The following is a 53,821-nucleotide window of genomic DNA, read 5'->3' on the forward strand; positions in this document are numbered from 1 at the left end:
GCAACGTTCTGGATATCTGGTGGCAGTCTCTTGCTGCGCCGGCCCGACCAGATCAATGCTATCTCGGGGTCCGCGAAGCTCTGGATCATGTGCAGACTATAACGCGTCGCGTTACAGTCTGCAATGAATAGCGCGGCGGTGTCTGATCCCCGAGGAGAAACGTGCCCCTGTCACGAGCGACCAAGCAAAAACCGTTGCAGGATGCCGCCGACCGCCCGGCGCGGCTGCTGGCCTGGTATGACCGGCATCGTCGGCGGCTGCCGTGGCGTGCGGAGGCGGGGGAGCGGGCCGATCCGTACCGCGTGTGGCTGTCCGAGATCATGCTGCAACAGACCACGGTCAGGGCCGTTGGCCCCTATTTCGAGAAATTCCTGTCGCGCTGGCCCGACGTGACCGCGCTCGGCCGCGCCTCGCTCGACGATGTCCTCAGGATGTGGGCCGGACTCGGCTATTATTCGCGGGCGCGCAACCTGCATGCCTGCGCGGTTGCGGTGCTGAACAACCATGGCGGGGCCTTTCCGGACACGGAGGACGGGCTGCGCGCGCTGCCAGGCATCGGGCCCTACACGGCGGCGGCGATCGCCGCGATCGCTTTCGACCGCCGCACCATGCCGGTCGACGGCAATATCGAGCGCGTGGTCAGCCGGCTCTACGCCATCGAGGAGGCGCTGCCGCAGGCCAAGCCGCCAATCAAGAAGATGGCGGCGACATTGCTCGGCCCGTCCCGCGCCGGCGACAGTGCCCAAGCCTTGATGGACCTCGGCGCCACCATCTGCACGCCGAAGAAGCCGGCTTGCGCATTGTGTCCGCTGAATGACGATTGCGCTGGCCGCGCCCGCGGCGACCAGGAGACGTTTCCGCGCAAGGCACCGAAGAAGAGCGGCACGTTGCGTCGCGGCGCCGCCTTCGTGGTGACGCGCGGCGGCGAGCTCCTGGTGCGTTCGCGCCCGGACAAAGGCCTGCTCGGCGGCATGACCGAGGTGCCGGGATCGCAATGGCTTGCCGGGCAGCAGGATGCCGCTGCGCTGGCGCAGGCGCCGGAGCTCAAGGGCGTCACGCGCTGGCACCGCAAGACCGGCGTCGTCACCCATGTGTTCACGCACTTTCCGCTCGAGCTTGTGGTCTACACGGCCAGCGTGCCGCCGCGGACCCGCGCGCCGGAGGGCATGCGCTGGGTGCCGGTGGCGACGTTGGACGGCGAGGCGTTTCCCAATGTGATGCGCAAGGCCATCGCGCACGGGCTGGATCTCTAGGGGGAGACGACCTGCTGACACCATGCTGGCAGCAGGTCTCGGCTACGACTTCCAAAACGGAGGCCGCCATGATCGCAACCGCACTCGACCGCATCTCGATGCCGCCAGTCGCCAAGCTGCTGGGGTGGCACGTGGCTGACGCACGTCCGCAGGACGGCTGGATCAGGATCGTGTTCGACGGCAAGCAGGATTTCTGCAATCCGGCCGGCTTCATCCAGGGCGGCATGCTCTCGGCGATGCTCGACGACACGATGGGCCCCGCGGTGTTCATCATGACCGAGGGCAGGCTGTTCACCACGACGATCACGATGACCGTCAATTTCCTCGCACCCGCGAAACCCGGACCGATAACCGGCGAGGCGACGGTGACGCAGCTCGGCAAGACCATCGCCTTTGTCGAGGGCCGGTTGACCGCCGTGGACGGCACGCTGCTCGCGACGGCGAGCAGCAGCATTCGCCTGGTGGAAGCGTCGCGGGCGCTGCGGTAGGGCGGCGCGTACGCTCCAGCCTATCCCGTCACCCTGAGGAGCGCGCGTCTCGAAGGGGCGACGGCCACCGGCCGGGCCGTGCATCCTTCGAGACGCCGCTTCGCGGCTCCTCAGGATGACGGGTAGAGAGCTGCGTCAGCCAGTCCGCTGCACGATCGGCGGCTTGGCGTTCAATCCCTCGACCTGGAAGCCGGCGACGCGCTTGTAGTTGGCGGCAATGTCTTCCAGCTCCTGCTGCGACAGCACCTCGGTGACGACGCCGAAGCCGTTGGGTGCGCGCTCCTCGACCAGCTGCATCACCTGCTCCGGGCCGTTGCGGCGGTTGAGCATCACGAGGTCGGTCGTCGCCGGGCGCCGTTCGGCCTCATAGGCCAACAGCGCCGCCTGCGTTGCACCGTGCGCCAAAATCTCGCGCGTCAGCGTGCGCGCATCCAAAATCGCCTGCGAGGCGCCGTTGGAGCCGATCGGGTACATCGGGTGCGCGGCGTCGCCCATCAGCGTGACGCGGCCGAAGGTCCATTGCGGGATCGGATCGCGATCGACCAGCGGATATTCATAGGCGTGCGGGCAGTTTCGGATCAGGCCGGGCACGTCGAGCCAGTCGAAATTCCAGCTCTCGAACCACGGCAGGAACTCGTCGAGTTTTGCCGTGCGGTTATAGTCCTCGCGGCGCCACTGATAGGTCGGCGGCATGTGGCGCTCGGCGACCCAGTTGATGTCGAACTTGCCGTCGGGGCCGGCCTCCTTCGAGATCGGATAGCAGACGAATTTCAGGATCTCGTGGCCGGCCATGATCATGGTGCGGCCGGTCAGGAAGGCATTGCCGCGGGTGATGCCGCGCCACAGGATGCGGCCGTTCCAGATCGGCGGCCCTTCCTGCGGGTAAAGCTTCTCGCGCACCGCCGAGTGGATGCCATCGGCGGCGATCAGCACCGCGCCGCCATGGCTGCCGGCCGGCTTGCCGGTCGCCTTGTCGATGAAGTCGGCGCGGACGCCGTCGGCGGTCTCGGTCCAGCCGGTGAGATGATGGCTGGTCAGGATGTTCTCACGTCCCAGCCGTTCGGTCGCGGCATCGAGCAGCAGCTGCTGCAGCCGGCCGCGATGGATCGAGAACTGCGGCCATTTATAGCCGGCCTCGAGCCCGCGCGGCTCGCTCCAGATCGGCTTGCCGTGCTTGGAGAAATAGGCGAGCTCGCGGGTCCGCACCGCCGATGCGTCGAGCACATCGTGCAGGCCGAGCTCGATCAACTCGCGCACCGCATGCGGCAGCACGTTGATGCCGACGCCGAGCGGCCGCAATTCGGGCACGCTCTCGAACACGCGGCAGGGCACGCCGATCTGGTGCAGGCTGAGCGCCAGCGTCAGCCCGCCAATTCCGCCACCTGCAATGAGCACAGTCATGAAAAGCCCTCTCGATTGGCCATCGTCATCGCATGGCGGCCCCGCTGCGGGCAAGGTCCGCGGCGCCGCGCGGGGTGGACTGCAAGAGGGGCTGCCGCTAACGTCCGCCGCATCTCAAAACAAGCCAGGCCGGGTTCGCACCGAACCGACAAGGCCCGCAGAGGACAACGACATGCTCAAGCTCTACACCGCCCCCGGCACCTGCGCCCTCGCGTCCCACATTGCACTGGCCGAGGCCGGCGCGCCCTACACGGTCGAGCGGCTCGATTTCAAGATCAACCAGCAGAACAGCCCGGAGTATCTGAAGATCAATCCGAAGGGCCGCGTTCCGTCGCTGGTGATCGACCGCGGCGTGCTGACCGAGACGCCGGCGATGCTGGCCTACATCGCGCAGACCTATCCGCAGGCCAAGCTCGCGCCGCTCGACGACGCTTTCGCATTCGCGAAGCTGCAGGCCTTCAATTCCTACCTCTGCTCGACGGTGCATGTCTGCCACGCCCACAAGATGCGCGGCGCGCGCTGGGCGACGCAGGAGACTTCGTTCGCCGACATGAAGACGATGGTTCCGAAGACCATGGGCGCCTGCTTCAACCTGATCGAGCGCGACATGCTGAAGGGCCCGTGGGTGATGGGCGACAGCTACACGGTCGGCGACGCCTATCTCTACACGCTGACCCTCTGGCTCGACGGCGACGGCGTCGACATCGCGACCCTGCCCAAGGTGAAGGCCCATCGCGCCGCGATGGAGCAGCGGCCGGCGGTGCAGAAGGTCCTGGCCGAGCAGAGGGTGTAAGGCAGAGAGCAACGCGGAAGCCAAGAACTCGGTGTCGTCCCGGCGAAAGCCGGGACCTGTGGTGCGCTGGGGCCACAGCCTTCATCCACGATTCAGAATGGTGGTTATGGGTCCCGGCCTTCGCCGGGACGACGCGGGGGATGGGGCGCCACTACACCTTCCGCGTCTCGAGCTCCCGTCCGGTCTCCAGCATCAGCCGGCGCAGCCAGATCGAGCCGGGATCCATCTGGGCTCGTGTCGGATAGAACATGTGCTGCTCGTCGATGCCGGGATCGAGCGGCGGCGTCACCGTCACCAGCGATAATTGTTTCGACAGCGCGGAGATCAGCCGGCGCGGCACGAAGGCGACGAGGTCGGTGCGCGCGGTGACGTGCAGCGCCTCGATATAGCCCGGCACCACCAGCGCGATCCGCCGCTGGATGCCCTTGGCGCGCAGCCAGGTGTCGATCAGGTCCTCGTTGTGGCCACGGATGATCACGGCGACATGCCGCGCGGCCAGGAACGCCTCGCGCTTCCTGAGCTTGACGCCGGCGGGATGACCGCGCCGCACCGCCAGCGCATCGATGTCGGTGTAGAGCCGCTGGCGGTGAAATCCCTTGAAGGAATTGCCGATCGAGATCACGAGATCGATGGTGCGGGCGAAGTCGGGCGTGAAGATCGGGGAGCTCCGCCACGGCACCACGTCGATGGTGACGTTCGGCGCCAGCTGAGTCACCTTCTCCATCAGCCGCGGCATCAACAGCTCGACCGCGAGGTCGGGCATCATGAGGCGGAAATGCCGCTCGCTGCGCGCGGGGTCGAAATCATCGGATACGAACAGCGTGCGCACCTGGTCGAGCGCCTGCGCCAGCGGTGAACGCAGCGCCTGTGCCCGCGGCGTCAGCTCCATCCGCGCGCCGTTGCGTACCAAGAGCGGATCGCCGATCAGGTCGCGCAGCCGCTGTAGCGCGTGGCTGGTCGCGGGCTGCGACAGGTTGAGCCGCATCGCGGCGCGGCTGACATTGGCGTCGCGCAGCAGGGCGTCGAGTGCGACCAGCAGATTGAGGTCAAGCGAATTCAAATTCATCAGGTGAATATATATCATACCACCTATCGATTGGAAGAATGTGCGTCGGCGTCGCATGATCGGGAGGCAAGGCGTTCTCACGCGAGGCGAATAGCGCTTCGCTTGAGGAAATGCCTGAAATCAGAGCCAACCATCGCAAGGAGACGCGCCATGAGCGCAGCCGACAACAAGAAACTGGTGCAGGAGATATTCGTGGTCGCGAGCAATCCCGATCCCGCGGTGCGCGAGAAATCGCTGTTCATGGCGACGCTCGCCGACGACGCGATCTGGACCGTGACCGGGCAATATTCCTGGTCGCGCACCTTCACCGGCAAGCAATCGATCATGAACGATCTGCACGGCACCGTCCGATCCAGGCTGGTGGAACGGACCCGCACGGTCGCCCATCGTATCATCGCCGACGGCGATATCGTGGTGGTCGAGGCCAAGGGCAACAACCTGACCAAGGAGGGCCAGCGTTACGACAACGACTATTGCATGGTGTTCCGCTTCGACGGCGGCGGCCGGATCAAGGAGGTGCGGGAATATTGCGACTCGGTGCTGACCGAGAAGGCACTTGGTCCGTTTCCGGCGGCCGCGGTTCGCGCGGCGGGTTAGGTGCCTGGTTGCCGGTCTCGCGGCGGCGCTCGCCTGGATCGGGCAGTGGCGTGAGAACCGGCGCGCATGGCGGCAGCTTGCCGCTATGAGTGAACGCGAGTTGCAGGATATCGGGATCTGCCGTGCCGACGTTGTCGACCACGGCCGGTATGACAAGGGCAGGCCGTACTGGCCGCCGTGAGATCGAAACGATCGCAGCATGCAGGGTGGGCAACGCGCAAGCGCGCCCACCTGCGCAGCGTTTAAGGGCGGCTTACGCCACCTTGGACTTGAGATGGCCGAACATGATGTTGCGGGCCTCGTCGTCCATTTCGGCCTTGAAGGTGTGCTTGTCCTTCAGCGCGTTGGCGCGGGCCGCCGCGGGCCGCGCCGAGATCTCGTCGAGCAGCCGCTTCACATTCGGGTATTTGGCAAAGCCTTCCTCGCCGAGGATGAAGGTTGCCATCCGCACCCAGCCCCAGAACGCCATGTCGACGATCGAATAGGCGTCGCCGACCATGTAGCGGCTCTTCGCCAGGTGATCGTCGAGGATCTTGTAGTGGCGATGCGCCTCGTACTGGTAGCGGTTGTTGGCGTAGTCGAGGTCCTTCGGCGCGAAATGCTTGAAATGCACGGCCTGGCCGGAATAGGGGCCGACGCCGGTCGCGATGAACATCAGCCAGGACAGCGTCGCGGCGCGGTTGGCCGGGGTGTTGGCGGGCAGGAACTTGCCGTGCTCCTCGGCGAGGTAGAGCAGGATCGCGTTGGAGTCGAACACGAAGATGCCGTCGTCGTCGATCGCCGGCACCTTGCCGTTCGGATTGACCTTGAGGAAGTCGGGCGCGAACTGCTCGCCCTTGCGGGTGTCGACCGGGATCGCTTCGAAGGGTAGGCCGGACTCTTCCAGAAACAGCGCGACCTTCATCGGGTTCGGCGCGCCGTTGAAATAGAATTTGATCATGAAGTGACTCCCTTGGTTCTTGTGACCGGCGAGATCGGGACGCGGCGGGCGAGGGCCGCAGACCGGCCCCTCATGCGCAAACTTCGCCGCAATGCGCAAGCGACGAGTTTGTGAATCAGGGTCGCGTGCCGCGCTGGTCAGCCGACCCAGAAGAAGCCCAGGATACCCGCGACGACCAGCGCAACGCCAGCGACGTCCAGCACGGCGGCGGAGCGGGTCGCAGCATGCAGGTTGGAAAGCTGTGTCGCGCGCTCGGAGCCGCGGGCATAGCCGTGGACGATGACCCCTTCATTGAATTCGCTGTGCGCCTCGAGGGCAAGCGTCAGGCCGACGCAGACCAGCAGGATGCCGAAAATGATCAGGCCGAAGAATCCGAGCAGGCCGATCAGCAGCATCGGAAACATGCCGAGCAGGAAGACCGGCAACAGCGGCACCAGCAGCAATGTCTCGGATTGTCTTCGCATCGGGCGACCAATCGAAACGGCGAGTGACGGAGGTCAATGTAGGCCCGCCGCCGCGGCGCAACAAGGTGGCCGGCGTTCAAGACGGCGTCATCGACCTCGTCATTCCGGGGCGCCGCGGAGCGGCGAGCCCGGAATCCATTGCGCCACGTGCTCAGCGGCCGATGGATTCCGGGCTCTCGCTTCGCGAGCCCTCAGATGCGCAATTGCGCATCGGGGAATGACGAGAGTAGATGACTAGAATTGCGGCGGCCGCTCAGCCCACCGCCATCTCGGAGCGGATCTCGGCGCGCAGTTCGTCGATCAGCCGCAGGCCGGTCTTGGTCTCGACGTGCCAGAAGGTCCAGCCGTTGCAGGCGCCGGAGCCCTGCGCGACCGCGCCGATGCGGTGGATCGAGCCGACCTTGTCGCCGAGCATGATGGCGCCGTCGGCGCGCACCAGGGCGCCATGGCGCTTCTTGGCATCGACCAGCTTGGCGCCGGGCACGATCATGCCGCGTTCGATCAGTTCGGAGAATGCCACCCGCGGCGCCTCGCGTGCGGTCATGAACGGGGCCAAGGTCTCGGCCGGCAGCGGCTCGATCGCGGCGATTCGCGCTTCGGCGGCGGCGGCATAGGTCCGGTCGCGCTCGAAGCCGATATAGTTGCGGCCGAGCCTTTTGGCGACTGCGCCTGTCGTTCCGGTGCCGTTGAACGGATCGATCACGAGATCGCCGGGCTTCGACGACGACAGCAGCACGCGGGCGAGCAGCTGCTCGGGCTTCTGCGTCGGATGAACCTTCTTGCCGTCATCGCCCTTGAGGCGTTCCTCGCCGGTGCACAGCGGGATCAGCCAGTCGGAGCGCGCCTGCACGTCCTCATTGGACGCCTTCAGCGCTTCGTAATTGAAGGTGTAGCCCTTGGCCTTCTCGTCGCGCGCGGCCCAGATCATGGTCTCGTGCGCGTTGGTGAAGCGGCGGCCGCGGAAATTCGGCATCGGATTGGACTTGCGCCACACGATGTCGTTCAAGAGCCAGAAGCCGAGGTCCTGCATGATCGCGCCGACGCGGAAGATATTGTGATAGGAGCCGATCACCCACAGCGTTGCCGACGGCTTCATCACGCGGCGACAGGCCAGCAGCCAGGCGCGGGTGAAATCGTCATAGGCAGCGAACGACGAGAACTTGTCCCAGTCGTCGTTGACGGCATCGACATGCGATTCGTCGGGGCGTTTGAGATCGCCCTTGAGCTGCAGATTGTAGGGAGGATCCGCGAAGACCAGGTCGACCGAGCCGGCCTGAAGCTTCGACAACTCGGCCACGCAATCGCCAATGACGATGTGGCTCGACGGGGCACTCTCAAATTTAGTGCGGGGCGCCCTTGCAGACGCCCCGCGACGCGACACTACCATGACTCAAGAACTCTGACTCAGGCGACGCTGTCGGCGACGCGGGACTAAACAACCGACTGGCGTCACATTGACCCGGCAAAGTAAAAATCGACTTAATTGGAAATGTTCATGCAAAAGATTGCAGCATCTTTTGCGCGGCATGGCGCATTGTCGTTTGCGTTGTGCTGCAACATCAGCGCGTTCGGCGAAAAATTTTGCGGATCATCAAACCGGCACGATTCGACCGGTAAATTGCCGCTGCTTGCGGCGGTTCGCACAGCAAAGGATGCGCGTCTGCGGACTAGGCAATTTTTGCCGGGCAGGATATTGATTAACAGAATGGAAATTTTAGGTTGGTGTGTCCCGCATTGGGGCGCCGACTGGAATGAAGGGAAACCGCCATGCGCTATGATGATTTCCGCCGCAGCGACGATGTCGAAGACCGTCGCGACGACAGCGGGGGCGGCGGTGGTGGTGGCGGCTTCGGGATTCCGATGGGCGGCGGTGGCGGGCTCGGCATCGGCACGGTCATCGTGCTCGGCCTGCTCGGCTATGCCTTCGGCATCGATCCGCGCATCCTGATCGGCGGCGCCGAGATTCTCACCGGCGGCGGCCAGGCGCCGAGCTATCAGACCGACCGGCAGTCGTCGGGCGGGCAGGCCAAGCGCGGCGCGCCGACCGACGAGATGGGCAGCATGATCGCCGGCATCCTGGGTGAAATCGACGATCGCTGGAGCGAGATCTTCCAGGCCAGCGGCCAGACCTACACCGGTCCGAAGATCGTGCTGTTCCGCAACGCCACCAATGGCGGCCGCTGCGGCATGGCGCAGTCGGCGATGGGACCGTTCTACTGCCCGCCGGACAAGACCATCTTCCTCGACACCGGTTTCTTCCGCGAGGTCGAGACGCGCTTCCGCGGCTGCTCGGGCAACGCCTGCAAATTCACCGCGGCCTATATCATCGCGCATGAGGCCGGCCATCACATCCAGAACCTGCTCGGCATCATCCCGCGCGTGAACCGGTTGCAGCAGCAGGCCGGCAGCAAGGCCGAGGCCAACGCGCTGCAGGTCAAGGTCGAGTTGCAGGCCGACTGCCTCTCCGGCGTCTGGGTCAACCGCGAGGAGAAGAAGCGGCCGGGCTTCCTCGAGGCCGGCGATATCGATGCCGCGCTGACCACGGCGAATGCGATCGGCGACGACACGCTGCAGCGGCAGGCGACGGGCCGGGTGGTGCCCGACTCCTTTACCCACGGCTCAGCCGCGCAGCGCAAGCAGTGGTTCATGACCGGCTACCAGCAGGGCACCGTGCAGGCCTGCAACACGTTCGGCGGCAACGGCTAGTCATTGTTGATTGATCGCCGGGTGTAGCCGCGATTTCGGTTCACCTCTCCCGCTTGCGGGGGAGGTCGCATCGCATCTTCAGATGCGATGCGGGTGGGGGCTCTCTCCTCACAAAGCTCCGACTCGCGGCGACACCCCCACCCCAACCCTCCCCCGCAAGCGGGAGAGGGAGCGAGAGAGCAAGCCATGTCGACCGACGAATCCAAAACCTTCATCCCGCTCAACATCGCGGTGCTGACGATTTCCGACACCCGCACGCTGGCCGATGACAGGTCGGGCACCACGCTCGCCGACCGTCTCACCGCGGCCGGCCACAAGCTCGCGGCGCGCGAGATCGTCACCGACGATGTCGGGGCGATCCGGGCCGTGATCCGGCGCTGGATCGCAGACCCGGGCGTCGATGCCGTCATCACCACCGGCGGCACCGGCTTTACCGGCCGCGACGTGACGCCGGAGGCGGTCGAGCCGTTGTTCGAGAAGCGGATGGACGGCTTTTCGATCGCCTTTCATATGCTGAGCCATGCCAAGATCGGCGCATCGACGATCCAGAGCCGCGCTACCGCCGGCGTTGCGGGCGCGACCTTCATCTTCTGCCTGCCCGGTTCGCCCGGCGCCTGCCGCGACGGCTGGGACGGCATTTTGGCCGCGCAGCTCGACTACCGCACGCGGCCCTGCAATTTCGTCGAGATCATGCCGCGGCTGGACGAACATCTGCGCCGCGCCAAGGCGAAGGGCGCGAGCGCGTAGCCACCACCGTCATTCCGGGGCGCACGCAGCGCGAGCCCGGAATCCATTTCGCCGCAGGTTCTGTGGCCCAATGGATTCCGGGCTCATCGCTGCGCGATGCCCCGGAATGACGGTGAGGGGGTGACGCCTAAAGCTCCAGCTCCCACGTCTCCCCCACCAGGTCGACGCCAAAGCTGTGGTGCTTCTCGTCCTTGATGCGCTCAAAGCCGGCGCGCGCGTAGATGCCGCGTGCGGCGACCAGGATGCTCTGGGTCCACAGCGTCATCTTCCTGTAGCCCATCTCGCGTGCGGAGCGGATGCATTGCTCGACCAGCGCGCGGCCGACGCCAAGCCCGCGGGCCTTCTCCTCCACCGCGAGCAGCCGCAGCTTGGCGACCCCGTCGCCGCCGTTGACCAGGAAGATCGAGCCGACCGGCTCGCCGTCGACCTCCGCGATCCAGCAATGCTCGCAGGTCGGATCGAACGATCGCAGAAACTGCGCGCAGATCTCGGCTACCAACGCCTCGTAACTGATGTCCCAGCCATATTCCTCCGCGTAGGCCCGTCCCTGTTGCGAGATCACCCAGCCGATGTCGCCGACGCGATGACTGCGCAGCAGGAAACCCACCGGCTTCTCGGCCGGCGGCTCCAGCGACTGCTCGATCGTGCTCATGGCGCGCACCACGGCTGCACGGCGGTCGCCGTCCATCTGCTTCAGCAGCGCCCCGACCTCGCTGCGCGAACGGCGGTCGAGGTCGGCGGCAGCGGTGCGGCCCTTGGCGGTGAGGGCGACCTCATTGACGCGCTTGTCGGCCTTTGACGGCTTGCGCGTCACGATCTGGCGGCGCTGCAGTGCCTGTAGCGTGCGGCTGACGAAGCCGGCATCGAGGTCGAGATCGCGCACCAGATCGGTCGCGGTGCAGTCCGTGCGATGCGCGAGCTCGTAGATGATCCGCGCTTCCTGCAACGTGAACGAGGAATGCAGCAGCTTCGGCTCGATGATGCCGAGCTTGCGGGTATAGAACCGGCTGAAGCCGCGGACCGCGGCGACCTGGCTCTCGAGGGCGGTGTCATAGGAGTTTGATTTCATCAAACATATTATTTGACAGAATCAAATAATCCGCAAGCGCTTTCTCGTGTTTGCTTCGCGCGAACCGGTGCCTGCTTGGCTTGAATATGCCCTACGCCACCATGATCCGGCTGCGCAGCATGGTGCGCGAGGAGCGGCCGAGCCGGCGCAGCAGGCGCGCCTCGGAGCGGCGGGCGTCCGGCCGGTAGCCGCCGATCCGCTCGTAATGCTCGCGCGCGATCAAGAGGCCCTGTTCGGCCGAGGGGCCGGTGATCATCCGGGCCACGAATTTGAGGCCGTCGCGCAGCCCGGGGTCGGTGTAGGGCGCGCGGGCGTAGCGGAAGATGCCGGCGCGGTCCTTGCCGCTTGCCGCCACCATCTGGATGAACTGGGTGGTCTCCTCGATCCAGCCGGCGTCGAGCACCGCGCCCGGATGCAGGAACATCAGCCAGGGCGAACGCGCCTGCCGCGCGCCTGCGGCGAGCGCCGCGGCGCGGGTGCCCTCGAAACGCAGGAAGTGACAGCCGGCGATGTCGGCGACGCGCTCCATCACATCGCTGTTGGTGCGGTCGACCAGCAGCACCTCGCGGATGACGCCGGCAGCCGCGCCCGGCACCAGCGCCGCGAGCGTTGCGACCGCGGTGCGCTCGACTCCGTCGGTGGGGATGATCACGCTCAGCATGATTTGAGGCTTCGCTGGCTCAAACGGTGGAGAAACTCCGGCCGTGTTATCACCTTGTCATATTCAAAGCAGCCTGTTCGCCTGCAGATTTTTACGTCATCACTTTGTGGATTTTCTCAGGTGATGTTCTTGATTTGTTCTCAGGCTGTGTTAGCTTCAAAGCATGAGCCGAGCATCCTCTCATGCCCTCAAGCACCCGCCGGTAACGGCGCCCTCCGATAACCCGGCGGGTGCACCCACTCCTTTTCCCGAGCTTGCGGTCGCGATCGAGCGCGAGCGGCGGCGCGGCCGCGGCGCGCAGTCCAATGCCACCGGCCGCTACGAGGCCGAGGCGCGGGTTGCCTTCGACGACGGCTGGCAGAGCCTCGAAGACCTGCCGCCGTTTTCGACCAGCGTGGCGCTCGACACCTCGCGCAAGGTGATCACCCGCAACGACTCGCCCGATATCGGTTTCGATCGCTCGATCAATCCCTATCGCGGCTGCGAGCACGGCTGCGTCTATTGCTTCGCGCGGCCGACCCACGCCTATCTCGGCCTGTCGCCGGGGCTCGACTTCGAATCGAAGCTGTTCGCCAAGCCGGACGCGCCCGCGCTGCTGGAAAAGGAGCTGGCGGCGCCCGATTACGAGGCGCGGATGATCGCGATCGGCACCAACACCGATCCGTATCAGCCGATCGAGCGCGAACGGAAAATCATGCGCGGCATCCTCGAGGTATTGGAGCGCGCCGGCCATCCGGTCGGCATCGTGACCAAGTCGGCGCTGGTGACCCGCGACATCGATATCCTCGCGCGGATGGCCAAGCGTAACCTCGCCAAGGTCGCGCTGTCGGTGACGACGCTCGACCCGAAGCTCGCCCGCACCATGGAGCCGCGCGCCTCGACCCCATCGAAACGGCTTGAGGCGATCAAGCGGCTCGCGGATGCCGGCATCCCGACCACGGTGATGGTCGCGCCCGTGATCCCGGCGCTGAACGATTCCGAGATCGAGCGCATCCTCGATGCCGCCGCCCACGCCGGCGCCAGGGAGGCGAGCTATGTGCTGCTGCGGTTGCCGCTCGAGGTGCGCGATCTGTTCCGCGAATGGCTGATGGCGAACTATCCCGACCGCTATCGTCATGTCTTCACGCTGATCCGCGACATGCGCGGCGGCCGCGACTACGATTCGCAATGGGGCACGCGGATGAAGGGCACCGGCCCGATGGCCTGGATGATCGGCCGCCGTTTCGAGATCGCCTGCGAGAAGCTCGGCCTCAACAAGCGGCGCACCAAGCTGACCACCGATCACTTCGCCAAGCCGAAGCGCAACGGGCAGCAGTTGAGCTTGTTCTGACGCCACAGACGTCATTGCGAGGAGCGAAGCGACGAAGCAATCCATGCTTCGGTATATGCGGTACGATGGATTGCTTCGCTTCGCTCGCAATGACGAGAAAGTAAACATGAGTAACGCCCCGACCGCACGCTTCACCGTCCTCACGCTCGGCGTCAGCGACATGCGCGCCAGCATCGCCTTCTACGAATCCCTCGGTTTCACCCGGAAGATGTGCGCGACCGGCGAGGAGGTCGCCTTCTTCGAGACCGGCGGCAGCGTGCTCGGGCTGTTCCCGTGGCATCTGCTGGCCGACGACGCCGGGCTGCCGGATCAGCCGCGCCCGGCCGCGTTCCGTGGTGTTTCGATTGCCTGGAACTGCAACGACGATGCCGAGGTCGATCGCGTGATGGCATTCGCGCTGTCGAAAGGCGCCAAATTGCTGAAGCCCGCACAGCCGACCAGCTATGGCGGTTATTGCGGCTATTTCGGCGATTCCGACGGCCACGCCTGGGAAGTGGTGCGCGCGCCGGGCTTCGAGGTTCTCGAGAGCGGGCGGGTGTCGATTCCCGATTAGTGCGAGCCGAATTGAATAACGGGGAAGGGCGCCGGGTTCCCGGTTGCGCCGCGGAGCCGGCTTGATCACCATCCCCGCATGATTCGGGATAAAGCCAAAAGTGCGTCAAAGACCACGTCGAAGAAGGCGCCGGCCAAATCAGCCAGGCTTGGCAAGCGTGTCGTCGCCGTGACACGGCCGAGCTTTCGGCGCGAGCGCGCGCTGATCAAGCGCGGCATCTGGCCGGTCGCCGGCTGCGACGAGGCCGGGCGCGGCCCGCTGGCAGGTCCCGTGGTTGCCGCCGCCGTGGTGCTGGATCCCGCTCGTGTTCCCAAGGGTCTCGACGATTCCAAGCGGTTGACCGCCGAGCGCCGCGAGGAACTGTTCGAGGAAATCTGCGCCACCGCAGCGTTCTCGGTCGCGGTGGCCTCGCCGGCGCGAATCGACCGCGACAATATCCTGCGCGCCTCGCTGTGGGCGCTGGCGCGCGCCGTCCATGCGCTGCCGGAAATGCCGAAACACGTCTTCGTCGACGGCCGCGACAAGCTCGCCACGCCCTGCGACTGCGACGCGGTGATCGGCGGCGACGGCATCGTGGCCTCGATCGCGGCGGCCTCGATCATCGCCAAGGTGACGCGCGACCGGCTGATGTGCGCGCTGGCGCTGGATTGCCCCGGCTACGGTTTCGAGCAGCACAAGGGCTATGGCGTGCCTGAGCACCTCGAGGCGCTGGACCGGCTCGGCCCCAGCACCCATCACCGCAGCTTCTTCGCCCCCGTCGTCGCCGCGCGGCTGAAGCATTTCCCGGTCGCGGCCGAGCCCGATCTGTTCACGGTGGACGCGGAAACCGAAGCCGCGGCGTCCGCGGCGGCATAGCGCGCATCGACTCCAACCCACCCAACGCCGTCATCGCCCGGCTCGCCGCCTCCGCTAAAGCTTCGGCGCGCCTGGGATCGCAGCCTCGTCGAAGCCTCGGCGGAGAACGGGGCCGGGCGATCCAGTATTCCAGAGACAGCTGTGTCTCATTCCAACGGCCGCGGCGTACTGGATGCCCCGCCTTCGCGGGGCATGACAGTTGAATTTGACTTTGCACCGCGGCACATCCCGCACCCGGTTGCCTCCACCGCCGCCGCCGTTTATCAAAACCCTCGGGATCAGATGGCGCCGCTCCGTGCGGGTGGCTGGGGCATTTCAGGCGTTTCATGCGGTTTACCTCCCTGGTTGTCGAACTGATCCGCGCCCGGCCGCGCCTCGTGGTGTGGGTCGTGGTGCTGGTGCAGGCGGCGATCTGGCTGTTGCTGCCGCTGATCTTCTACGGCAGCCCGCCCGGCAATCTCGCCACCGTCCTCGCCTTCGGCCGCGAATATCAGGTCGGCACCGACATGGGGCCGCCGCTTTCGTTCTGGCTCGCCGACATCGCCTTCCGCGCCGCCGGCAATCACGTGTTCGGGGTCTATCTGCTGGCGCAGGTCTGCGAGATCGCCACCTTCATCGCCTTCTACCAGCTGGCGCGCGCCATCGTCGGCGGCCCGCAGGGCGTGCTGGCGGTGCTGCTGTCGATGACGGTCGTGGTGTTCTCCTCGCCAAGCGTCGAGTTCGGGCCGCTGATCCTGGCGCGTCCGCTGTGGGCGCTCCTGCTGCTGCATTCCTGGCAATTGATCGGGCAGGATCGGCGCGCCGCCTGGTTCGCCTGGTCGATCGATTGCGGCCTGCTGCTGCTGACGACGCCGGCGGCGCTCGGCATGATCCTGCTCGTGGTCGGCTTTGCCCTCGCAACCGAGCGCGGGCGCCGCACGCTGCGCGCGGTCGATCCGCTCTATGCGCTGCTGGTCATCATCGTGCTGGCGCTGCCCTATCTGATCTGGCTGGTCCGCGCCGACGTGCTGGCGCTGCCGGCCTTGCCCGCGGCTGCCGATCTCAGGGCGCGTGCGCTGCGCTGGGGCGTCGTGCTCGGCGGGCTGATCGTGGCGACTGCTGCGATCGTGCTGCTGGCGATCCTCAATTCGCGCTGGTTCGCCCGCGACCGTGAGGATGCTCCCATCATCTACCGTCCGCCGGTCAGTCCGCTGGCGCAGCACTTCGTCTATTTCTTCGCGTTCGCGCCGGCGATCGTGAGCAGCTTCGTGTCCGGGCTGTTCGATCTGGATCGCGCCTTCGGCGGCGCCGGCGTGGCGCTGCTGATGTCGGGGCTCGCGGTCGTCGTCGCGACCGGCGATCTGATCCATCTCAGGCGGCAGCGGCTGCTGCGCTCGGTGTGGGCCTTCGCTGTCGCGGCGCCCGCCGCGGTCGCGCTGGCGGCGGCGCTGTTCCTGCCCTGGACCAGCACCACCGAGGTGCCGACCTCGCTGCCGGCAGCCGCGATGGGACGTTTCTTCGACGACAGCTATGAACGCCGCACCAACCAGCGCCTGCGCGCGGTGGCCGGCGATCCCGAGCTCGCCAGCCTGGTTGCGATGAACGGGCGTCGTCCGCATCTTTTGCTCGACGCCGCGCCGCAACGGACGCCCTGGCTGTCGGTCGCAAAATTCAACGAGACCGGCGGCGTCGTGGTCTGGCGCGCGCAGGACACCGCCGGTACGCCGCCGCCCGAGCTCGCGCAGCGCTTTCCCGGCTTGGTGCCGGAAGTGCCGCGCTCGTTCGACCGGCTGGTCAACGGCCGGCAGCCGGTGCTGCGGATCGGTTGGGCGATCGTGCGGCCGAAGGGGTAAGGATCCAGAGCGGTAGCCCGGATGAAGCGTAGCGAAATCCGGGGCCGCCTCCTCAACTGCACGGTCAGTCCCGGATTGCGCTGCGCTCCATCCGGGCTACCAAGCTACGAAGCCGTTGCGGCTTGCAACACCTTGGCGATCGCGCGCAAATCCTGCCACGACAATCTCTTGTACGACGGCGAGCGCAACAGATAGGCCGGATGGAAGGTCGCGACGGCGCGGATCGTGCGCGTGCCGGTGTCGTAGTCGATCCATTTGCCGCGCGTGCGCATGATGCCCTCGCGCGTGCCGAGCAGCGCCTGCGTCGAGGGATTGCCGAGCGTCACCAGCACGTCGGGATTCACCAGCTCGATATGGCGCTGGATGAAGGGCAGGCACACCTGCGTCTCCTGCGGCGTCGGCGTCCGGTTGCCCGGCGGCCGCCACGGAATGACGTTGGCGATATAGGCCTTGCTGCGATCGAGCCCGATCGCCGCGATCATGCGGTCGAGCAATTTGCCGGAGCGGCCGACGAACGGCAGTCCCTCGATGTCCTCGTCGCGGCCCGGCGCCTCGCCGACGAACATCACGCGCGCCTGCGGATTGCCATCGGCGAACACCAGCCGGGTCGCGGTGTGCTTCAGCGCGCAACCGTCGAATGTCTCCATCAGTCCGCGCAGCGCCTCCAGCGTCGGCGCGGTGCGCGCGGCCTCGCGCGCGGAGGCGATTGCGGCGTCCGGCGCGATGGCGATTTCGCTGCGCGGAACGGCCGGCATCGGTGGCGGGCGCAGCGGATTGAGTGCAGCTGGACGCGGCGCGGCGGGGGCGGGAACTGGCTCGGGCTCTTCCAGCCGGTTGATCGGCTCGTCGCCGAGCGCGCAATCGACCCCGGCCTCAAGGTAAAAGGCGAGCAATTGCTGCAGTGTAGGGGTGGGCTCGGGCATCAGGGCCATCGGCGCAATCTAGAGCATGGCGGAGAAAAGTGGAGGCTCGATTTCGGAAAAGATTATTCTCTTGAGGTATCCGGGCCGTGCAAAGCCATGGAAGCGCAATTCCATGGTTGTCCTTCCGCCAAAAATCGGAAACAACGACTTTTGAAAAGCTTAGAAGCGTTCTCAATGGGCTGAGATCAAGATCATGAGTGCTGAAGACCTTCCCCTGCGCGAGTCTATGGAATTCGATGTCGTCATCGTCGGCGCCGGCCCGTCGGGCCTGTCGGCCGCGATCCGGCTGAAGCAGCTCAATCCCGAGCTCTCGATCGTCGTGGTGGAGAAGGGCTCCGAGGTCGGCGCGCACATCCTGTCGGGTGCGGTGATCGATCCGGTGTCGCTCGACAAGTTGATCCCGGACTGGCGCGAGGACGCAGACTGTCCGTTGAAGACCCAGGTCAAGGAAGACCGCTTCTACTGGACGACGTCGCAAGGCTGGTTCCGCATTCCGAACTTCATCATGCCGCCGTTGATGCACAATCATCACAACTATATCGGCTCGCTCGGCAATGTCTGCCGCTGGCTGGCGCCGAAGGCGGAAGCGCTCGGCGTCGAGATCTACCCGGGCTTTGCCGCCACTGAGGTGCTCTATGACGACAAGGGCGCGGTGCGCGGCATTGCCACCGGCGACATGGGCATCGCCAAGGATGGCAGCCACAAGGATTCCTACACCCGCGGCATGGAGCTGCTCGGCAAGTACACGCTGTTCGCCGAAGGCGCGCGCGGCTCGCTGTCGAAGCAGCTGATCGCGAAGTTCAAGCTCGACGCCAACTCCGAGCCGCCGAAATTCGGCATCGGGCTCAAGGAGGTCTGGCAGATCGACCCGGCCAAGCACCGCAAGGGACGGGTTCAGCATACGCTGGGATGGCCGCTGAACGACAAGACCGGCGGCGGCTCGTTCCTCTATCATTACGACGACAACCGCGTCGCGGTCGGCTTCGTGGTGCATCTGAACTACACCGACCCGTATCTGTCGCCGTTCGACGAATTCCAGCGGATGAAGACGCATCCCGATATCCGCGAACTGTTCGAAGGCGGCAAGCGGCTTGCCTATGGTGCGCGCGCCATCACCGAGGGCGGCTACCAGTCGGTGCCGCGGCTCTCCTTCCCGGGCGGCGCGCTGATCGGCTGCGCGGCCGGCTTCGTCAACGTCCCGCGCATCAAGGGCGTCCACAATGCGATGGGCTCCGGCATGCTCGCCGCCGAACATGTCGCGGCCGCGCTCGGCGCCGGTCGCGCCAATGACGAGCTCGTCGAGTATGAAAACGCCTGGCGCTCGTCCGCGATCGGCAAGGACCTGTTCAAGGTCCGCAACGCCAAGCCGCTGCTGTCGAAGTTCGGCAACCTGCTCGGAATGGCGCTCTCCGGCTTCGACATGTGGTGCAACACGCTCGGCTTCTCGCTGTTCGGCACCCAGTCGCACGCCAAGCCCGACCGCAAGACGCTCGATCCGTCCAAGCAGCACCAGCCGATCGCCTATCCGAAGCCGGACGGCAAGATCTCCTTTGACAAGCTGTCGTCGGTGTTCCTGTCCAACACCAACCACGAGGAGGACCAGCCGGTCCATCTCAAGGTCGCCGACATGAACCTGCAGAAGACGTCGGAGCACGACGTGTTCGCCGGTCCCTCCAATCGCTATTGCCCGGCCGGCGTCTATGAATGGGTCGAGGAATCGGCCGGCCCGCGCTTCCAGATCAACGCCCAGAATTGCGTCCACTGCAAAACCTGCGACGTTAAGGACCCCAACGGCAATATCACCTGGGTTCCTCCGGAGGGCGGCGGCGGCCCGAACTACGAGGCGATGTAAGGCCAAGGTGAAGCTGACGCGGCCGACCACATTTGCGTGAGGCCGGTTGCAGCGTCCGCTGTCCTCTCCTCGTCTGGAGCGGCCGGATTGCACCGCCGGATACAAATGGTGACGCGGAACAGGGGGCCGCGGCGCCAGTATCCGGCGCTTTTTGCTTCCGCACGCGAATATGCCGGGGCCGGTCACGATACCGCCATAGTGGGAGGGTCTTGCGGTGGGCTGGCTGGATCGGCGGGCCTAACGGCCTAATCTGCCAATCGATTCGGCATGGGTTACCTCTGGGCGATCCTTGCGGATAAACGCCAAAAGCGGCATTGTCGCTCGCCGGGATGCCGCCGCTTGGGTTCGCATTTTGAGACTGATCGCAGGATCTTGTCGCGAAGATCTTGGCCGTAAATCCTTCGTGGCCTTAAACCCCTGGAGCAAGGCGACCGTGATGCTGTCCACCCGTTTCAACCGCCTGACGATTGCCGTTCTTGCTGCCGCGGCGCTTGCCGTGCCTGCGCAGCTTGCGGCGCAGACACCAGACCATCCGACCGACAATGCCGCGCAATTCCCGAGCAAAACCGACCTGAAGTCGCTGACCACCGCCGGCAGCTATCTGGCCGCCCGCCACGCCAGTGTCGAGCGCGATGCGGCCTCCGCCGCCGCGTTCTACCGCTCGGCGCTGCGCACCGATCCGAAGAATTCCGAGCTGCTCGACCGTGCCTTCATCTCCTCGCTCGCCGATGGCGACATCGAGGAGGCGGTGAAGCTCGCCGACCGCATCCTGATCCAGGACAAGGCCAATCGCGTCGCCCGCCTCGTGGTCGGCGTGCGCGACCTCAAGCTGAAGAAATACGCCGCCGCGCAGTCCAACATCAACCAGTCGGTGCGCGGCCCGATCACCGATCTGGTGGCCACGCTGCTGTCGGCCTGGGCAGCCTACGGCGCCGGCGACAGCAAGGGCGCGGTCGCTTCGATCGACAAGCTGACCGGCCCCGAGTGGTATCCGATCTTCAAAGATCTGCACGCCGGCATGATCTACGAGCTGTCCGGCAAGGAGAAGGATGCCGGCGCCCGCTTCGAGAAGGTCTACAAGCTCGACGATTCGATGCTGCGCACGGTCGACGAATATGCGCGCTGGACCTCGCGCAACAAGGATGCCGCCGCCGCGACCGCGATGTACGAGGCGTTCGACAAGAAGCTGCCGCGTCATCCGCTGGTGCTGGAGGGCATCAAGGAAACCAAGGCCGGCAAGAAGCTGTCACCGCTGATCGATTCACCGCAGGCCGGAGCCGCCGAGGCGCTGTACGGCATCGGCGCGACGCTGACCCGCCGCGGCGGCGAGGACCTCGCGCTGGTCTATCTGCAGCTCGCGCTCTATCTGCAGCCGAACCATCCGCTGGCGCTGCTGTCGCTCGCCGATCTCTATGAATCGGTGAAGAAGCCGCAGATGGCGATCAAGGTCTATGAGCGGATGCCGGCGTCCTCGCCGCTGAAGCGCAACGCGCAGATCCAGCTCGCGACCAATCTCGACGCCGCCGACCGCAGCGACGAGGCGATCAAGATCCTCAAGGAAGTCACCACGGATCAGCCGAAGGACATCGAGGCGATCCTGGCGCTCGGCAATATCGAGCGCGGCCGCAAGAAGTTCGCCGACTGCGCCACCACCTATTCGCAGGCGATCGACGCGCTGCCGGCCGCCGGTGGCGACAAGAACGCCTGGGTCACCTACTACTACCGCGGCATCTGCGAGGAGCGCTCCAAGCAGTGGAATAAGGCCGAGGCCGACATGCGCAAGGCGCTCGAACTGCAGCCCGAGCAGCCGCATGTGCTGAACTATCTCGGCTATTCCTGGATCGACCAGGGCATCAACCTCGACGAAGGCATGAAGATGATCAAGCGTGCCGTCGATCAGCGCCCTGACGACGGCTACATCGTCGATTCCCTCGGTTGGGCCTTTTACCGGATCGGCAATTACGAGGAGGCGGTGAAGAACCTCGAGCGCGCGATCGATCTGAAACCGGAAGATCCGACCATCAACGACCATCTCGGCGACGCCTACTGGCGCGTCGGCCGCACGCTGGAAGCCAAGTTCCAGTGGGCGCATGCGCGCGACCTCAAGCCCGAGCCGGAAGAGCTGCCGAAGATCCAGGCCAAGATCGACAACGGCCTGCCGGACGACACCTCGAACGCCGCCTCCGCCGACAAGAAGAAGGACGATGACGGCAAGGGCGGTTAGGGCTCGCGGGTGCGGCAAACGCGGTGTCGTCCCTGCCTAGTGCGCAATTGCGCACGGGAGCAGGGACCCATAACCACCGATGATTGTTGTTGCAGACCGCCCGAACGACGAATCCCGTTCACAACTTCCGCCGCGGAGTATGGGTCCCTGCTTTCGCAGGGACGACGGCGGTGGATGCGGTGCTTGGGCCGGGCTACCCCTGGAATTTCCGTGCAAACAAAGGGATAGGATCGTGCGGCGATTTACGCTAATCGCAGCACATGTTTGTTTTTAGGGGTTTATCGCCGTGCCGGCGCTGATTGAAGAAGGGCGTGCCAAGGTCAACCTGACGCTCAGGGTTGTCGGGCGGCGCGTCGATGGGTTTCACGACCTGGAGAGCGTCGTCGCGTTTGCCGATTGCGCCGATCGTCTCACGCTCGAGCCGGGGCCCGAGCTGTCGCTCTCGATGCTGGGGCCGCTGGCTGATGCCTGTGGCGATACATCTGACAATCTGGTGCTCAAGGCCGCGCGGCTGCTCGGCGAGCGCGTCGCGGATCTCGAGGTCGGCCACTTCACGCTGGAGAAGGTGCTGCCCGTCGCGGCCGGCATCGGCGGCGGCTCGGCGGATGCCGCGGCCGCGCTGCGGCTTTTGGCGCGGCTCAACGAGCTCTCGCTCGACGATAGCAGGATCATGGAGGTCGCGCTGCAGACCGGCGCCGACGTGCCGGTCTGCGTCGCCTCGCGCGCCTGCGACATGACCGGCGTCGGCGAGGGCCTGTTGCCGCTCGACCTGCCGAAAATGCCGTGCGTGCTGGTCAATCCGCGCGTGCCGGTTGCGACCAAGGATGTCTTCAATGCGCTCGGCCTGCGCCATGGCGAGCTTCTGATCGGCGCCACCGATGTCGTGATGCAGGGACCGTCCTGGCCGGACGCCGGCCACGCGGTCGACGACTGGATCGCAGCGCTTTCGCGCGGCACCAACGATCTCGAAGCCCCCGCCGCGCGCATCGAGCCCGTCATCAGCGACGTCTTGTCCGCGCTGCGTGAGACCAAGGGCGTTCGCCTGGTGCGCATGTCGGGCTCCGGCGCGACCTGCTTTGCCGTGTTCGGAACCGACACCGACGCCCAGGCCGCCGGCGAGAATCTCCGTGCGGAGCATCCCGGCTGGTGGGTGCATGCGGGCGCGCTGAGCTAGAGTTTCTCTCCGCCGTCATTCCGGGGCATGCGAAGCACGAGCCCGGAATCCATTGATCCACATCTTGAGCGGCCTGATGGATTCCGGGCTCGCGCCAAAAGGCGCGCCCCGGAATGACGGAGAGGGTGCGACGAAACAACCCGACGGGCAACTCAGCAAAGGCTGTCAATCTCTCCTCGCATGTCGCGAGAATGCGGATGTATGACTCGGCGGCCGCGCAACAAAATTCAGTGTCGTCCCGGCGAAGGCCGGGACCCATAACCACAAATGCCAACTGTTGCGCGACGCTGGGGCCGCAGCCCTCTTCAACAACACAACCCAGTGGTTATGGGTCCCTGCTTTCGCAGGGACGACGGTTGTGGATGTGGGTCGTGCCAAACAATTGGTGTCGTCCCGGCGAAAGCCAGGACCCATTGCCCCAAATGAGAATTGTTGTGCGATGCTGGAGCAACGATCCCATTCATCACCAAGCGCGGATGGATCCCGGCTTTCGCCAGGACGACGAACGGAGAGAAGCGTGTGCCTGGGCTCCATCACCGTCACCCTGAGGAGGCCGCGGAGCGGCCGTCTCGAAGGGTCGACGGCCACCAGCGGGGCCGTGCATCCTTCGAGACGCCGCTTCGCGGCTCTTCAGGATGACGGGTTTGATAGTGTCGGCAGCGACGCCGCCGCTACTGCGGCATCATCCCACCTCAACGCCGGGCAGCGTTGCGCCCCTGATTGCTTGGCAAGCCAAATCCCGTTTGCCATAACAGGATGAAACAACAACGTTGTGCGTGCGGGACCGTTCGAAAATCCGCCTGCAGCCAATGAGCCGGGAGGATGCCATGGCCAATATCCGAGTTCTCGCCACCGATCTCGAGTTTCCCGAAGGTCCCGTCGTGATGCCCGACGGTTCGGTCGTGCTGGTCGAAATCCGCGGCCAGCGGCTGACCCGGGTCTATCCCGACGGACGCAAGGAGATCGTCGCCAAGGTGCCGGGCGGCCCGAACGGCGCAGCGCTCGGCCCCGACGGCAAGATGTACGTCTGCAACAATGGCGGCTTCTCCTGGATCCCGACCCGCAACATGATCATGCCGGGTCCGCAGCCGGAGGATTATCTCGGCGGCTCGATCCAGCGCGTCGATCTGCAATCCGGCAAGGTCGAGACGGTGGTGACGAAGTGTGGCGAGCATGAGCTGCGCGGGCCGAACGATCTGGTGTTCGACAGGCAGGGCGGCCTGTGGTTCTCCGATCTCGGCAAGCGCCGCGCCCGCGAGATGGATGTCGGCGCGTTCTATTATCTGAAGCCCGGCATGAGCGAGATCGTCGAGGCCGTGCACGGCATCCTGCCCGCCAACGGCATCGGCCTGTCGCCGGACGAGAAGACCGTCTACATCGCGGAGACGCCGACGGCGCGGCTGTGGGCCTATGAGGTATCCGAGCCCGGCACCATCAAGCCGCGCGACGTGATCTATCGCGGCGAGCGCGGCAAGCCGATCGCGGGCCTCGGCGGCTACCAGATGTTCGATTCGCTCGCGGTCGAAGCATCAGGCAATGTCTGCGTCGCGACGCTGATCTCGGGCTGCATCTCGGTGATCGCGCCTGACGGCACGGTGGTCGAGCAGGTGCCGACCGGCGACCGCGTCACCACCAACATCGCCTTCGGCGGACCCGACCTGAAGACCGCCTACATCACGCTGTCCGGCAAGGGCGAGCTGATCGCGATGGACTGGTCGCGGCCGGGATTGCCGCTGAATTTTCTGAACATGTGACGTAAGAACGTCATTGCGAGGAGCGAAGCGACGAAGCAATCCATCGAGCCGCATCTGAGGACAGATGGATTGCTTCGCTTCGCTCGCAATGACGGAAAGGATATAGAATGCCCTGGCTCGAACCGGTCACCCTTCGCGGCGCGCATGCGCGGCTCGAACCGCTGTCCCATGATCATCGCGACGGTCTCGTCGACGCAGTCAAGGATGGCGGTCTCTCTCAACTCTGGTACACCGCGATCCCGCAGCCGGAGAACATGGCCAAGGAGATCGACCGAAGGCTCGGCCTGCAGGCGGCCGGATCGATGCTGCCGTTCACGGTGTTCGATGCCGACGGCCGGATCTCCGGCATGTCGACCTACATGAATGTCGACACGCCGAACCGCCGCGTTGAGATCGGCTCGACCTGGTACGCCAAGCGTGTGCAGCGCAGCGCGGTCAACACGCAGTGCAAACTGCTGCTGCTGCAACATGCCTTCGAGAAACTCGATTGCATCGCGGTCGAGTTCCGCACGCATTTCTTCAATCACCAGAGCCGGCGCGGCATCGAGCGTTTGGGTGCCAAGCAGGACGGCGTCCTGCGCAGCCATCAGATCGCGCCCAACGGTACGTTGCGCGACACCGTGGTTTACAGCATCATCGCCAGCGAATGGCCGACGGTGAAGGCGCATCTCAATTATCAACTCAACGAAAAGCCGCGCTGACACTTTGGTCGGCGCCAGAAGCGAGACGATGGAAACGTTCGATTATGTGATCATCGGCGCAGGCTCCGCCGGGAGCGTGCTGACCAACCGGTTGAGTGAAGACGCTGCTGTCAGGGTGTGCGTGCTGGAGGCGGGGCCTAGCGACTGGCATCCCTACATCCATCTGCCGGCCGGCTTCATCAAGACCTTCCACATGAAGAGCGTGAACTGGGCCTACCAGCAGGAGGTGGGTCCCTACACGGGCGGGCGCAGCATCTACGCGCCGCGCGGCAAGACGCTCGGCGGCTCATCCTCGATCAACGGCCACATCTACAACCGCGGCCAGCGCCAGGATTTCGACACCTGGGCGCAGCTCGGCAATCGCGGCTGGGGTTATCCCGACGTGCTGCCGTACTTCCGGCGCATGGAGCGTCGGATTGGCGAGGGCGACGACACCTATCGCGGTCGCGACGGCAATCTCACCGTCACCACGATGGACTGGCAGGATCCGCTCTGCGAGGCCTTCATGGCGGGGGCGGTCAGCCTCGGTATTCCGCGCAATCCTGACTACAACGGCCAGATCCAGGAGGGCGTGTCGTACTGCCAGCGCACCATCCTGAACGGCCTCAGGGTCAGCGCCGCGACCGCGTTCCTGCATCCGGCGCGAAAGCGGCCGAATGTCGATGTGCGCACGCATGCCCATGTCACCGGCATCATCTTCGAGGGCAAGCGCGCAGTCGGCGTGCGCTATAACCGCGGCGGCAAGCACGGCGATCCGCTCGAGATACGTGCCACCAAGGAAGTCATCCTCTCCGGCGGCGCCTACAACTCGCCGCAGCTGTTGCAGCTCTCCGGCGTCGGCTCGCCCGAGCTGCTGAAGTCGCACGGCATCGCGGTGCGCCACGCGTTGCCGGGTGTCGGCGAGGGCTTGCAGGATCACTACGCGCCGCGTTCGGTGGCGCGGGTCAAGAACATCCGGACCATCAACGAGCTGCGCCGCGGCTTCAGCCTGTGGGGCGAGGCGATCAAATGGGCGACGACGCGGCGCGGCCTGCTGTCGCTGTCGCCGACCATGGTCTACTGCTTCTGGCACTCCGGCGAGACTACCGAGAGCTCTGATTTGCAGCTCACCTTCACGCCGGCGAGCTACAAGGAAGGCGTGCAGGGCCAGCTCGAGGACGAGCCCGGCATGACGGTGGCCTCATGGCAGCAGCGGCCGGAGAGCCGCGGCTATGTCCGCATCCGCTCCGCCGATCCGTTCGCGCCGCCGATCATCCAGACCAACTATCTTGCCGAGGAGATCGACCGCCGCGTCGTCGTCGCCGGCATGAAGCTGGCGCGCCGGCTGCTCGCCTCCGAGCCGCTCAAGCCGTATTTCGCCTATGAGGACTTTCCCGGCCCGAAGGTCACGAGCGACGAGGAGCTGCTCGCGGCCGCGACCCAGCGCGGCACCACCACCTTCCATCCCGGCTGCACCTGTCGGATGGGTCCGGCCGACGCGCCGTGGGCCGTGGTCGACGACCAGCTTCGGGTCCATGGCATGGAGGGCCTGCGCGTGATCGACGCCTCGATCATGCCGCGGATGATCTCAGCCAATCTCAACGCCTCGACCTTGATGATCGCCGACAAGGCCTCCGACATGATCCGCGGCAAGACCCCCGAGGCGGCTGCGAAACTGCCGGAGTATGCGTGAGGAGATTGCGAGCGAAACGACGAAGCAATCCATGCACCCGCAGATGGGAAGATGGATTGCTTCGCTTCACTCCTAATGACGGCAGATGTGCGCCGATGCTTCTTGATCGGCGCACATGATCTATCACCGTCATCCTGAGGTGCGAGCGGAGCGAGCCTCGAAGGATCGACGGCCACCAGCCGGGCCGTGCATCATTCGAGGCCCGCTTCGCGGGCACCTCAGGATGACGGGATCCGTACTTGGATGACGGGACTGCTATCAGGAGCTCAGCCGTAGACGAACGCCTTGTCCTTGAGGTCGATCGCCGGGAATTCGTCCTTCTCGGCCCAGTAGTCCTGGTTGTGCTGCCACTCCGGCTTGTCGCCGCGCTTCGGCAGCAGGTGCATGCCGCGCATCATGTAGCCGGGGTTGAAGTTCTCCGGATCGATCCACGGCAGCAGCGGCATGTTGTGGTCTTCGGGGCGCAGCGCCGGCGTCACCTTGCTCACGCCGGTCGCCTTCATGTGCTTGAGCATGCGGCAGACGAAGTCGCCGACCAGATCGACGCGCAAGGTCCAGCTGGCGCGGAAATAGCCGAACACCCAGACGAGGTTCGGCACGCCGGTGAACATCATGCCGCGATAGGTCACGGTGTCCTTGAAGTCGAGCGGCTTGCCGTCGATTGCGAAGTCGATGCCGCCATTGGCGGAGAGGTGGAAGCCGGTCGCGGTGATGATGATGTCGGCCTCGAGCTCCTTGCCGGACTTGAGCAGGATGCCCTTCTCGGTGAAGCGCTCGATCTCGTCGGTGACGACCGAAGCCTTGCCGCCCTTGATGGCGTGGAACAGGTCGGCATCCGGAATGAAGGCGATGCGCTGCCGCCACGGCCGGTAGCGCGGCGTGAAGTGGGTGGCGATGTCGTAGTCCTTGCCGAGGACGGCCTCGACCGCCGCCAGCAGGTCCTTCTTGGCGCCCTCGGGCTCGGCGAAGGTCCGCCTGGTGAAGGCGTCCTGCTCGAACAGGATCTTGCGGCGGGTGATCTCGTGGATCCAGTGCTCGTCGACCTGCAGCCTGCGCAGCTCCTCGGCGATCTCGATCGCGTTGCGGCCGGTGCGGAAATAGGTCGGCGAACGCTGCAGCATGGTGACATGGCCGGCGTCCTTGGCCATCGCCGGGATCAGGGTCGCAGCCGTTGCACCGGAGCCGATCACGACCACGCGCTTGCCCTTGTAGTCGAGGTCGTCGGGCCAGGTCTGCGGATGCACGACCGTGCCCTTGAACTTCGCCATGTCGGTCCATTCGGGCGTATAGCCCGCGTCGTGGCGGTAGTAGCCCTGGCACATCCAGAAGAAGTTCGTCGTGAAGCGCAGCTGCTCGCCGGTGTCGATGCGCGTGGCATCGATAGTCCAGAGATTGGTCTCGTTCGACCACTCCGCCGCGGTGATGGTGTGGCGATAGCGGATGTGGCGGGCGAGATCGTTCTCGTCGATCACCTCGCCCATGTATTTCAGGATCTCGGCTGCGCTCGCGATCGGCGCGCTGGTCCACGGCTTGAAGCGATAGCCGAAAGTATGCAGGTCGCTGTCGGAGCGGATGCCGGGATAGCGGTGGGTGGACCAGGTGCCGCCGAAGGTCTTCTGCGTCTCCAGCACCACGAAGCTGGTGCCCGGGCATTGCGTGGTGAGGTGGTAGGCGGCGCCGACGCCGGAGATGCCGGCGCCCGCGATCAGAACGTCGAAGTGCTCGGTCGTGACGGGCTCGGCGGCGCGGATTTGGGTCTGGACGTTCATCTTCCCTGGTCTTCTTGTTGGTTGGAGCCGGTGAGCGAAACGCCGGAGCGAATGCCCCGGCGCTTGCGTGAACTAGACTTCGCGGCGGCTGAGGAACGCCAGCCGCTCGAACAGGTGCACGTCCTGCTCGTTCTTGAGCAGCGCGCCATGCAGCGGCGGGATCAGCTTGCGCGGATCGCGCTCCCTGAGCATCTCGGGCGTGATGTCCTCGTTCAGCAGCAGCTTGAGCCAGTCGAGCAGCTCCGAGGTCGAGGGCTTCTTCTTCAGGCCCGGCACCTCGCGTACCTCGAAGAAGATCCGCAGCGCCTCTTCCACCAGCCGCTTCTTGATGCCGGGGAAGTGCACGTCGACGATCTTGTTCATGGTGTCGGCGTCGGGGAACTTGATGTAGTGGAAGAAGCAGCGGCGCAGGAACGCGTCCGGCAGCTCCTTCTCGTTGTTCGACGTGATCATCACGATCGGGCGCAGCTTCGCCTTGATGGTCTCGCCGGTCTCGTAGACGTGGAACTCCATGCGGTCGAGTTCGAGCAGCAGGTCGTTGGGGAATTCGATGTCGGCCTTGTCGATCTCGTCGATCAGGAGCACCGGGCGCTTCTCGTGGGTGAAGGCCTCCCACAGCTTGCCGCGCTTGATGTAGTTCTTGATGTCGGACACGCGCGCGTCGCCGAGCTGGCTGTCGCGCAGGCGCGACACCGCGTCGTATTCATAGAGGCCCTGCTGCGCCTTGGTGGTCGATTTGATGTGCCAGGTCAAAAGCGGCGCGTCGATCGCCTTGGCGACTTCCTCGGCCAGCACGGTCTTGCCGGTGCCGGGCTCGCCTTTCACCAGCAGCGGGCGCTCGAGCACGATGGCGGCATTGACGGCGACCTTGAGGTCATCGGTGGCGACGTAGTCCTTGGTACCCGTGAATTTCATCGATCTGTTTGCCTTGTTTCGTTCGTTGGCCGCAGGGGTCTCACCTTGGGCCTCAACATGAAACGACCGCTCTCGCAGCGGCCGTTGGAGATGCAAATTTTTCGATCACGCTCGTCTGATCATCGATACGATCACCAGCACGATGCAAGCGCCGATCGTCGCGTTGAGGATGTCGCGGATCGCGCTGCCGCCGAGGCCGACGCCGAGGCGCGGCAGCAGCCAGCTCGCCACCAGCGCGCCGATGATGCCGACAACCATGTTGCCGATCAGCCCGAAGCCCGCGCCGCGCACGATCAGCCCCGCGAGCCAGCCGGCAATCGCACCGATCACCAGTGCCGCAATGATGCCCATTCAAACGTCCTGCCCAATGTCTTGTCAGGCGCAATTGTAATTGAAAACGCCGGGCGGTCTAGGGCGGATTCCGCAGCGCAGCGGTACCCTGAACGGCGCGGCACGCATGGAATGTCGACCGTCATGTTTCCGCCGTGCGGAATGATCGCCGCACGGATACGGGGCGGGGCGTCGTTGGGTGGACCCCGCAGGACATGGCGCCAGGGGCCAAATCAAGGCGGATCGCCGGTCTCGGCATGGCTCGGCCCCTTGACGCCACCGGTCCAGCGGGCGATCTAGGTGAGTATGTTCCTGCAGTTCTTCACATCGCTGCGCGACGCCCAGGTCCCCGTGACGCTACGGGAATATTTGACCTTGATGGAAGCGCTTGACGCCGATCTCGCCGAACAGACCGTCGAGAACTTCTACTATTTGTCGCGCGCCGCCCTGGTGAAGGACGAGCGCAATCTCGACAAGTTCGACCGCGTGTTCGGCACCGTGTTCAAGGGGCTCGAGAGCCTGCTCGACGCCATGGGCAAGGCAGAGATCCCCGAGGAGTGGCTGAAGAAGCTCGCCGAGAAATATCTCACCGAGGAAGAGAAGAAGCAGATCGAGGCCATGGGCTGGGACAAGCTCATGGAGACCTTGAAGAAGCGGCTCGAGGAACAGAAGGGCCGTCACCAGGGCGGCAGCAAGTGGATCGGCACCGCCGGCACCTCGCCGTTCGGCGCCCACGGCTATAATCCCGAGGGCGTGCGGATCGGGCAGGAGAAGAACCGCAACAACCGCGCCGTGAAAGTGTGGGACAAGCGCGAGTTCAAGGATCTCGACGGCAATGTCGAGCTCGGCATCCGCAACATCAAGGTCGCGCTGCGGCGGCTGCGCAAGTTTGCGCGCACCGGCGCGCCCGACGAGCTCGACCTCGACACCACGATCAAGGAGACCGCCAACCACGGCTATCTTGACGTGCACATGCGGCCCGAGCGGCGCAACGCGGTCAAGGTGCTGGTGTTCTTCGATATCGGCGGCTCGATGGATTCGCATATCGAGCAGGTCGAGGAACTGTTCTCGGCCGCCAAGAGCGAATTCAAGCACATGGAATATTTCTACTTCCACAACTGCCTCTATGAGGGCGTCTGGAAGCAGAACAAGCGGCGCTTCACCGATCGCACGCCGACCTGGGACGTGCTGCACAAGTATCCGCACGACTACAAGGTGGTGTTCGTCGGCGACGCCTCGATGTCGCCCTACGAGATCATGGTTCCCGGCGGCTCGGTCGAGCATGTCAACGAGGAGGCCGGCTCGGTCTGGCTCGACCGCATCACCCGTACCTATCCTCACGCGGTGTGGCTCAATCCGGTGGCGCAGAAGCACTGGGACTATTCGGAATCGACCACCATCATCCGCCGCCTGTTCTCCGAGCGCATGTATCCGATCACGATCGAAGGTCTGGAGAACGCGATGCGGGAGCTGGTGCGGTAACCGCACAAGGCGTCGCGTGCCGCCGGGCGCGCCAACAACATCCAGGGAGAGCCCCATGCCCCAGAACATCCACCGCGGCATCAAGGTGATGATCGACGAGGCCAATGCCGAGATCGAGACCATCAGCGCAGCCGACGCGATCACGCTGATCGGCAAGAATGACGTCGTGATCGTCGACATCCGCGATCCCCGCGAGATCGAGCGCGACGGCAAGATCCCCGGTGCGTTCTCCTGCACCCGCGGCATGCTGGAGTTCTGGATCGATCCGAACAGCCCCTACGCCAAGCCGATTTTCCAGGAAGACAAGAAGTTCATCTTCCATTGCGCCGGTGGCCTGCGCTCGGCGCTTGCCGCCAAGACCGCCAAGGACATGGGCCTGAAGCCGGTCGCGCATATGGGCGGCGGCTTTGCCGCCTGGCGCGAGGCCGGCGGTCCGATCGAGGCGTGGGAGCCGAAGAAGAAGGGCTGAGCCAAGATGTCACACGCGGGCTTGCCGCCTTCGCTAAGAAGCTTCGGCGGCCACTTCACCGAGAGCCCGGCGAAGCCTTTTGCGTAGCCGGGACCCGCGTGTCCATCGTTTCGAAGCAAGATGGATTGCCGGATCAAGTCCGGCAATGACGATGGAGAGACACGTAAGATGACCACCACCGACGATCCGCTCGTTTCGACCGAATGGCTGGCCGCGCATCTCGGCGATGCCAACGTCAAGGTGCTTGACGCGACCTTCAAGCTGCCCGGCGTGCTGCCGCTGCCGAAGGACGATTATCTCGCCGCGCATCTGCCCGGCGCAGTGTTCTTCGACGTCGATGCGGTGTCCGATCACTCCAATCCGCTGCCGCACATGTTTCCGAGCGCCGAGCAGTTCGGCCGCGACATCGGCGGGCTCGGCGTCAGCAATGCCGACACCGTCGTGATCTATGACGCCGGCGGCTGGGTCGCGGCGCCGCGCGCCTGGTGGATGTTCCTGTCTTATGGCCATCGAAACGTGCGGATTCTCAACGGCGGCCTGAAGAAGTGGCGCGCCGAGGGCAGGGCGGTCGAGAGCGGCGAGGTGAAGCCGGAGCCTGCAACGTTCAAGGCGAGCTATGATCCGAAGCGCGTGCGCAGCGTCGAGCAGATGATCGCCAATGTCGAAAGCCGTGCCGAGCAGGTGATCGATGCGCGCGCCGCCGATCGCTTCGAGGGCCGCGCGCCGGAGCCGCGGCCGGGCATTCGCGCGGGCCACATCCCGGGCGCCCGCAATGTGCCCTACAACCAGCTGTTCGATGCTGCGACCGGCGAGATGAAGCCGCTCGACGATCTGCGCAAGTCGTTCAGTGGTGCCGGCGTCAAGCTCGACGCGCCTGTTGTCACGAGCTGTGGCTCCGGCGTCTCGGCCGGCGTGCTGACGCTCGCGCTCTACCGGCTCGGCGTCACCGAGAGCGCGCTCTATGACGGCTCATGGTCGGAATGGGGACAGGCGAGCGGCCCGCCGATCGCGACCGGACCGGCCTGAGAAATACCTTCTAGCGCCGGGTGAGCGGCACCAGGGTGGGGTTGCCGAACGGGTCGAGCTGAACGGCCTGCCGCACCGGTGGTGCGCGGACGATCCGCCGGCGCTCCTTGCGATGGGTCGGCTTGCTGGTCGCGTTGCGCTCCGGCTTCTTGGCATCGGCGGCTTTCGGCGTCGCCGGCGTTTCGACGACAACTTCGGGTCCGCCCAGCGTTGCGATCCTGGTCGCGGCTGCGATCGCCTCGGGTGATGGCAGCGCTGCTGGCTCTGGCATAGCCATCGCGGGGGCCGGTGCTGCGAGCGCGGGCTCGCCGGGTGTGGCAGGCGGGTCGGCCACCGCGGCGACCTTGTCGTCGGTTGGCATCGGTGCCGCCTCAGTGGAAACCGGTGCGGGCTGCGATGCGGGCGAGGGATCCACGGCCGGAAGCTGCGGAGCGACCTCAGCGGACTGCGCTGGTGCAGGCGTTTCGACCGTCTGGGCTTCCAGCTTCGACGGGGCGGGCGGTGCGTCATCCGCCGTCACCGCGGCGAGCTTCGCCGGCTCGGTCGGAGGCGCGGTTTCGGCAGGAGCAGCCGGCTCGGAGGCAGCAACTGGCTCTGAGGGTGTCGCGGGCACCGGGCTGTCGGCCACCGCCTTGTCTGCGGCTGATGGCTCGACCCGCACCATGGCAAGCACCGGCGAGGCCTCGGGCTGCTGCGCGAATTGCGGCTCGGGCGGGGCCCGGCGGGCCGGAATGCTGGCGAATTCCTCATGCGCCGCGCGAAACAGCGCGGCTGCCCCTAACCCGAACACCAGAAGCGACGTCGCCAGCACGATCGCGGCGAACAAGAAACGAAGGCCGGGGAGCATGGGCGCGGGTTCCCCCTTCTGCGGGAGGGTCTTTGATGTCCAGGGAACGCGGTGACCACACAAGAAAGCCGGCGTCGCGAGCGCGAATCAGGCCGATTCGAAGATATCGCAACCCTCGAAGACTGTTTGTTACAAAATGCGGGTGATTGATGACTTTGGGCAGGTGGACAAACATTCCCGACCCATGAGACATCTTTACCGCAGCGTTGACGGCACATCACAAAAGCCCGAAATGGCCCGGATTTCGCGGATTTGTCTTGAATGCGCCGCTATCTTCCTGCATTGGGCCGTTAACAGTCCGGTGTGGCTTGGGGACTATAATAGAGCAATGATGATCAACCGCATTCTGACGATTTGCGCTGCCGCGGCTCTCGGCGTGGCGGGAACCTCGCTTGCGCGTGCGCAGCAGAGCTATCCGGCTCCCCAGGGCCCGGTCTATTCGGCCGCGCCGCAGCCCTACTCGCAGGGCAACATGCCGGATTTCGACTCGCTCGACGATGAAGACGCGCCGCGCAATTCGGCCGCGCTGCCGCCGCCCGGCCCGGTGATGTCGCCGGATGACCCGCGCTACGGCCGCCCGATGAATTCCCAGCCCGTCTACTCCGACCGTGGTGCGCCATCCGGTCCGGTGATGTCGCCCGATGATCCGCGCTATGGCCGGCCGATGGGGCCGCCGCCGGTGATCTATGGCGATCGCCCGGGCGCACAGCAAGCCAATCGCGACAATGGCGTTCCGGCCGCAGGCGTATCCTACGGCGACGACCGCGGCGGCATGCGTCCGCCCGAGGGCGTGACCGGAGCGGTGCCGCAGCAGCAGGCGCCGGTCGATGCCAATGGCAAGCCGCTGCAGATCGCGGCGCTGCCGGCGGACGAGCAGCCGGAAGATGGCCCGGCGCAACTGGCCCCGAATCTGCGGCGCCAGGAAGTGGCGTTCGCGACCAAAGAGCCGGCCGGCACGATCGTTGTCGATACGCCGAATACCTACCTCTATTACATCCTGGGCAATGGCCGGGCGATCCGTTACGGCGTCCGTGTCGGGCGCGACGGCTTCACCTGGACCGGGGTGCAGAAGATCACCCGTAAGGCCGAGTGGCCGGATTGGCATCCGCCGACGGAGATGATCGAACGTCAGCCCTATCTACCGCGCTTCATGGCTGGCGGACCGGGCAACCCGCTCGGCGCCCGCGCGATGTATCTCGGCTCGACCGTGTACCGTATTCACGGCACCAACCAGCCGTCGACCATCGGCAAGTTCGTCTCGTCGGGTTGCATCGGAATGCTGAACGAGGACGTCTCGGACCTGTTTGAACGCACCAAGGTCGGCACCCGCGTGGTCGTGCTGCCCGGCGGCGCAGCCCCGGGCACAACGACGGCTTCCGCCGCGCCGCCGCCCAACCCGATGGCCCCCGCTCAGGCCGCGCCGCTGCCCGGCACGCAGCCGACCTCGGTCCAGCCGCTGCCCGCGCCGGTCACGGTGCGCTAAGCCAACCGGCAAATTGATCATTGAAAAAGGCGCGCGAACGGCGCGCCTTTTTTGTTGCCGGAAATGTCCGATGCTCAGGCCAAACGCCGCGGCGGCTCGCTGCCATTGGTGAAGTCGTCGATGCACGCGACCATCTGCTGATAATGCGCCTGCAGGCTCTCGCGCGTCGCGTAGCCGAGATGCGGCGTGATCACGACGTTGTCGAGCTTGCGGAGCGGGTGATCGATCGGCAGTGGCTCGACCGAGAACACGTCGATGCCGGCGCCGGCGATCTTCTTCTCGCGCAGCGCGACCAGCAGGGCGCCCTCGTCGACGATCGGCCCGCGCGCGGTGTTGACGAGATAGGCTGACGGCTTCATGCGGGCGAGATCGGCGGCGCCGACCAGTCCGCGCGAGCGCGGGCTCAGCACGACATGGATGGTGATGATGTCCGAGGTCGCGAACAGCTCGTCCTTGCTGGCGTAGCCGACGCCCGCCTCCTTGCACTTCTCCGGCGTCAAATTGGGACTCCAGGCAATCACGTTCATGCCGAAAACCTTGGCCATGCCGGCGACCTTGCTGCCGAGCTTGCCGAGGCCGATGACGCCGAGCGTCTTGCCCTCGATCTCGGTGCCGGCAAAGCTCTGCCAGGCCTCGCCGGCGTGCATCCGCGCATTCTCGCGGCCGATGCCGCGGGTCAGTTCCAGGATCAGGCCCATGGTCAGGGGCGCGGTGGGATCGCGGCTATACTGGGTGCCGCACAGCACCACCTTGCGGTCCTTGGCGGCCTCCATGTCGATCGCGGCGTTGCGCATACCCGACGTGATCAGAAGCTTCAGCTTGGGCAAGGCGTCGAGCAGGCTGCGCGGGAACGGTGTGCGCTCGCGCATCGCGCAGATGATCTCGAAATCCTTCAGCTTGGCTGCTGCATCCGCCTCGCTCGTGAACGGCTTGTCGAACACGACAGCCTCGACGCGATCCTCGATTGCCGGCCAGTCGGCCAGCGAAAGCGCGATATCGAAATAGTCGTCGAGGATTGCACAGCGCAGCCGCGTCATCGGAAAGGTCCATTCAGGGTGAGGACGACGGCGGGAGATCGACCGTCGGGATGCCCGTCATGGTCGCGCGCAATCGGCAGGCGCGCAAGCGGCCGCGGTTTCAAAATGCGGCGATTGCCGAAGTGATGGTGGCGGATTGTGCGGTATAATGGCGTAAACGCCAATTAGTGGCGTTGATGGAGATTTAGGTGCCGTGACCCATTTTTGCCCCGCGTGTGGCTATGGCCTCGACTTTTCTCCATGGGATGGGACGTTGTCATCACACGAGATTTGTCCTTGCTGCGGGATTCATTTTGGCTACGACGACGTAGCCGGCGGCGATTTGGCTAAGCGTCGGTCGGTCTATGAGCGATGGCGCGCAGACTGGATTGGGGCCGGCATGAGTTGGTTTAGCAAGGGACACGCGCCAACTGCAGATTGGGACCCGCACGAACAGTTGAAACACTTTGGCCCGTAAGGGCCGTCAATCGCGTGGCGTTTGCGCCATCATCGGCGATTTGCGTGCCTTCGCGGTGCGGATATCGGCGAGCATCGATCGGACCGCGGGCGACAGCGCCATCTGCTTGGCACGGCAGGCCGGGCCCGGGCCGCGCATATAGTGCAGTTCCGGCCGGTAGGGATTGAAAGCCTTGGCGACGAAGGCCCGCCAGAAGGTGCGGAGTTCGGCGAACAGCGTCGCCTCGCGTTTGGTCGTCGGGCGCGAAAGAGGTGCTGAAATGATGGTAGCCATGACGTGGCCTCAACTGTTTGTCGCGGTTCTGCCGCGAAAATCGCCGTTTTCGGCGTTGAGAACGAGTTTTGGCCTGATTTATTAAAAGATAGTTTCAATTGTCGTGATTCGGCGCGCACATGGTGTCGAACCCGTAATCACCCGTGGCGAATGGACGGAACGTGGTGAACGGATGGAAAACGACCGCCCCACGGTTGCGCTTTAGGGGGCCGGCCGTTACATCGGCCACAGCAAAATTTCCACAAATCGGATCAATTCCAGGGACAGCGGATGGCTCGCCAGTTCATCTATTTCATGCAGGGTCTGACCAAGGCTTATCCGACCCGCAAGGTGCTCGATAACATCCATCTGAGCTTCTATCCGGACGCCAAGATCGGCGTGCTCGGCGTCAACGGCTCGGGCAAGTCGACGCTGCTCAAGATCATGGCTGGTCTCGACAAGGAATATAACGGCGAGGCCTGGGTCGCCGAGGGCGCCCGCGTCGGCTATCTCGAGCAGGAGCCGCACCTCGATCCCGCGCTCAACGTCCGTGAGAACGTCATGCTCGGCGTCGCCAAGCAGAAGGCGATCCTCGACCGCTACAACGAGCTGGCCGTCAATTACTCGGACGAGACCGCCGACGAAATGACCAAGCTGCAGGACGAGATCGAGGCGCAGGGCCTGTGGGATCTCGACAGCAAGGTCGACCAGGCGATGGACGCGCTGCGCTGCCCGCCTGATGATGCCGATGTCACAAAACTGTCGGGCGGTGAACGCCGCCGCGTCGCGCTGTGCCGCCTGCTGCTCGACCAGCCGGAATTGTTGCTGCTGGACGAACCGACCAACCATCTCGACGCCGAGTCGGTGTCATGGCTGGAAGGCCATCTGCGGAATTATCCCGGCGCGATCCTGATCGTGACCCACGATCGCTACTTCCTCGACAACGTCACGAGCTGGATCCTCGAGCTCGACCGCGGCCGCGGCATTCCCTACGAGGGCAATTACTCGTCCTGGCTGGTGCAGAAGCAGAAGCGGCTCGAGCAGGAGGGCCGCGAAGACGCCGCGCATCAGAAGACGCTGGCCCGCGAGCAGGAGTGGATCGCGTCCTCGCCGAAGGCGCGTCAGGCCAAGTCCAAGGCACGCTACCAGCGCTATGAAGATCTGCTGAAGCAGGCCAGCGAAAAGCAGACCCAGACCGCGCAGATCACGATTCCGGTGGCCGAGCGTCTCGGCCAGAACGTGGTGGACTTCGAAGGCCTCAGCAAGGGTTTTGGCGACCGCATGCTGATCGACGATCTCACCTTCAAGTTGCCGCCGGGCGGCATCGTCGGCGTGATCGGTGCCAACGGCGCCGGCAAGACCACGCTGTTCAGGATGATCACCAAGCAGGAGACGCCGGACAAGGGCTCCATCACCGTCGGCGAGAGCGTACATCTCGGCTATGTCGACCAGTCGCGCGACGCGCTCGACGGCAAGAAGACGGTGTGGGAGGAGATCTCAGGCAACAACGAGCTGATCCTGCTCGGCAAGAAGGAAGTCAACTCGCGCGGCTATTGCTCGTCGTTCAACTTCAAGGGCGCCGACCAGCAGAAGAAGGTCGGCGCGCTGTCGGGCGGTGAACGCAACCGCGTGCATCTCGCCAAGATGCTGAAGTCGGGCGCCAACGTGCTGCTGCTCGACGAACCGACCAACGACCTCGACGTCGACACGCTGCGTGCGCTGGAAGAGGCGCTGGAGGATTTTGCCGGTTGCGCCGTCATCATCAGCCATGATCGCTGGTTCCTCGACCGCATCGCGACCCACATCCTGGCCTTCGAGGGCGACAGCCATGTCGAATGGTTCGAGGGCAACTTCCAGGATTACGAAAAGGACAAGATGCGCCGGCTCGGGCAGGACAGCATCATTCCGCACCGCGTGAAGTACAAGAAGCTGACGCGCTGATCGGTTGAGGTGGTCGAGCGCGGCTATCGCGCCGCGTTCGACCACTCACTCGTTTTGCAGGATCGTGACGGCATCGCGGCGCAATCTGCGGCCAGTTGTCGCTTTTCAACTGCGCGGGATTGCGTAGATAGAGCGCTCCGCAATTTCAATTCCGCGAGCACCCCAACATGTCCGCACTATCAGACGCGCCCGCCCGCTCGAAGGGCCGGCCGCTGCGTCCCGTTCCCATGCTGATCTTCGGATCGCGCTGGCTGCAATTGCCGCTCTATGTCGGCCTGATCATCGCCCAGGGCGTTTATGTCGTGCTGTTCCTGAAGGAGCTGTGGCACCTGTTCGCCCATGCCTTCGATTTCAGCGAGCAGCAGATCATGCTGGCCGTGCTCGGCCTGATCGACGTCGTGATGATCTCGAACCTCCTGGTGATGGTGATCGTCGGCGGCTACGAGACCTTCGTGTCGCGCCTCAATCTGCAGGGACATCCGGACGAGCCGGAATGGCTCAGCCACGTCAATGCCAGCGTGCTGAAGATCAAGCTGGCGATGGCGATCATCGGCATCTCCTCGATCCACTTGCTGCGCACCTTCATCGAGGCCGGCGCGCTGTCGTCCGGCAAGGGCAATTACACCGAGACCGGCGTGATGTGGCAGACCATCATCCACTGCGTCTTTATCCTGTCGGCGATCGGCATCGCCATCGTCGACAAGCTGTCGAACGACTCGATCGAGGGCGCCAAGCAGCAGGGTGGGCACTAGCCGGGACAACGACTAATGGCCGGCGCGGCGTCATCGCGCGGCGCGCTGGCCAAACAATGCCGGCGCGGATCTGCCGAGCCATTCGGGGATCTGCGCCGCACCGCGCGGAAATCCGCGGGCCATGGCAAGGATGAACGCGGTCTGCCAGACGCCGAACAGCACCAGCCAGCCCAGCAAGGTCGGCAGCCTGACGATTGCACCGTAAATGGTTCCGGCCGCGATGGCTGCGATCCAGGTCACCACGACGCTGTCGATCCGCCTGAACGCGGGGTTGGTCAGGAGCACGCCGAGAATGGTGATCGCTCCGCCCACCGCACCGCCGATGCCGCCGATCAGATAACCCATCAACGGGTTGTTGCCGAGCGTCTCGGTGATCTGAGCCGGGCTCGCGGCATTGCCGTCGACCGGGACGGTCTTCGCGTACTGGCCGAGCGCCTGAAGCGTAACGGCGCTGGCATCATAGGCCGCGATCCATGCCGCGGTCGTGATGGCGACCACCAGCGCCAGCTGAAACCGGTCCTTGGCGCCGAACACGACATTGCAGGCGGCGATCGCCGCGCCGAAGATCACCCCGGGCAGGATCGTGATCCCGCCCGCGTCTGAGACGACGAACGAATATTGCAGGACGTTGAGCGCATAGGTCGCGACCAGGCTGCACATGACGGCGGACGCAAGCGCCAGCACGAGGAAAGGCAAATTCGGTCGGCCGCGCGACTGCGCGCTCTCGGCCGCCAGCATGCGGTCCACCGCGGCCCGCGTCTCGGCCGCGGCACTGCCCTGCGGCTCCAGGATCGTGACCGCCTTGAGATAGGCCGGGACCTGGTCGAGCGGGGTCGGCGCCATCATCACCGGCAACACGCGATTGCTCGGGTTCGGCCACCTGGCTCGGGCAAAGGCGAGCTCGCTCAAGGTGTAGCGTCCCTTGGTCACCGATTCCGGACTGATCAGGAACACCATAAAATCGCTGCTTTCGATGGCTTTTTCGACGCGCGCATCGAAGCTGTCGCCCGGCGGGAGATCGTCGTGCGAAAAGAAAACGTCATGGTCGCAATTGCGCAGGGACTGAGCGATGTTGTCAGCCTGCGATTCCAATTCGGAGGGAAATGACAAAAATATGCGCATGGCAAAACTTACCACCCAGAATTGAATTCTGACATTGCCGAATCCGCGTTGCAATGCCTGTTTCCGCTAGTGTGCTGAATGCGAAGTTCGTGTGATTTCGCGGCAGCCGCTTTCACGAACTTCGCATTCATAAAGCACACTAGAATCATAAGTTTGCTAGTGTCCTTATCGAATCCGAAGTTCGCTCCGAAGGTGCGGCGAATGATACGAACTTCGGATTCGGGACACTAGGTGAGATCGATCATGAAATGGCCAGCCACCATCGTCGCATGCGCGGTGCTGCTGTGTGTGCCGCTGCAACGGCCCGCATCCGCCGCCGACGCCGCGTTCACCCAGTTCATCGCCTCGCTGTGGCCGGAAGCCAAGGCGGCCGGCGTGTCGCGCGAAACCTTCGATCGCGAGACGCGCTCCCTCGAGCCCGACTACAAGCTGCCCGACCTGATCCTGCCCGGACGTCCGAAGACCGGTGCGCCGGCGCAGGCCGAGTTCGTGCAGGTGCCGGCCGACTACATCAAGGAAGCCTCGATCGCGCGGCTCGCCACCGAGGGGCAGCGGCTGTTGCAGAAGTATCGTCCGTCGCTCGACGCGATCGAGAAGCGGTTCGGCGTGCCGGCCACCATCGTGCTGGCGATCTGGGGCCGCGAGACCGACTATGGCCGCTATTCGCTGCCCTACGACACGTTGCGCGTGGTGGCGACGCAGGCCTATGTCGGCCGCCGCAAGGATCAGTACCGCACCGAGTTCATCCTTGCGCTGAAGATCCTCAGTGAGGGGGCCGTGACGCGCAAGGAGCTGCGCTCATCCTGGGCCGGGGCGACCGGATACACCCAGTTCCTGCCATCGGAATATTACAAGCACGGCGTCGACCTCGACGGCGACGGCAAGGTGGACATCTGGCATTCGGTGCCGGACGCGCTCGCCTCCGCCGCGCAGCAGCTCGTCAACAAGGGCTGGCAGCCCGGGGTGCGCTGGGCCTACGAGGTCACAGCACCCGCCAATGCCGATTGCACAATCGGTGTGCCCGAAGTGACAAAACCGATCAGCCAGTGGCTGCGGGCAGGCTTCGTGCCGGTGCGCGGGCTGAAGCTTGGCGCCACCGAGCAGGCGCAATCGGCCTCGCTGCTGCAGCCTGAAGGCATCTATGGCCCGGCCTTCCTGACCACGCCGAACTACTTCGTGATCAAGGAGTACAATTTCTCCGATCTCTACGTGCTGTTCGTGGGCCATCTCGCCGACCGCATGACGAGCCCGCAGCCATTCGTGACGCCATGGTCTGCATCGAAGCAGCTGCGCTCCGCCGACGTCGAGGCGATGCAGCAGCAGCTGACGAAGATCGGGCTTTACAAGGACAAGCTCGACGGCAAGGCCGGGATGCAGACCCGCGCCGCGCTCGGCGCCTATCAGAAGCAGGCCGGGCTCAAGGTCGATTGCTGGCCGAGCGAGGCGGTGCTGCGCGCGATGAACGGGCAGCGCTGATCGCCAAGCCTGCTGGTGGCGGAAAACAAAAACCCGGCCGCGAGGCCGGGTTTTCGAGGGTGATGCTGAATAGCGTTTCGATCAGTCGCAAACCTGGATGCGACGGAAGCGCCAGCCGTAGCCGTCCCAGAAGCGCTCACGAACCCAGCGGCACGGAGCTTCTTCGACGTAAACCGGTGCCGGCGCAACATAGACCGGGGCGGGACGGGCGCCTGCGATCGCGCCGCCGAGCAGGGCGCCGCCGATCAGGCCACCGGCAACGCCGGCCGCGATGGCCCCGCCGTCACCAGCCTTGGCGGCCGGAGCAACGGCCAGCGAACCGGCAATCGTGGTAACGGCGACAAGGGCAGCTAAAGTCTTCTTCATGTCTTTGGCTCTCCTGGAAGGTGGTGGCGTCGTGGTCCGACGCCGGGTTTAGGTGACTCACACGCTGATCTCGAACTGCTGTCTTGCTAAACAGCGCAGAACAGTCAACCGAAAGTAAACGTCCGCAGGCTCATCGCGTAGAAAAGCGGTTTTTTCTGGCCTTCTAAAGCAGACGTCCCGGACAAACAGTCGGTTTTCCGGGACATCTGGTTCGAATTAATCGAGATGAACGGCGATCAATCGCAAACGCGCACTCGGCGAACGCGCCAGGTGTAGCCGTCCCAGAACCGCTGGCGCTGCCAGAAGCAATCGGGACCGTAACCGGGCTCGGCGACATAGGCCGGACCGGGCGCGTAGTAGCCATAGCCCGGACCGTAGTAGCCGTTCTGCGAAGCGATCGCGCCACCGACGATGGCACCACCGATCAATCCCGCAGCGACGCCAGCGGCGACACCGCGTTGTGCTTGGGCGGGGGCGGGCACCGCCACAGCCGAAACCGCCAGAGTGGCGGCGGCGCAAAGCGCCAGCAATGTCTTCTTCATGACCTCACCTTTCTCACGGGAGCAGGGACAGCGTACCTTGGCGATCTGTCTCGCCTCAAGGGTTCCATATTCCGCTTGAATGATCAATGAACGACGCTGCCGTATTCGCGTCCAAATGCTTGCAGCTTTTGGCATATCTTGCAACGAACAAGCTTTTAGCCGCAGTGAACCGGTGCTTGGAGCGGTGGAAGCCGGGATTGGCCCGGTAGACCGACCTGATGGGCTTCCTATTCCCGAAAGGCGGGGCCGACCGATTTAGATTCATTCCAATATGAATCCCGCATCAGTTTGGAATTGCTACAAGAACCGGCTTTTCCCTTTGCATCCGGCCGGGGCCGACAATATCCATATTGGCGAGCATCACCCGTTGGACCCGCCTCTTCTGATGATTGTCTGTTCCTGTAACGTCCTCAGCGACCACGATGTCCGCAATGCCGTCAATGGCGGCGGGTCTGTGACACGAAATGCCAAGCAGGTGTATGGCTGCCTCGGCTGTAGTGCCGAATGCGGCCGCTGCGCGCGCACCATCAAGGCGATCATCGACGAGGCGCTTGGCCCCTGCGCCAAGGCATGCTGCTCCGGCTGCCCCCACAGCGGCCATCCGCACGCCGCCAACGAAGACGCCGAGCCGGCCGAATTCGCGCTCGCGGCCTGCTAAGGCCATTTCGGGTTCTGATCGACGCAGAACCGAGGCTTTCCCGTTTCAATGCGTTTTCTTCATGCGATCCGGCTGCAACGTCGCCGGAAACGTTCTGCCTCAGCAAATCCCCCGAATCCGGTTATCCACGCGCTGCTTCCGCGAAGGGTTGCTCTCTCCGGCAATCTGATTTAGAAGCGTTCTAAATTCAGTGCTGGCCGGTTTTGGCCGCGACAGGTGGAGTGGATCATGCAAGGCGACCCGAAGGTCATTGATTATCTGAACAAGGGGCTGCGCAGCGAACTGACCGCCATCAATCAATACTGGCTGCACTACCGCATGCTCAACAATTGGGGCCTCCTGGAGATGGGCAAGGTCTGGCGCAAGGAGTCCATCGAGGAGATGGAGCACGCCGACAAGTTCGTCGATCGCATCCTGTTTCTCGACGGCTTCCCGAACCTGCAGGTGCTCGATCCCCTGAAGATCGGCCAGGACGTCAAGGAGATCATCGAGTGTGACCTAGCCGCGGAGATCGGCGCCCGCACGCTCTATCAGGAGGCAGCGACCTACTGCCACGGCGTCAAGGACTATGTCAGCCGCGACCTGTTCGAGCAGCTGATGAAGGACGAGGAAGACCACATCGACTTCCTCGAGACCCAGCTCGACCTGATCAAGCGCATCGGTCTTGAGCTCTACACCCAGAAGCACGTCGGTCATCTGAAGGGCGAGGAGTCCTGATCGGCCTCTTCGCGCTCGGAGACTGGCTTTCAAAAATGCGAGAGGCCGTCCTTGCGGGCGGCCTCTTTCGTTTTCGCGATCCGGATGAAGTGATCGGTCAGTAGCAGCGGATGATGTTGATGGTGCGATCGCCGTCGCGGCCGGGCACCGTCACGCTCTCGGTGGGGCAGCTCGACACATAGGGGCGATCCGACGGCACCACGGCCGGCGGATACCGATGCGCCCAATCCCAGGGCACGTCCTGGGTGTAGGTATAGCGAACGTCGTTCGACGCCGGCGCCGGGACCTCGGCGGCGAAGGGAACGCCCGCCGCGCCATCATAGTATCCGCCCGCGTCCGGCAACACGATGCCGGGCACCCGCACATGATGACGGAAGGCTGGATGGTGCGCGGAAAACGTACCGCGCGGCGCCGTTCCGGATCTCGCATTGGTCTCGGTGGAGGAAGCGAGCAGCAGCGCTGCAACGCCAAGGGACGCGATCAGCGCCCCATATGTTCGATACACCATTGGTCGATGAGCCATTGTTCGACAAGCCATGGCCGGCACCACTCGCGGTTACGGAGCATTTCTGCAGACGCTAGGCCGCGCCTGAGGGCGCCCGCAAACTCATCCTTAATTATTGGTTAAAAAGTAAGGTTAACAGGAGGTATCTGTTTCAAATTGGCGCGATTGCGTGGCAGCGCTTCAGACCGCGTCCGCCGGAACGAAGCAGCTGATGATGATGTTGCCGCGGTGGTGCACGTACCACACCACGGCCTCACCGACCGGGTTGCCGCGATCGCGGATGACCGCGCGCTCCGGCACCATCATCCATTCGCCCTCGATCGGCACCCAATAGGCGCCGCCCCGAACATCATAGCTCGTGCGATGGCCGTCGGAGATATCGCAGCACGGCACGCCGTTCGGCGCGATCACACTCTTGAACCAGGCACGGATATCGGGCGGCACGTTGTCGTATTGGCCGTTGTCGAACGCCAGCGCTGCGCCCGCCATCATGGCGAGCCACGCAAGCATCGCGCCATGCGTGAGCCTTCGCATCGCATCCCTCCGCGACAACCTTATGCGTGATACGCGCGCATCGCCTCGCGCGCGAATCCGATGTTGGTGCGATTAGGCACGAACCGCGCACGAGATGCATGCCCAAAGAATCAGCGAGCCGGCGCTGTTGTCCGTGATGCAGTGCGGGATCGTCGCGTTCAGGCTGGCTTCTTCGTGCGCGCCGCGCACAAGCGGATCGTTGTGCTTCCCCCAACGCGCGGCGCGCTTGTCCGGCCGCTTCGACGCAAGCCTAGCATGACGGAAAGGCGTTATCCGAGCGCTGCGCCGCGCGGCTGGCGGAGATGTGCTCAGCTCGCCTTCAGCACGTTCAGCGCGTACCATCCCCAATAGACCCGGTGACGCTGGATCAGGCCGTCCTCGATCTCCATGACCTCGACCAGATCCATCTGGTCGCCGTCCGGAGACTGCCGCGGATATTCCCAGGTGAGAATTCGGCCGTCGCTGAAGAAGCCCTGCTTGAAGCGCCGCCGCTGCGGCGGGTTGGTGCGGAACACGCGCGTGATGAACTCGCGCAATGCGTCGCGGCCCTGGACGATCCCGTCCTGGGTCTGCATCAAATGCAGGACCAGCGGGCTTTCGATCGAGGCATCTTGCGCATAGAGCGCCAGCGCCGCCTCGAGGTCCTTGTTGCCGAGGGCCTCGTCCCAGAGCCTGTAGATGCGTTCCGCGTCGGTATTGCCGGCTGTCATGATTGTTCCTTGCGTTTCGTCTGATGACGCCGATTTGAGCGGAAGAGGCTGTCACGACGTTTCAGGAAAAACTGAAATGAGTTTCACAGCACGGTGAATGCGGATGGGACGTTGTTGCGCGATCCGGAGGACGATGTAGTGAGATCATCCCAATCGGTGCAGACGGGATTTTCGCGAATCGCCGAGGCATTGGGCGATCCGGTGCGCGAGGCCATGGTCAGCGCGCTGGCCGACGGCAAGGCGCTGCCGGCCGGCGAGCTTGCCGCGGTGGCCGGCATTTCGCCGCAGGGCGCCAGTGCGCATCTGCAGAAGCTGGTGGATGCGCGCGTGCTGTCGGTGTGGGCACAGGGCAGGTTCAGATATTACCGGATCAGGGACGACGACGTCGCGGCGCTGATCGAGAACCTGGTCGATCTTGCGGCGAAAGCCACTGCCGGGCGCAAGCGCGCGATGCCCGCCGAGCAGCTCAGGCAATCGCGCACCTGCTACCATCACTTGGCGGGCCAGCTCGGCGTGCTGCTGTCGAATGCGCTGGTGCGGCGCCGCCTCGTCGTCATCGACGGTCGCGATGGTCGCGTGACCGAGCAGGGGCTGGCCTGGTGCCGCGCCGAAGAGGTCGATTTCGACCCGGCGCGGCTGCCGCATCTGCGGCTCTGCAATGACTGGACCGAGCGCGTGCCGCATCTCGCGGGTCCGTTCGCCAACGCCGTGCTGGCGCGGCTGGTCGCGATGCGCGGCGTTGCGCCGCATCGGATTCCGCGCGCGTTGCGGATCACCGACCGGGGGCGGGCGTTTTTCGACCGGCTCGGCGTCGAGGTTCCATTCTGACGCCGCGAGGCCGTGCTAGCGGCCGTCCTCGACCTCGGTCTCCGGGCGGTCGTTGCCGGAGGCGGTTTCGGTCAGCCATTTGCCGTCCGACGTCTCGTACTGGATCGCCTCGGTGCGCCCGGGAACGCGCTGCTCGTTGGCGGCGCGCCGGGCGGCGGCAAGCGCCGCGGCATGGGTTGGAAACGGCTCCGAGAACACCCCGTTGACGGTATAGGCCCAGCCGCCATCGTGCTGGACGACCTTGTAGATCACGTGGCTCATCGGGGACCTCGTTTCCGCCGTGGACGATGAGGCTGCCAGAATAGACCACGATGTCGTATTTTGCAGCAGCCGATCGTCTTTGAGCAACAAGCCCCGAGGTGCGGGCAAGGGAAAACGACATGTGCCGCAATATCAAGACGCTGTTCAACTTCGAGCCGCCCGCCACTGAGGACGAGATCCACGCCTCGGCGCTGCAATTCGTGCGCAAACTGTCCGGCTTCAACAAGCCGTCGCAGGCCAATGAGGCCGCCTTCAACCTTGCGGTGATCGAGGTCTCGGACGCCGCGCGCAGGCTCCTGATCTCGTTGCAGACCACGTCGCCGGCGCGCGATCGCGAGGTCGAGGCGGAGAAGGCGAGGGAGCGTTCGCGGCTGCGGTTCGGCTGAGGCCAGGCTGAGGCTCGCGCATTCCGTGATGCAGGTCACGGTGTGGCGCGCTGCCCGCGGGCATCGTGGCCGTTCACCCCGGTCCCGGAGCAAACGCCATGAAGCCCGCCGCCCTGCTCACATTCTGTTCGATTGCGTTCGCCGTTCTCTGGACCTGCGGCATGCTGTGGTCGAGCGGCACGATCGACCTCGCCAACGTCATCATCCTGTCGGCCTGCGGGGCGTTCGCCGGTGTTGCCTGGTACTACGCGATGCGCTGGGTCTTCCAGCTCATGCAGCTTGCCCGGCCGTCCGATCCTCCGGCCAAGCCGCGCATCGAGCGATGAGCATCGAGCGCGACACGGACACAGCTGGCCGTGTCGCTGCGTAAGGACAAGAAGGGTTACTTCTTGTCCTTCTTGCGGTGCTTCTTCTTTTTCTTGTGATCGTCGTCCTCGTCGTCATCATCAGCGAAATCGATCGCGTCGACGTCAAGGGCGATCGCCTCCGCTGCCGCGCGCTCGGCTGCATCACGTTCGGCGAGCTCTGCGGCTTCACGCTCCTTGGTGCGCTTGTAGTCTTCCCAGGCGTCGAAGATCATGTGCAGCCACGGCATCACCTGCTCGATCGACGGCAATTGGCCGGGCGGGCCGGCTTCACCGCGCGGGCCGCCGGGACCTTGCGGGCCCTGTGGACCAGCCTCGCCGCGCGGACCTTGTGCGCCAGCCTTGCCTTGCGCCCCCGGCTTGCCCTGGGGGCCAGCTTTTCCGACCACGCCGGCCTTGCCCTGCGGACCCGGCTTGCCGCGCGCACCTTCCGGCCCCGGCCGCCCCGGATGTCCCTGCGGTCCGGGCTTTCCCGGCTCGCCCTGACGGCCCTGCGGCCCCTGTGCCCCTCGTGACCCCTGGCGGGAAACTGTCTCGTCAGCCACTGCTATGCTCCGTCGCGATTTGAAGCCGCTTGTAACAGAGGTTGGAGGACGGCTTCAATTCTGCCTGCCGGTGCCGATGCAAGCGATCAACAGTCATAATTCCATGCACATATGACAACGGAGGGCGTGTTGCGGGTTCTGGACGGCATGTACCGCGAAGCTGCGGGCGAACCGCAATCGCTCGACATCGTCGTGACGCGACACGATGTGCTTGATGAAGCGGCCTTTCGCAGCACGGGTGTGCTCGAGCTCTACGAAGAGCTGTTTCCTGCGAGCGAGCGCGACAGCCCTGACGACATCGTGCGCTGGCTGTTGTCGGATGATGTCGGCGAGCGGCGTCACTTCAGCGTCGGTGGCCTCAGCATGTCCTATCGTCTCGACTCGCGCTGCTTCATCCTGCGCGCCGGCGCCGCGCGCGCGGTCGGGCTCGGCTTCTTCACCTACGATCACGCAAGCGACCTGATCTTTTGCAACCATGTCGGCATCGGGAAGTCTTGGCGCGGCGGCGGCCTGGCGCGCGCGTTCTATCGCGAGATGGTCGCCATGCTCGATGCGCTGTTTCCGAACAATATCGGCGTAGTGCTCGAGGTCGAGCCATTCGATCGTGATCGCGTGGCCGCGATCGTCGCCGATCTCGAGCGAACGGGCAGGCGGCAGCTCGCGGCGGATGAGCAGGACGAGATCCGCCGGTTGCTGCGCGCAAGCTGGTACGACAAGCTCGACTATTCCGTGTTCTGCGACGCCCGCACGATGCGGCCACTCGCCTGCCGCTCGCCATGTCTTGATCCGTCTCCGCCGTCATCGGATTGGGCAAATGGAGAGGAAAACTACTGGCTGATGTGGCAGGCGCGGACCGGCGCGGCCTCTGCGGAGGTGCGCGCAGGTCAGCTCTGGCACAAGGCTGCCACCGCGATCTATGTCGAGATCCTCGCAAAATCCCTGGTCGCGGCGGATCCGAACGGCCGGCGCGGCTATTGGGACTATGCGACCGCACTGGTGGGCCAGACGCTGCAACGGACTGCGACGACCGACGTGCGCCTCGCACGCGGCCTCGGCGACGATGACGCCGCGTTGCTGTCGCGCTGGCGGCGCCTTGCGATCGACCTGCCGATCTAGGCCGCGGCGTGCTCGCTGTGCGGCACGTCGATGCCGTCGGCCGAATATTCGCGGATCTTGTTCCGCAATGTCCGCACCGACAGTCCGAGCACGCGCGCGGCACGGGTGCGGTTGCCGTCGCAGCGCGCGAGCGTTTGCAGCACCAGTTCCCGCTCGACCTCATCGACGGTCGCGCCGATCAGCAGTGGGACGATTTCATTTGGAGCCAGCGACGGCAGCAGTGCTTCCGGCGACGGTACGGTGGATGCGTAAGACATGAACTCCTCCCGATCAACGCCCGCCTCGTCGATGAGGCGCAGACATCGAGAACCAACTACCCCGTAAATCAACGGTGTGCCGGTTTGGTTAACAATTCCTTAACGCGCCCCTAACTCCCTGCTTTGTAAGCAAAATACCCAGAAATCGCCACGATTGCGGTTCCATCCGTCACAGTGTTCGGTAGCCGCCATCGACCATCACGATCGAACCCGAGACGTAGGCCGAGAGGTCCGAGGCGAGGAAGATCGCGGGGCCGACGATGTCCTCGGGCTTGCCGGCGCGACCGAGCGGGGTGTGGTCCATGAAGACTTTCACGAGGTCGGGGTTGGAGGCGCGCACCTTCTCGTTCAGCGGCGTCTCGATGAAGCCGGGGCCGATCGCGTTGACGCGCACGCCGTCCTTGCCGAGCTCGGCGGCCAATGCCTTGGTGAAGCCGAGCACGCCGTGCTTGGAGGCGGTATAGGCCGGTGAGCTCGGTGTACGCAGATGCACGAAGGACTGGATCGAACCGATATTGACGATGCGTCCCTTGTTCTTGCGCAGCGGCGCGAGGAAGGAATGCGTCACGTTGAAGACGCCGGTGAGATTGATCGAGATGATGTCTTCCCAATCCTTGATCACGGCCTCGTCGGCGCCGAGCATGCCGTTGCGGCGCGCGATGCCGGCATTGTTGACCAGGATCGAGACGGGGCCGACCTTGTCGGCGATTTGCTTCGCCATCGCGATGCAGGCGTCGAGATTGGTCACGTCGAGCGCAAAGCTCTCCGCCTTGCCGCCGGCGTTCCGGATCTCGTTGGCCGCTTCCGCTGCCGCATCGCCGTTCATGTCGAGCAGCACCACGCGCGCACCCTCGCGGCCGTAGCCCGCGGCGATGGCACGGCCGATGCCCGAACCCGCACCCGTGATGACGGCGATGTGATTGTCGAGAAGGGCCATAGCGTTTCCTCGTTCTGATTTATGAGCGTTGCCGACAACACTATTCAAAACTGCGCCAACCGAAACGCCAAGCCGCGTTTGCGCGTTGCTGTTATCCGGATTCGGCTGACAGTACGGACCGATCATGGACCAGCATATCAGACATTGGAAAGTCGCGATCGCGCGCTTCTGCGCGGCGCCTGATCCCGACTATCGCGAAATGGCCAGAATGATCGCCGAGATCGCCACGACCGACATCGACGACACGCTGCGGCATGCGGCCGCACAGGTGCTGCCGATCCTGCGCCAGGCGGCGCTGAAATCGGCCGACCGCCGGACCAGATCGATGGCGCTGCGCCGTCTCGGCATCGTCAGCGATGCGCTGCACATGCTGTCCGCGCCGCAATTCGGCCGGCGTGGATTGACACCGAAGGTGCTGACGCAGGACGAGCGCTGCCGGCAATTGCTTGGCCTGCCGTTCGGCCGCCGCCTCGCCGCGAACGAGGTCCACCAGGCGTTCAAGCGCGCCGCCAAGACGGTGCATCCTGACGGTGGCGGCAACGGCCCGGCATTCCTCGAACTCGCCGCTGCGCGTGACGCGCTGATCAGGCATCACTGACGCGCGATAGCGTTATGGCCTCACAGCACAAGGGCGGACGCCGCGCTGTTGCCGCGTGTCTGCCCTGTGCGTGATCGGGGGGCGCTCAGAACGAGCAGGTGCCGTTGTTGAGGAGGCCGGTCTTGTAGCTGAACGCGGCGTCGAAGGTCGGCAGCTCCTCGCTGACGACGGCGAAGTTCGCCGGCCACGGCGTGGTCGGAATGCTCTGGTCCCAGATCTGGCAGAAGCCGGTGTCTTGCCAACGGATCAGATGATAGGGCGTGGCGCTAGCGGGGCTTGCCGCGGCGAGCAGGGACACAGTGGCGACGATGGCGGCACAGGCAATCGCAAGACGACGCATGGAAAATCTCCGGTTTGAAAAAGTGAATGCTCCGCGGGGAAATCCTGGAGCTCAGGGGCCGATCGCCCCGGACATGCAGTGAGTGTTGCAACCCGGGGAACAGGTTCAACACGGTTCCCGCGGACATTCCCGTCACCAATGGGCACCGGCTGTGCCAAATTGCGCCGGACGACGCGCTTGCTACAGTCGGCGCGTTGCGATTCGTGCCCGCGTCGCGACGCGAGCAAATCGACGTGAGAAAATCCTGGGAGACCGCACATGAAACTTTCATCCACCCTTCGCGCCGCGCTGGTCGCACTGATGGCCTTCACCGGCCTCGCTGTCTCGACCGCCGCGCGCGCCGACAGCGGCTTCGTGACGCTCACGATCTACAAGGCCGGATGGTTCATCGGCGGCTCCGGCGGCAGCGGCGTGCTGACGTTCCGCGGCCGCTCCTATCGGCTGTCCACCGGCGGCCTCGACTACGGCCTGGTGTTCGGCGGCTCCAAGACCGTGTTGCGCGGCCGCGTCAGCAACATCAATCGTCCGTCCGACGTTGCCGGCGTCTATGGCGCGGCGGGCGCCGGGCTTGCCCTCGGCCGCGGCGCGCGCGCGATCGTGCTGACCAATCAGAAAGGCGCGGTGCTCGAACTGACCGGCCACCAGGTCGGCCTGATGGCCAATGCCGATCTGAGCGGGCTTGCGATCACGATGCAGTAGAGTTGACGGTGTGGAGCTGCAGCAGCGAAGGCTGATCGCCGAGACGGATTCAGACCAACTCCGTCATCCTGAGGAGGCCGCAACGCGGCCGTCTCGAAGGATGAATCGGCCACCATCGGGGCCGTCGGTCCTTCGAGGCTCGCTTCGCTCGCACCTCAGGATGACGGGGCTAGAGCATTATCGCCCCGTTCCGATTCCATCGGAACGGAAATGGCTCCAGGGGCCAGCGCGCGACTGCGTGATTTCGGAATACTGGAAGCGTATCCGTGAGTTGCCCGACGTGTCAAGTCGAGCGCCGGCCACCGCCGGCTACTTTGCATGGGGTTGTTTTCGATATTCTTGTCCAGCTAATCGCGCGAGCCGCCTCGGTCCGGGCCGGGACGGCGCAGCGTTCATTTGAACAGATGCAGCGCTGCGTATTGCAGCAGCATGATGGTCTTGCCGTCGACGATGCGGCCATCGCTGATCATGGCGAGCGCGTCGTCGATCGCAAGCTCCAGCACCTCGATGTCCTCTCCCTCGTCGGCGAGCCCGCCGCCATCACCGACGCGCATCGCGGCGTCGTATTCGGCGACGAAGAAATGCAGCTTCTCGGTCACCGCGCCCGGCGTCATGAAGGCTTCGAACACCTTGCGCACATGATCGAGCCGGTAGCCGATCTCTTCCTCCGCCTCTGCACGGATGCGTGCTTCCGGCGCGGCGTCGTCGAGCATGCCGGCGGCGGCCTCGATCAGGAGATCGTCGTAGCCGTTGGCGAATGCGGGATAGCGAAACTGCCGCACCAGCACCACGGTGCGGGTGTTCAGATTGTAGGGCAATAGCGCCGCGCCGTTGCCGCGGTCATAGACCTCGCGCACCTGGGTCTGCCATTCGCCATTGCTGCGGCGGTAGTCGAACGTCGCACTCTTCAGCTCGTAGCGGCGCTTCGACAGCAGCTGGACGTCCTTGACGCGGACGCGGTCGGCGATGCTCATGCGTCGATCCTCAACTCTGTCACGGCGTCGCTTCGCGACCGTCGAGCCATTTGGCCAGCATCACCGAGGT

General features: G+C 64.8%; 60 protein-coding genes (2 of these 60 cut by a window edge). 32 read left to right on the forward strand and 28 right to left on the reverse strand.

Translation table 11 applies throughout. The annotated features are described in order from the left end of the window. Positions 1-89, reverse strand: partial view of a type II toxin-antitoxin system RelE/ParE family toxin gene (locus tag AAFG07_RS10115; RefSeq protein WP_342727141.1) — the beginning only. Its footprint begins 196 nt before the window's first position; 89 of the gene's 285 nt are visible here — the first part of the coding sequence; it begins with the start codon at positions 87-89; its stop codon lies off the left edge, out of view. A gap of 78 nt (positions 90-167) precedes the next feature. Here AAFG07_RS10115 and mutY point away from each other — a divergent pair, with 78 nt between their 5' ends. Both mutY and AAFG07_RS10125 read left to right on the forward strand, forming a co-directional pair. Next, on the forward strand, positions 168-1,253 hold the full coding sequence (mutY, locus tag AAFG07_RS10120) for an A/G-specific adenine glycosylase (protein ID WP_342729113.1): 1,086 nt from the start codon (positions 168-170) through the stop codon (positions 1,251-1,253). Positions 1,254-1,321: 68 nt separating this feature from the next. Then, positions 1,322-1,741: a PaaI family thioesterase gene (locus AAFG07_RS10125; protein ID WP_342727142.1), complete on the forward strand. Its 420-nt coding sequence runs from the start codon at positions 1,322-1,324 to the stop codon at positions 1,739-1,741. Between the two features lie 135 nt (positions 1,742-1,876). On the opposite strand, the gene AAFG07_RS10130 is transcribed toward AAFG07_RS10125, so the two are convergent. Beyond that, complete coding sequence (locus AAFG07_RS10130) at positions 1,877-3,142, reverse strand: flavin-dependent oxidoreductase (protein WP_342727143.1); 1,266 nt, start codon at positions 3,140-3,142, stop codon at positions 1,877-1,879. A gap of 172 nt (positions 3,143-3,314) precedes the next feature. On the opposite strand from AAFG07_RS10130, the gene AAFG07_RS10135 reads away from it, so the two are divergent. Beyond that, entirely contained in the window at positions 3,315-3,935 is a 621-nt protein-coding gene (locus AAFG07_RS10135) for a glutathione S-transferase family protein (RefSeq protein ID WP_342727144.1), read from the forward strand. Between the two features lie 151 nt (positions 3,936-4,086). Here the strand turns inward: AAFG07_RS10135 and AAFG07_RS10140 are convergent, their stop codons facing one another. Further along, on the reverse strand, positions 4,087-5,001 hold the full coding sequence (locus AAFG07_RS10140; RefSeq protein WP_342729114.1) for a LysR family transcriptional regulator: 915 nt from the start codon (positions 4,999-5,001) through the stop codon (positions 4,087-4,089). Between the two features lie 150 nt (positions 5,002-5,151). On the opposite strand from AAFG07_RS10140, the gene AAFG07_RS10145 reads away from it, so the two are divergent. Further along, on the forward strand, positions 5,152-5,598 hold the full coding sequence (locus tag AAFG07_RS10145) for a nuclear transport factor 2 family protein (protein WP_342727145.1): 447 nt from the start codon (positions 5,152-5,154) through the stop codon (positions 5,596-5,598). Further along, positions 5,558-5,779 carry a DUF1127 domain-containing protein gene (locus AAFG07_RS10150; RefSeq protein WP_342727146.1) on the forward strand — a complete coding sequence of 74 codons (222 nt, stop codon included), beginning with the start codon at positions 5,558-5,560 and terminating at the stop codon, positions 5,777-5,779. The genes AAFG07_RS10145 and AAFG07_RS10150 overlap by 41 nt, the downstream gene beginning before the upstream one ends. A 72-nt stretch (positions 5,780-5,851) precedes the next feature. On the opposite strand, the gene AAFG07_RS10155 is transcribed toward AAFG07_RS10150, so the two are convergent. The 3 genes from AAFG07_RS10155 to AAFG07_RS10165 all read right to left on the reverse strand — a co-directional run bounded on the left by AAFG07_RS10155 (position 5,852) and on the right by AAFG07_RS10165 (position 8,389). After that, on the reverse strand, positions 5,852-6,538 hold the full coding sequence (locus AAFG07_RS10155) for a glutathione S-transferase family protein (RefSeq protein ID WP_342727147.1): 687 nt from the start codon (positions 6,536-6,538) through the stop codon (positions 5,852-5,854). A gap of 137 nt (positions 6,539-6,675) precedes the next feature. After that, entirely contained in the window at positions 6,676-7,002 is a 327-nt protein-coding gene (locus AAFG07_RS10160) for a hypothetical protein (protein WP_342727148.1), read from the reverse strand. Between the two features lie 253 nt (positions 7,003-7,255). Beyond that, a complete protein-coding gene (locus AAFG07_RS10165; RefSeq protein WP_173641249.1) occupies positions 7,256-8,389 on the reverse strand; it encodes a site-specific DNA-methyltransferase in 1,134 nt (377 codons plus the stop codon). 380 nt (positions 8,390-8,769) lie between these two features. Here AAFG07_RS10165 and AAFG07_RS10170 point away from each other — a divergent pair, with 380 nt between their 5' ends. Both AAFG07_RS10170 and moaB read left to right on the forward strand, forming a co-directional pair. Then, entirely contained in the window at positions 8,770-9,708 is a 939-nt protein-coding gene (locus tag AAFG07_RS10170; RefSeq protein WP_342727149.1) for a neutral zinc metallopeptidase, read from the forward strand. Positions 9,709-9,894: 186 nt separating this feature from the next. After that, positions 9,895-10,455, forward strand: coding sequence for a molybdenum cofactor biosynthesis protein B (gene moaB, locus AAFG07_RS10175; RefSeq protein WP_342727151.1), 561 nt, complete (start codon positions 9,895-9,897; stop codon positions 10,453-10,455). A gap of 127 nt (positions 10,456-10,582) precedes the next feature. On the opposite strand, the gene AAFG07_RS10180 is transcribed toward moaB, so the two are convergent. Both AAFG07_RS10180 and AAFG07_RS10185 read right to left on the reverse strand, forming a co-directional pair. Beyond that, positions 10,583-11,524: a helix-turn-helix domain-containing GNAT family N-acetyltransferase gene (locus tag AAFG07_RS10180; protein WP_342727152.1), complete on the reverse strand. Its 942-nt coding sequence runs from the start codon at positions 11,522-11,524 to the stop codon at positions 10,583-10,585. A 91-nt stretch (positions 11,525-11,615) separates the two neighbouring features. Then, positions 11,616-12,185: a glycosyl transferase gene (locus AAFG07_RS10185; RefSeq protein WP_212315527.1), complete on the reverse strand. Its 570-nt coding sequence runs from the start codon at positions 12,183-12,185 to the stop codon at positions 11,616-11,618. Between the two features lie 163 nt (positions 12,186-12,348). On the opposite strand from AAFG07_RS10185, the gene AAFG07_RS10190 reads away from it, so the two are divergent. The 4 genes from AAFG07_RS10190 (at position 12,349) to AAFG07_RS10205 (ending at position 16,755) form a co-directional block, all read left to right on the forward strand. Then, positions 12,349-13,515 (forward strand): PA0069 family radical SAM protein, encoded by a 1,167-nt coding sequence (locus AAFG07_RS10190; RefSeq protein WP_342727153.1) that lies wholly within the window; start codon positions 12,349-12,351, stop codon positions 13,513-13,515. 106 nt (positions 13,516-13,621) lie between these two features. Then, positions 13,622-14,068: a VOC family protein gene (locus AAFG07_RS10195; RefSeq protein ID WP_342727154.1), complete on the forward strand. Its 447-nt coding sequence runs from the start codon at positions 13,622-13,624 to the stop codon at positions 14,066-14,068. Between the two features lie 78 nt (positions 14,069-14,146). Next, the gene (locus tag AAFG07_RS10200; protein ID WP_342727155.1) at positions 14,147-14,923 is read left to right on the forward strand and encodes a ribonuclease HII; all 777 of its coding nucleotides are present in this window, start codon (positions 14,147-14,149) and stop codon (positions 14,921-14,923) included. A 326-nt stretch (positions 14,924-15,249) separates the two neighbouring features. Continuing rightward, positions 15,250-16,755, forward strand: a complete 1,506-nt coding sequence (locus AAFG07_RS10205) for a glycosyltransferase family 39 protein (RefSeq protein ID WP_342727156.1) — start codon at positions 15,250-15,252, stop codon at positions 16,753-16,755. 104 nt (positions 16,756-16,859) lie between these two features. On the opposite strand, the gene AAFG07_RS10210 is transcribed toward AAFG07_RS10205, so the two are convergent. Continuing rightward, positions 16,860-17,681, reverse strand: coding sequence for a uracil-DNA glycosylase (locus tag AAFG07_RS10210; protein WP_342729115.1), 822 nt, complete (start codon positions 17,679-17,681; stop codon positions 16,860-16,862). 190 nt (positions 17,682-17,871) lie between these two features. Here AAFG07_RS10210 and AAFG07_RS10215 point away from each other — a divergent pair, with 190 nt between their 5' ends. The 6 genes from AAFG07_RS10215 to AAFG07_RS10240 all read left to right on the forward strand — a co-directional run bounded on the left by AAFG07_RS10215 (position 17,872) and on the right by AAFG07_RS10240 (position 27,055). Continuing rightward, complete coding sequence (locus AAFG07_RS10215; protein WP_342727157.1) at positions 17,872-19,530, forward strand: electron transfer flavoprotein-ubiquinone oxidoreductase; 1,659 nt, start codon at positions 17,872-17,874, stop codon at positions 19,528-19,530. 436 nt (positions 19,531-19,966) lie between these two features. Beyond that, positions 19,967-21,754 carry a tetratricopeptide repeat protein gene (locus AAFG07_RS10220; protein ID WP_342727158.1) on the forward strand — a complete coding sequence of 596 codons (1,788 nt, stop codon included), beginning with the start codon at positions 19,967-19,969 and terminating at the stop codon, positions 21,752-21,754. 286 nt (positions 21,755-22,040) lie between these two features. Next, complete coding sequence (locus tag AAFG07_RS10225) at positions 22,041-22,928, forward strand: 4-(cytidine 5'-diphospho)-2-C-methyl-D-erythritol kinase (RefSeq protein WP_342727159.1); 888 nt, start codon at positions 22,041-22,043, stop codon at positions 22,926-22,928. Positions 22,929-23,755: 827 nt separating this feature from the next. Continuing rightward, positions 23,756-24,682 carry an SMP-30/gluconolactonase/LRE family protein gene (locus tag AAFG07_RS10230; RefSeq protein ID WP_342727160.1) on the forward strand — a complete coding sequence of 309 codons (927 nt, stop codon included), beginning with the start codon at positions 23,756-23,758 and terminating at the stop codon, positions 24,680-24,682. A gap of 107 nt (positions 24,683-24,789) precedes the next feature. After that, on the forward strand, positions 24,790-25,383 hold the full coding sequence (locus tag AAFG07_RS10235) for a GNAT family protein (protein WP_342727161.1): 594 nt from the start codon (positions 24,790-24,792) through the stop codon (positions 25,381-25,383). Positions 25,384-25,411: 28 nt separating this feature from the next. Continuing rightward, positions 25,412-27,055 (forward strand): GMC family oxidoreductase N-terminal domain-containing protein, encoded by a 1,644-nt coding sequence (locus AAFG07_RS10240; protein ID WP_342727162.1) that lies wholly within the window; start codon positions 25,412-25,414, stop codon positions 27,053-27,055. A gap of 266 nt (positions 27,056-27,321) precedes the next feature. Here the strand turns inward: AAFG07_RS10240 and AAFG07_RS10245 are convergent, their stop codons facing one another. The 3 genes from AAFG07_RS10245 to AAFG07_RS10255 all read right to left on the reverse strand — a co-directional run bounded on the left by AAFG07_RS10245 (position 27,322) and on the right by AAFG07_RS10255 (position 30,090). After that, positions 27,322-28,824, reverse strand: a complete 1,503-nt coding sequence (locus tag AAFG07_RS10245; RefSeq protein ID WP_342727163.1) for an NAD(P)/FAD-dependent oxidoreductase — start codon at positions 28,822-28,824, stop codon at positions 27,322-27,324. 72 nt (positions 28,825-28,896) lie between these two features. After that, on the reverse strand, positions 28,897-29,739 hold the full coding sequence (locus tag AAFG07_RS10250) for a MoxR family ATPase (protein WP_092124583.1): 843 nt from the start codon (positions 29,737-29,739) through the stop codon (positions 28,897-28,899). Between the two features lie 105 nt (positions 29,740-29,844). Further along, on the reverse strand, positions 29,845-30,090 hold the full coding sequence (locus AAFG07_RS10255; RefSeq protein WP_092124584.1) for a GlsB/YeaQ/YmgE family stress response membrane protein: 246 nt from the start codon (positions 30,088-30,090) through the stop codon (positions 29,845-29,847). A gap of 285 nt (positions 30,091-30,375) precedes the next feature. Here AAFG07_RS10255 and AAFG07_RS10260 point away from each other — a divergent pair, with 285 nt between their 5' ends. The 3 genes from AAFG07_RS10260 (at position 30,376) to sseA (ending at position 33,046) form a co-directional block, all read left to right on the forward strand. Beyond that, the gene (locus AAFG07_RS10260) at positions 30,376-31,551 is read left to right on the forward strand and encodes a VWA domain-containing protein (protein ID WP_050632069.1); all 1,176 of its coding nucleotides are present in this window, start codon (positions 30,376-30,378) and stop codon (positions 31,549-31,551) included. Between the two features lie 55 nt (positions 31,552-31,606). After that, positions 31,607-32,020, forward strand: a complete 414-nt coding sequence (locus AAFG07_RS10265) for a rhodanese-like domain-containing protein (RefSeq protein ID WP_016847778.1) — start codon at positions 31,607-31,609, stop codon at positions 32,018-32,020. A 168-nt stretch (positions 32,021-32,188) separates the two neighbouring features. Continuing rightward, complete coding sequence (sseA, locus tag AAFG07_RS10270; RefSeq protein ID WP_342727164.1) at positions 32,189-33,046, forward strand: 3-mercaptopyruvate sulfurtransferase; 858 nt, start codon at positions 32,189-32,191, stop codon at positions 33,044-33,046. Positions 33,047-33,056: 10 nt separating this feature from the next. On the opposite strand, the gene AAFG07_RS10275 is transcribed toward sseA, so the two are convergent. Continuing rightward, positions 33,057-33,893, reverse strand: a complete 837-nt coding sequence (locus tag AAFG07_RS10275) for a hypothetical protein (RefSeq protein ID WP_342727165.1) — start codon at positions 33,891-33,893, stop codon at positions 33,057-33,059. 328 nt (positions 33,894-34,221) lie between these two features. On the opposite strand from AAFG07_RS10275, the gene AAFG07_RS10280 reads away from it, so the two are divergent. Beyond that, positions 34,222-35,376, forward strand: coding sequence for a L,D-transpeptidase family protein (locus tag AAFG07_RS10280; protein WP_342727166.1), 1,155 nt, complete (start codon positions 34,222-34,224; stop codon positions 35,374-35,376). 74 nt (positions 35,377-35,450) lie between these two features. Here the strand turns inward: AAFG07_RS10280 and AAFG07_RS10285 are convergent, their stop codons facing one another. Next, on the reverse strand, positions 35,451-36,413 hold the full coding sequence (locus AAFG07_RS10285) for a D-2-hydroxyacid dehydrogenase family protein (protein ID WP_342727167.1): 963 nt from the start codon (positions 36,411-36,413) through the stop codon (positions 35,451-35,453). A 463-nt stretch (positions 36,414-36,876) separates the two neighbouring features. Beyond that, a complete protein-coding gene (locus AAFG07_RS10290) occupies positions 36,877-37,143 on the reverse strand; it encodes a hypothetical protein (protein ID WP_342727168.1) in 267 nt (88 codons plus the stop codon). Positions 37,144-37,413: 270 nt separating this feature from the next. Between AAFG07_RS10290 and ettA the strand changes: the two genes are divergently transcribed. Together ettA and AAFG07_RS10300 are read left to right on the forward strand one after the other, a co-directional pair. Then, positions 37,414-39,063, forward strand: coding sequence for an energy-dependent translational throttle protein EttA (gene ettA / locus AAFG07_RS10295; RefSeq protein WP_342727169.1), 1,650 nt, complete (start codon positions 37,414-37,416; stop codon positions 39,061-39,063). Between the two features lie 167 nt (positions 39,064-39,230). Beyond that, entirely contained in the window at positions 39,231-39,815 is a 585-nt protein-coding gene (locus AAFG07_RS10300; RefSeq protein ID WP_342727170.1) for a TIGR00645 family protein, read from the forward strand. A 30-nt stretch (positions 39,816-39,845) separates the two neighbouring features. Here AAFG07_RS10300 and AAFG07_RS10305 read toward each other — a convergent pair whose 3' ends face one another. Then, positions 39,846-40,937 carry a toll/interleukin-1 receptor domain-containing protein gene (locus AAFG07_RS10305; RefSeq protein ID WP_342727171.1) on the reverse strand — a complete coding sequence of 364 codons (1,092 nt, stop codon included), beginning with the start codon at positions 40,935-40,937 and terminating at the stop codon, positions 39,846-39,848. Positions 40,938-41,180: 243 nt separating this feature from the next. On the opposite strand from AAFG07_RS10305, the gene AAFG07_RS10310 reads away from it, so the two are divergent. After that, positions 41,181-42,413: a lytic murein transglycosylase gene (locus AAFG07_RS10310; protein WP_342727172.1), complete on the forward strand. Its 1,233-nt coding sequence runs from the start codon at positions 41,181-41,183 to the stop codon at positions 42,411-42,413. Between the two features lie 81 nt (positions 42,414-42,494). Here the strand turns inward: AAFG07_RS10310 and AAFG07_RS10315 are convergent, their stop codons facing one another. Together AAFG07_RS10315 and AAFG07_RS10320 are read right to left on the reverse strand one after the other, a co-directional pair. Beyond that, positions 42,495-42,779 (reverse strand): hypothetical protein, encoded by a 285-nt coding sequence (locus AAFG07_RS10315; protein WP_092124594.1) that lies wholly within the window; start codon positions 42,777-42,779, stop codon positions 42,495-42,497. Positions 42,780-43,015: 236 nt separating this feature from the next. Continuing rightward, complete coding sequence (locus AAFG07_RS10320) at positions 43,016-43,321, reverse strand: hypothetical protein (RefSeq protein WP_050422015.1); 306 nt, start codon at positions 43,319-43,321, stop codon at positions 43,016-43,018. Positions 43,322-43,706: 385 nt separating this feature from the next. Between AAFG07_RS10320 and AAFG07_RS10325 the strand changes: the two genes are divergently transcribed. Continuing rightward, the gene (locus tag AAFG07_RS10325) at positions 43,707-43,979 is read left to right on the forward strand and encodes a (2Fe-2S)-binding protein (RefSeq protein ID WP_016843730.1); all 273 of its coding nucleotides are present in this window, start codon (positions 43,707-43,709) and stop codon (positions 43,977-43,979) included. 228 nt (positions 43,980-44,207) lie between these two features. Further along, positions 44,208-44,696: a bacterioferritin gene (gene bfr / locus AAFG07_RS10330; protein WP_092126895.1), complete on the forward strand. Its 489-nt coding sequence runs from the start codon at positions 44,208-44,210 to the stop codon at positions 44,694-44,696. Between the two features lie 97 nt (positions 44,697-44,793). Here the strand turns inward: bfr and AAFG07_RS10335 are convergent, their stop codons facing one another. The 3 genes from AAFG07_RS10335 to AAFG07_RS10345 form a co-directional block, all read right to left on the reverse strand. Then, positions 44,794-45,204: a hypothetical protein gene (locus tag AAFG07_RS10335; RefSeq protein WP_342727173.1), complete on the reverse strand. Its 411-nt coding sequence runs from the start codon at positions 45,202-45,204 to the stop codon at positions 44,794-44,796. Positions 45,205-45,381: 177 nt separating this feature from the next. Continuing rightward, complete coding sequence (locus AAFG07_RS10340) at positions 45,382-45,735, reverse strand: hypothetical protein (RefSeq protein ID WP_342727174.1); 354 nt, start codon at positions 45,733-45,735, stop codon at positions 45,382-45,384. Between the two features lie 308 nt (positions 45,736-46,043). After that, positions 46,044-46,445 (reverse strand): nuclear transport factor 2 family protein, encoded by a 402-nt coding sequence (locus AAFG07_RS10345; RefSeq protein WP_342727175.1) that lies wholly within the window; start codon positions 46,443-46,445, stop codon positions 46,044-46,046. Between the two features lie 138 nt (positions 46,446-46,583). Between AAFG07_RS10345 and AAFG07_RS10350 the strand changes: the two genes are divergently transcribed. After that, positions 46,584-47,273 (forward strand): metalloregulator ArsR/SmtB family transcription factor, encoded by a 690-nt coding sequence (locus AAFG07_RS10350; RefSeq protein ID WP_342727177.1) that lies wholly within the window; start codon positions 46,584-46,586, stop codon positions 47,271-47,273. Positions 47,274-47,288: 15 nt separating this feature from the next. On the opposite strand, the gene AAFG07_RS10355 is transcribed toward AAFG07_RS10350, so the two are convergent. Further along, positions 47,289-47,534: a DUF2188 domain-containing protein gene (locus AAFG07_RS10355; RefSeq protein WP_016840968.1), complete on the reverse strand. Its 246-nt coding sequence runs from the start codon at positions 47,532-47,534 to the stop codon at positions 47,289-47,291. Positions 47,535-47,653: 119 nt separating this feature from the next. Between AAFG07_RS10355 and AAFG07_RS10360 the strand changes: the two genes are divergently transcribed. Together AAFG07_RS10360 and AAFG07_RS10365 are read left to right on the forward strand one after the other, a co-directional pair. Then, complete coding sequence (locus tag AAFG07_RS10360; protein WP_342727178.1) at positions 47,654-47,920, forward strand: DUF2277 domain-containing protein; 267 nt, start codon at positions 47,654-47,656, stop codon at positions 47,918-47,920. Between the two features lie 98 nt (positions 47,921-48,018). Beyond that, entirely contained in the window at positions 48,019-48,246 is a 228-nt protein-coding gene (locus tag AAFG07_RS10365; protein WP_342727179.1) for a hypothetical protein, read from the forward strand. A 56-nt stretch (positions 48,247-48,302) separates the two neighbouring features. On the opposite strand, the gene AAFG07_RS10370 is transcribed toward AAFG07_RS10365, so the two are convergent. Then, a complete protein-coding gene (locus tag AAFG07_RS10370) occupies positions 48,303-48,830 on the reverse strand; it encodes a collagen-like protein (protein ID WP_342727180.1) in 528 nt (175 codons plus the stop codon). Positions 48,831-48,959: 129 nt separating this feature from the next. On the opposite strand from AAFG07_RS10370, the gene AAFG07_RS10375 reads away from it, so the two are divergent. Further along, entirely contained in the window at positions 48,960-49,946 is a 987-nt protein-coding gene (locus AAFG07_RS10375; RefSeq protein ID WP_342727181.1) for a hypothetical protein, read from the forward strand. Here AAFG07_RS10375 and AAFG07_RS10380 read toward each other — a convergent pair. Together AAFG07_RS10380 and AAFG07_RS10385 are read right to left on the reverse strand one after the other, a co-directional pair. Further along, the gene (locus AAFG07_RS10380; RefSeq protein WP_021076090.1) at positions 49,943-50,203 is read right to left on the reverse strand and encodes a helix-turn-helix domain-containing protein; all 261 of its coding nucleotides are present in this window, start codon (positions 50,201-50,203) and stop codon (positions 49,943-49,945) included. The genes AAFG07_RS10375 and AAFG07_RS10380 overlap by 4 nt on opposite strands. A gap of 169 nt (positions 50,204-50,372) precedes the next feature. Then, positions 50,373-51,140: an SDR family oxidoreductase gene (locus AAFG07_RS10385; RefSeq protein ID WP_342727182.1), complete on the reverse strand. Its 768-nt coding sequence runs from the start codon at positions 51,138-51,140 to the stop codon at positions 50,373-50,375. 124 nt (positions 51,141-51,264) lie between these two features. On the opposite strand from AAFG07_RS10385, the gene AAFG07_RS10390 reads away from it, so the two are divergent. Then, the gene (locus tag AAFG07_RS10390) at positions 51,265-51,738 is read left to right on the forward strand and encodes a hypothetical protein (RefSeq protein ID WP_342727183.1); all 474 of its coding nucleotides are present in this window, start codon (positions 51,265-51,267) and stop codon (positions 51,736-51,738) included. Positions 51,739-51,823: 85 nt separating this feature from the next. Here AAFG07_RS10390 and AAFG07_RS10395 read toward each other — a convergent pair whose 3' ends face one another. Further along, complete coding sequence (locus AAFG07_RS10395; protein ID WP_342727184.1) at positions 51,824-52,078, reverse strand: hypothetical protein; 255 nt, start codon at positions 52,076-52,078, stop codon at positions 51,824-51,826. A gap of 258 nt (positions 52,079-52,336) precedes the next feature. On the opposite strand from AAFG07_RS10395, the gene AAFG07_RS10400 reads away from it, so the two are divergent. Next, positions 52,337-52,777 (forward strand): hypothetical protein, encoded by a 441-nt coding sequence (locus tag AAFG07_RS10400; protein WP_176533100.1) that lies wholly within the window; start codon positions 52,337-52,339, stop codon positions 52,775-52,777. A 392-nt stretch (positions 52,778-53,169) separates the two neighbouring features. Here the strand turns inward: AAFG07_RS10400 and AAFG07_RS10405 are convergent, their stop codons facing one another. Continuing rightward, positions 53,170-53,751 (reverse strand): GDP-mannose pyrophosphatase, encoded by a 582-nt coding sequence (locus AAFG07_RS10405; protein WP_342727185.1) that lies wholly within the window; start codon positions 53,749-53,751, stop codon positions 53,170-53,172. A 19-nt stretch (positions 53,752-53,770) separates the two neighbouring features. Further along, positions 53,771-53,821, reverse strand: the 3' end of a protein-coding gene (locus tag AAFG07_RS10410; RefSeq protein ID WP_342727186.1) for a GNAT family acetyltransferase. It continues 390 nt past the right edge of the window; the window shows 51 of its 441 coding nt (coding positions 391-441); the start codon falls outside the window, past its right edge; the stop codon is at positions 53,771-53,773.

This window comes from Bradyrhizobium sp. B097, from assembly GCF_038957035.1.
In the GTDB taxonomy this organism is placed as follows: domain Bacteria; phylum Pseudomonadota; class Alphaproteobacteria; order Rhizobiales; family Xanthobacteraceae; genus Bradyrhizobium.

Bases quoted from the DNA above. Each gene is read 5' to 3' on its own strand.
- AAFG07_RS10125 (WP_342727142.1), top strand. From the start codon at position 1,322: ATGATCGCAACCGCACTCGACCGCATCTCGATGCCGCCAGTCGCCAAG.
- AAFG07_RS10130 (WP_342727143.1), bottom strand. From the start codon at position 3,142: ATGACTGTGCTCATTGCAGGTGGCGGAATTGGCGGGCTGACGCTGGCG.
- AAFG07_RS10135 (WP_342727144.1), top strand. From the start codon at position 3,315: ATGCTCAAGCTCTACACCGCCCCCGGCACCTGCGCCCTCGCGTCCCAC.
- AAFG07_RS10140 (WP_342729114.1), bottom strand. From the start codon at position 5,001: ATGAATTTGAATTCGCTTGACCTCAATCTGCTGGTCGCACTCGACGCC.
- AAFG07_RS10145 (WP_342727145.1), top strand. From the start codon at position 5,152: ATGAGCGCAGCCGACAACAAGAAACTGGTGCAGGAGATATTCGTGGTC.
- AAFG07_RS10155 (WP_342727147.1), bottom strand. From the start codon at position 6,538: ATGATCAAATTCTATTTCAACGGCGCGCCGAACCCGATGAAGGTCGCG.
- AAFG07_RS10160 (WP_342727148.1), bottom strand. From the start codon at position 7,002: ATGCGAAGACAATCCGAGACATTGCTGCTGGTGCCGCTGTTGCCGGTC.
- AAFG07_RS10165 (WP_173641249.1), bottom strand. From the start codon at position 8,389: ATGGTAGTGTCGCGTCGCGGGGCGTCTGCAAGGGCGCCCCGCACTAAA.
- AAFG07_RS10170 (WP_342727149.1), top strand. From the start codon at position 8,770: ATGCGCTATGATGATTTCCGCCGCAGCGACGATGTCGAAGACCGTCGC.
- moaB (WP_342727151.1), top strand. From the start codon at position 9,895: ATGTCGACCGACGAATCCAAAACCTTCATCCCGCTCAACATCGCGGTG.
- AAFG07_RS10180 (WP_342727152.1), bottom strand. From the start codon at position 11,524: ATGAAATCAAACTCCTATGACACCGCCCTCGAGAGCCAGGTCGCCGCG.
- AAFG07_RS10185 (WP_212315527.1), bottom strand. From the start codon at position 12,185: ATGCTGAGCGTGATCATCCCCACCGACGGAGTCGAGCGCACCGCGGTC.
- AAFG07_RS10190 (WP_342727153.1), top strand. From the start codon at position 12,349: ATGAGCCGAGCATCCTCTCATGCCCTCAAGCACCCGCCGGTAACGGCG.
- AAFG07_RS10195 (WP_342727154.1), top strand. From the start codon at position 13,622: ATGAGTAACGCCCCGACCGCACGCTTCACCGTCCTCACGCTCGGCGTC.
- AAFG07_RS10200 (WP_342727155.1), top strand. From the start codon at position 14,147: ATGATTCGGGATAAAGCCAAAAGTGCGTCAAAGACCACGTCGAAGAAG.
- AAFG07_RS10205 (WP_342727156.1), top strand. From the start codon at position 15,250: ATGCGGTTTACCTCCCTGGTTGTCGAACTGATCCGCGCCCGGCCGCGC.
- AAFG07_RS10215 (WP_342727157.1), top strand. From the start codon at position 17,872: ATGAGTGCTGAAGACCTTCCCCTGCGCGAGTCTATGGAATTCGATGTC.
- AAFG07_RS10220 (WP_342727158.1), top strand. From the start codon at position 19,967: ATGCTGTCCACCCGTTTCAACCGCCTGACGATTGCCGTTCTTGCTGCC.
- AAFG07_RS10230 (WP_342727160.1), top strand. From the start codon at position 23,756: ATGGCCAATATCCGAGTTCTCGCCACCGATCTCGAGTTTCCCGAAGGT.
- AAFG07_RS10235 (WP_342727161.1), top strand. From the start codon at position 24,790: ATGCCCTGGCTCGAACCGGTCACCCTTCGCGGCGCGCATGCGCGGCTC.
- AAFG07_RS10240 (WP_342727162.1), top strand. From the start codon at position 25,412: ATGGAAACGTTCGATTATGTGATCATCGGCGCAGGCTCCGCCGGGAGC.
- AAFG07_RS10245 (WP_342727163.1), bottom strand. From the start codon at position 28,824: ATGAACGTCCAGACCCAAATCCGCGCCGCCGAGCCCGTCACGACCGAG.
- AAFG07_RS10250 (WP_092124583.1), bottom strand. From the start codon at position 29,739: ATGAAATTCACGGGTACCAAGGACTACGTCGCCACCGATGACCTCAAG.
- AAFG07_RS10255 (WP_092124584.1), bottom strand. From the start codon at position 30,090: ATGGGCATCATTGCGGCACTGGTGATCGGTGCGATTGCCGGCTGGCTC.
- AAFG07_RS10260 (WP_050632069.1), top strand. From the start codon at position 30,376: ATGTTCCTGCAGTTCTTCACATCGCTGCGCGACGCCCAGGTCCCCGTG.
- AAFG07_RS10265 (WP_016847778.1), top strand. From the start codon at position 31,607: ATGCCCCAGAACATCCACCGCGGCATCAAGGTGATGATCGACGAGGCC.
- sseA (WP_342727164.1), top strand. From the start codon at position 32,189: ATGACCACCACCGACGATCCGCTCGTTTCGACCGAATGGCTGGCCGCG.
- AAFG07_RS10275 (WP_342727165.1), bottom strand. From the start codon at position 33,893: ATGCTCCCCGGCCTTCGTTTCTTGTTCGCCGCGATCGTGCTGGCGACG.
- AAFG07_RS10280 (WP_342727166.1), top strand. From the start codon at position 34,222: ATGATGATCAACCGCATTCTGACGATTTGCGCTGCCGCGGCTCTCGGC.
- AAFG07_RS10285 (WP_342727167.1), bottom strand. From the start codon at position 36,413: ATGACGCGGCTGCGCTGTGCAATCCTCGACGACTATTTCGATATCGCG.
- AAFG07_RS10290 (WP_342727168.1), bottom strand. From the start codon at position 37,143: ATGGCTACCATCATTTCAGCACCTCTTTCGCGCCCGACGACCAAACGC.
- ettA (WP_342727169.1), top strand. From the start codon at position 37,414: ATGGCTCGCCAGTTCATCTATTTCATGCAGGGTCTGACCAAGGCTTAT.
- AAFG07_RS10300 (WP_342727170.1), top strand. From the start codon at position 39,231: ATGTCCGCACTATCAGACGCGCCCGCCCGCTCGAAGGGCCGGCCGCTG.
- AAFG07_RS10305 (WP_342727171.1), bottom strand. From the start codon at position 40,937: ATGCGCATATTTTTGTCATTTCCCTCCGAATTGGAATCGCAGGCTGAC.
- AAFG07_RS10310 (WP_342727172.1), top strand. From the start codon at position 41,181: ATGAAATGGCCAGCCACCATCGTCGCATGCGCGGTGCTGCTGTGTGTG.
- AAFG07_RS10315 (WP_092124594.1), bottom strand. From the start codon at position 42,779: ATGAAGAAGACTTTAGCTGCCCTTGTCGCCGTTACCACGATTGCCGGT.
- AAFG07_RS10320 (WP_050422015.1), bottom strand. From the start codon at position 43,321: ATGAAGAAGACATTGCTGGCGCTTTGCGCCGCCGCCACTCTGGCGGTT.
- AAFG07_RS10325 (WP_016843730.1), top strand. From the start codon at position 43,707: ATGATTGTCTGTTCCTGTAACGTCCTCAGCGACCACGATGTCCGCAAT.
- bfr (WP_092126895.1), top strand. From the start codon at position 44,208: ATGCAAGGCGACCCGAAGGTCATTGATTATCTGAACAAGGGGCTGCGC.
- AAFG07_RS10335 (WP_342727173.1), bottom strand. From the start codon at position 45,204: ATGGTGTATCGAACATATGGGGCGCTGATCGCGTCCCTTGGCGTTGCA.
- AAFG07_RS10340 (WP_342727174.1), bottom strand. From the start codon at position 45,735: ATGCGAAGGCTCACGCATGGCGCGATGCTTGCGTGGCTCGCCATGATG.
- AAFG07_RS10345 (WP_342727175.1), bottom strand. From the start codon at position 46,445: ATGACAGCCGGCAATACCGACGCGGAACGCATCTACAGGCTCTGGGAC.
- AAFG07_RS10355 (WP_016840968.1), bottom strand. From the start codon at position 47,534: ATGAGCCACGTGATCTACAAGGTCGTCCAGCACGATGGCGGCTGGGCC.
- AAFG07_RS10360 (WP_342727178.1), top strand. From the start codon at position 47,654: ATGTGCCGCAATATCAAGACGCTGTTCAACTTCGAGCCGCCCGCCACT.
- AAFG07_RS10365 (WP_342727179.1), top strand. From the start codon at position 48,019: ATGAAGCCCGCCGCCCTGCTCACATTCTGTTCGATTGCGTTCGCCGTT.
- AAFG07_RS10380 (WP_021076090.1), bottom strand. From the start codon at position 50,203: ATGTCTTACGCATCCACCGTACCGTCGCCGGAAGCACTGCTGCCGTCG.
- AAFG07_RS10385 (WP_342727182.1), bottom strand. From the start codon at position 51,140: ATGGCCCTTCTCGACAATCACATCGCCGTCATCACGGGTGCGGGTTCG.
- AAFG07_RS10390 (WP_342727183.1), top strand. From the start codon at position 51,265: ATGGACCAGCATATCAGACATTGGAAAGTCGCGATCGCGCGCTTCTGC.
- AAFG07_RS10395 (WP_342727184.1), bottom strand. From the start codon at position 52,078: ATGCGTCGTCTTGCGATTGCCTGTGCCGCCATCGTCGCCACTGTGTCC.
- AAFG07_RS10400 (WP_176533100.1), top strand. From the start codon at position 52,337: ATGAAACTTTCATCCACCCTTCGCGCCGCGCTGGTCGCACTGATGGCC.
- AAFG07_RS10405 (WP_342727185.1), bottom strand. From the start codon at position 53,751: ATGAGCATCGCCGACCGCGTCCGCGTCAAGGACGTCCAGCTGCTGTCG.